Raw genomic sequence first — 50,393 nt, 5'->3', positions numbered from 1 at the left:
AGGGGCAGATCTTCGTCAAGGGCGAGGTCATCAAGACGGTTCCCGAGTCGAAGATCGTCGAGACGCTCATCGAGGAAGCCCTGAAGATCGCCGAGCAGATGGAGAAGGACGGCATCGCCTCCGGCGAGCCCGAGGTCTCCATCGGCTGAGGCCGAATTCTTGTCCTGTGACCGTGCCCCGTCCGACGAACAAGCTGTCGGGCGGGGCACGGTCGTGAGAGACCTCACGGCGGCCGTGCAGGCTGTTGACGGGCATGGGGCGGCGCCTGCCAGCCTCTTTCGGTACAGTGCGGAAATCAGCAGACCGCATGGTGAGGCCCCCTTGTGTTGACGCAGACCACCACCCGGGTCCTCGAACCCAGCGACCTCGGCGCCGCGCTCGCCATCCTGGAGAGCGACCCCGTCGCCAATGCCTTCGTGACGTCCCGGGTCCAGATCGCAGGGCTCGATCCCTGGCGCCTCGGCGGCGAGATGTGGGGCTGGTACGCGGACGGCATACTGCGTTCGCTCTGCTACTCCGGTGCCAATCTCGTACCCATCTGTGCCACCCCCGAGGCCGTCAGGGCGTTCGCCGACCGGGCCCGTCGGGCGGGCCGCCGCTGTTCCTCGATCGTGGGCCCCGCCGAGCCCACCGCCCAGCTCTGGCGGCTGCTCGAGCCGGGCTGGGGTCCCGCCCGCGAGGTCAGGGCCAACCAGCCGCTCATGGTCACCGAGCACCCTGCCGCCGGTGTGACGCCCGACCCACTGGTACGCCGCATCCGCAAGGACGAGATAGAGATCCTGATGCCGGCCTGCGTGGCCATGTTCACCGAGGAGGTGGGCATTTCGCCGCTGGCCGGTGACGGCGGACTCCTCTACCAGGCACGCGTCGCCGAACTCATCGGCACCGGCCGCTCCTTCGCCCGGATCGAGGACGGCAAGGTCGTCTTCAAGGCGGAGATCGGCGCTGCCACCCCGCAGGCCTGCCAGATCCAGGGCGTCTGGGTCGCCCCCGAACACCGCGGCCGCGGCCTCTCCGAGACCGGGATGGCAGCGGTCCTGTGCTATGCACTGGCCGATGTCGCACCGGTCGTCAGCCTGTACGTGAACGACTACAACACCGCGGCCCGCAGGGCATACACGCGGGTCGGCTTCCGTGAGGTCGGGGCGTTCATGAGCGTGCTTTTCTGACCGAGACGAAATGGCCGGGAGCGGCACGGCCTCGTCGACATGAGCGCCCGACGCCGCCGTCGGCAGCGCTCCTCTCCGTAGCCGCGAGCACTCCTGACACGTATCCCCAGCCCGGCGCGGACAGTAGGGTTCGGCGCATGGCAGCTGATTCAGGGGGCGGCGCCCGCACTCCCAGCGTTCTGGTCGGGCCGATCGATCTCGCCGCGCGGGTGGACGAGGCGCTTGCCGTGCAGGCCGTCGCTTTCGGTCTCGGTCACGACGAGGTCCAGGTACGTCGCCATATCGTCCTCAGACACCTCGAGCACCCCTGCGCCCGCGCCCTCGGCGCCACCACCGCGACCGGCCGCCTCGTCGGGTTCGTCTACGGCATGCCCAACGAACGCGGCCACTGGTGGTCCACCGTCGTCGAGCCCTATCTGCGGGCCACCGGCTCCGAGGACTGGCTCGACGACTCCTTCGTGATCACCGAACTGCATGTCCACCCGGAGTTCCAGAACCGGGGCATCGGCCGCACCCTGATCACCACCATCACGGACGCCGTCGATCAGCCGCGCTCCATCCTCTCCGCCATCGACACGGAGAGCCCGGCACGTGGTCTGTATCGCACTCTCGGCTACCGGGACCTGGCCCGGCAGGTGCTGTTTCCCAGCGCTCCCAAGCCGTACGCGGTGATGGGAGCGCCTCTTCCGCTGCGTCGCCGGGACCGGGGCTGAACCAATCGATTTCCGCCCGCCCCCGCCACCCGGCTAACCTCCTGCACATCACCCTTCCGAGCAGGAGTTCATCATGGCCCAGGTCCAGCGCATGTCCCGATTGATGATCAAGACACTGCGCGACGACCCGGCGGACGCCGAGACGCTCAACCACAAGCTGCTCGTCCGGGCCGGTTACGTACGCCGCACCGCGGCCGGCATCTGGACCTGGCTGCCCCTGGGCAAGAAGGTCCTGGAGAACATCACCCGCGTCGTGCGCGAGGAGATGGACGCCATCGGCGGCCAGGAAGTCCTGCTGCCCGCGCTGCTGCCCAAGGAGTCGTACGACGCGAGCGGTCGCTACGACGAGTACGGCGACCTGCTGTTCCGGCTCAAGGACCGCAAGGGCGCCGAGTACCTCCTCGGCCCCACCCACGAAGAGATCTTCACCCAGGTCGTCAAGGATCAGATCACGTCCTACAAGGACCTGCCCGTGATCCTGTACCAGATCCAGACCAAGTACCGCGACGAGGCCCGCCCCCGCGCCGGTGTGCTGCGCGGCCGCGAGTTCCAGATGAAGGACTCCTACTCCTTCGACACCACCGACGAGGGTCTCATCGAGGCCTACCAGCTGCACCGCGCCGCCTACATCCGCATCTTCGAGCGGCTCGGTCTCGACCACCGCATCGTCTCCGCGGTCTCCGGTGCGATGGGCGGCTCGGCGTCCGAGGAGTTCCTGGCGCCCGCTCCGGCCGGTGAGGACACCTTCGTCGACTGCCCCGCCTGCGACTACGCGGCCAACACGGAGGCCGTGACCTTCAAGGCCACCCCCGCGGACGGCTCGGCACACGGCCCCGTCGAGGAGCTGGACACCCCCGACACCCCGACCATCGAGACGCTCGCGACGCACCTCGGTGTCCCGGCCTCCGCGACCCTGAAGAACCTCCTGGTCAAGGTCGACGGCGAGATCGTCGCCGTGGGCGTGCCCGGCGACCGCGAGGTCGACCTCGGCAAGCTCGGCGAGCACCTCGCCCCCGCCGTGGTCGAGCTGGTCACCGCAGAGGACTTCGAGGGCCGTCCCGACCTGGTACGTGGCTACGTCGGCCCGCAGGGTCTGGAGAAGGTCCGCTACATCGCCGACCCGCGCATCGCCCCCGGCACCGCCTGGATCACCGGCGCCAACAAGCCCAGCACGCACGCGAAGAACGTCGTCTGCGGCCGCGACTTCGAGGTCGACGACTACCTCGACGTCGTCGTGGTCGAGGCGGGTGACCCGTGCCCCAGGTGCGGAACAGGCCTCAAGCTGGACCGTGCCATCGAGATCGGCCACATCTTCCAGCTGGGCCGCAAGTTCGCGGACGCGTTCCAGCTCGATGTGCTCGGCCAGAACGGCAAGCCGGTACGGGTCACCATGGGCTCGTACGGCATCGGCGTCTCCCGCGCCGTTGCCGCTCTCGCCGAGCAGACCGCCGACGCGCAGGGTCTCTGCTGGCCCCGCGAGATCGCCCCGGCCGATGTCCATCTCGTCGCCGCGGGCAAGGCGCTCCAGACCGAGCTGGCCCTCGACGTCGCCGAGAAGCTCGGCGCCGCGGGCGTGCGGGTCCTGGTCGACGACCGTGCGGGCGTCTCGCCCGGTGTGAAGTTCACCGACGCCGAGCTGATCGGGGTCCCGAAGATCCTGGTCGCGGGCCGCCGCTCGGCCGAGGGCGTCCTGGAGCTCAAGGACCGCCGTACGGGCGAGCGCGAGGAGCTCACGGTCGACGAGGCGATCGCTCGTCTCGTCGCCCAGGGCTGACACCCGGAATTGCCGAAGGCCCCCGTGCTGTCCGACAGCACGGGGGCCTTCGGCCGTTCTGCGAGGGCGGGGCCGGCGCCTACAGCCAGCCCGCGAACTCCAGCGACAGTTCGCCTTCCTGACGACGGCCGACGGTCAGCGCGCGGGTGCCCGACTCCACCGCACGGAACAACGTCCAGCCGTGGAGCCGTTCCCGGTCCACGTCCAGTGAGTCCGCGAGCTTGTTGATCCGGCGACGGGCCGTCACGGGGCCGCCCGGCGAGGCGATGAGGTCCTCCACCCGGTCCCGTACCAGCCGCGCCAGGTCGTAGGCACGCTCGCCGACCAACGGCTCGGGGCCGACGGTCAGCCAGGGCGCCCGTTCCCCAGCCAGCACCTTGCTCTGGCGGAAGTTGCCGTGCAGCAGCAGGACTTCGGGGGAGTGGGCGACGAGCTCCTCCCGCGCGGCCAGGGCCGCGGAGACCAGAGGTTCGAGCGCCGGGTCGGCCGCGGCGGCGGCCCGCATCGGGTCCGTGCACCGGCCGGTCCGCTCGGCGACCGTCTCGAAGGAGTGCCCGTCGGGCGGCTCGACCCACAGCCGTCGTACCGTACCCGCCGCTTCCAGGAGTGCCTTCGCCTCCGGCAATGAGCGCAGCGACACCTCGGGATGCAGCCGTTCCAGCAGCAGTGCCTCGCCGCCGGAGCCGAGGAGCCGGACGGCTCCCCAGCCGTTCCAGTGCGCCAGCGCCGCCTGCTCCAGGTCGGGCGCCGCTCCGGCCGGAGCGATCTTGAGCACGGCCGGGGTGCCGTCGGCGCGGCGCACCAGCAGAACGAGGCTGCTGCGCCCACCGGGGGCAGCCACACGCTCGAGAGCCAGCTCCGGCCCGTTGGCCGACAGCGACTCGTTGATCAGCTCGGGGAGCCGCGCCAGCCAGTCGGCGGCGGCCCTCTCCCCGTGCACTTCGCCGAGCGCTCGCACCAGACGCTGCGGCGGTTCGAAACCCATACGTGCTGTGTTCCCTTTCAGAGCCTTCATGAGTGCGTCGGACCGGTACCGGTCTTCGCATCGGTCACGTCCGTCGGACCGGTCCCGGACTTCGCATCAGCCCTGCGGGCCCGCCCGCTCAGGCGGTGCCGCCGGCGGACCGCTCGGTGAGTCCGGGAAAGGTTACGCCGCTGCCCCGCCAGCGCACCGCACGCACCGCGGCCTCCCGCAGCGCGTCGGCGGCCTCTCGCCTGAGCGGCCCCCCGGCAGCCCGTACGAGGTCGGAGTAGACGCCCGCGATCCGGTCCTCCAGCACGGCGGCGAGCTTCACCGCTGCTGCCGAATCCGGCACCGCGAACGGCAGAGCGTACGCGGACTCCGCCGCCACCGGCTCACCGCCCAGGTCACGCACGGTCCGCATCAGTGCGTCGCGCCGGGCCCGGTGCTGGTGGTAGGCGGCCGTAGCCTCCGCCCGGCGGCCGTCGGCGACCCGGCCGCCGACCACCCCGTACCCGTACACCGCCGCATGCTCGGCGGCGAGCGCCGCCTGCGCCGCCTGCAGCGTCTGTGCACTCATGACGAGGTCTCCTTGGCCAGTTCGGTCAACAGATAGGCGTGGGCTGCTCCGGCGGCCGCGATCGACGCGAGCAGCCGGGCCAGCTCGGGTGGCGCTGTGAGGAGTGTCGCCGTGTGGGTGTCGGCGGTGCGGCGTTCCGCCGCGGCCAGTTCCTTGACGGCGGTCCTGGCATCGGCGGCGGGAGAATCCGAAACGGTGGGCGAACCCGAGGGGGCGGGTGAACCCGAAACGGCCGGTGCCCGGTCCGCGCCGCGCATCGCGGTCGTGCCCGTGGTCTCGTCGGCACGCGGCCGCGTCGTCCCGTCCGCCCCGGGCGACAGTGCCTCCGTATGGGCCCGTACGGCATCACGCAGCGGTGCGAGCCCGGCCGCGGTCGCCGGATGGGCCGTGACGACCTGCTCGTACTGGGCGAGCAGGGTGCCGCTCGTGCGCGCGGCCCTCAATCGCAGCGCGCTCTCCGCCTTCGCCGCCGACTCCCGCGCACCGGCCGGCGCAGAACCCTTTCGGCCCTCGCCGCTGTCGCCGTCCCCACAGCCGGCCAGCGCCGCTCCCAGGGCGAACGCTCCCGTTACGGTGAGCGCATCCCTGCGCGTCGTCCCCGTGCGCCGCACCTGTTCTCCTTCGGGCGTTGATCTGTCCTGACTGGATCTGTCCTGAAGTGATCACCGCAGGCGAGCGTACCCGCGGCCGACCGGTCGGCGGACGGCAACACCCCTCGGGACCGGATACCCTTTGACCTGACACGCGACGAACCACACAACAGCACACGCGGCCGAGGAGTCACCCGGATGAGCACCACCCAGAGCGAGAGGCTGCGCGGGCTGCTCGAACCGCTCGTCAGCGCCAAGCAGCTGGATCTTGAAGAGATCGAGGTGTCCCGGGCCGGCCGCCGACGTGTGCTGCGCATCGTCGTGGATTCCGACGAGGGCGTGGAGCTCGACGCCTGTGCGGAGCTGAGCCGCGCGATCTCCGAGAAGCTCGACGAGACCGACGCGATGGGTGAGGACGAGTACGTCCTCGAAGTGAGCTCTCCCGGTGCCGACCGTCCGCTGACGGAGCACCGCCACTACGTACGCGCCACCGGCCGCCTGGCCAAGCTGCAGCTGCATGAGGGCGGCGAGCTGGTCGCCCGCATCATCGCCGTCGACGACGAGGGGCTCGACCTCGAAGTGCCGGGCGTCAAGGGTCGCAAGCCCACGTCCCGCCGGGTCCCCTTCGACGGGATCGCCAAGGCGCGCGTGGAGATCGAATTCAACCGCAAGGACAAGAAGGAAGAGGAGGCGTAGCCGTGGACATCGATGTGAAGCTCTTGAGGGGCTTGGCACAGGACAAGGAGATCCCCTTCGACGTGCTCGTCGAGGCGATCGAGTCGGCCCTCCTCATCGCCTACCACCGCACCGACGGGAGCTACCGCCGTGCGCGCGTGGAGCTCAACGAGCGCGGCCATGTGACGGTGTGGGCGAAGGAGGACCCGGCCGACCTCGAAGAGGGCCAGGAGCCGAAGGAGTTCGACGACACCCCGTCCGGCTTCGGCCGGATCGCCGCGACCACCGCCAAGCAGGTCATCCTGCAGCGGCTGCGCGACGCCGAGGACGACAAGACGTTCGGCGAGTACGCGGGCCACGAGGGTGATGTCGTCACCGGTGTCGTCCAGCAGGGCAAGGACCCGAAGAACGTCCTGGTCGACATCGGCAAGCTCGAAGCGATCCTGCCGGTGCAGGAGCAGGTGCCGGGCGAGGACTACACCCACGGGCTGCGGCTGCGTACGTATGTCGTGCGCGTCGCCAAGGGCGTCCGCGGTCCGTCCGTGACCCTCTCCAGGACGCACCCCAATCTGGTCAAGAAGCTTTTCGCGCTGGAGGTCCCGGAGATCGCCGACGGTTCCGTCGAGATCTGCGCGATCGCCCGCGAGGCCGGCCACCGCACCAAGATCGCGGTCCGTTCGACCCGCTCGGGTCTGAACGCCAAGGGCGCCTGCATCGGGCCGATGGGCGGACGCGTACGTAACGTCATGGCCGAGCTGCACGGCGAGAAGATCGACATCGTGGACTGGTCGGACGACCCGGCCGAGATGGTTGCCAACGCGCTGTCGCCCGCCCGGGTGAGCAAGGTCGAGGTCGTGGATCTCGGAGCGCGGTCCGCCCGGGTCACGGTCCCCGACTACCAGCTCTCGCTCGCCATCGGCAAGGAGGGGCAGAACGCCCGCCTCGCCGCCCGCCTCACCGGCTGGCGCATCGACATCCGCCCGGACACCGAGACCGACGCCGAGCGGGACATCGCCGACCGCGAGCGGGCCGAGCGGGTCCGGGACCGGTCCGAGCGGGGCTGAACCGGTACGGGACCGGCGCCGGTCCGAGCAGTGGACCGGCGTCCGTCCGGACGATGGACCGAAACGGTCCGGAGACCGGTCGGTCCCGGGTCCGGAGTACGGGACCGACGCGGTGCCCGGGAATAAATCCATGCGGCATGCCGCTGAGATCACGACAACATCCGTTCGATTTTTGCCCCAAAGGGGTGAGGTCGGTGCGGGGAGGTAGACTTAATCGTGTCTGGCCGGACGCACGCCCGCGCTTGCCCTGAGCGAACCTGTGTGGGATGCCGGGAGCGAGCGGCCAAGAGCGAGCTGCTGCGCATCGTGATGGATGAGGACGCGTGCGTCCCCGATCCTCGCGGTACGCTGCCCGGCCGGGGTGCATATGTGCACCCCGTCACTGTCTGTCTCGATCTGGCGGTTCGCCGTCGGGCATTCCCTCGGGCCTTCAAGGCCAAGGGGCCGTTCGATTCCGCGGCACTGCAGCGGTATGTCGAGCGGGTGACACCGTAAGAAACTAGAACGGCACGGGACCCCGTGCGGTCAGGTACCTCGCGAGTTGGAAGTAGGTCGAGATTGCGATGAGCACTCGATGAGTACGCGATGAGTACGCCCATGAAGTAGCGACGGTCCGGCGGTAACCCGGACCTAAAAGGAGCGAAGTGGCTAAGGTCCGGGTATACGAACTCGCCAAGGAGTTCGGCGTCGAGAGCAAGGTCGTCATGGCCAAGCTCCAAGAACTCGGTGAATTCGTCCGTTCGGCGTCCTCGACGATCGAGGCGCCGGTTGTACGCAAGTTGACTGACGCACTGCAGGGGCCCGGCGGCAACGCCGGCAAGTCCGCTGCGAAGCCTGGCGCGCCCCGCAAGGCCGCGCCCGTCAAGCCCGCAGCGCCCTCCCCGGCCGCTGCGGCACGTCCCGCTGCCCCGAAGCCCGGCGCCCCGGCCCCCAAGCCGGCCGCAGCCGAGGCCCCCAGCAGCACCCCTTCCGCTGCCGCGCCTTCCGCGCCGTCGGCGGGCCCGCGTCCGGGTCCCAAGCCCGCGCCGAAGCCCGCTCCGGTCACCCCGGTGCCCGCGGCAGAGTTTTCCGCTCCGGCCCCGGCCCAGCCGGCCGCGCCGCAGCAGGCCCCGCGTCCCGCGGGTGCCACCCCCGGTCCTCGCCCCGCCCGTCCGGCCCCGGCCGGCGGTCAGCGTGACGGCGGCCGTGGTGGCGAGCGCGACGGTGGCCGTGGTGGCGACCGTCCGGCCCGTCCCGCAGGCCAGGGCGCCCCGCGTCCCGGCGGCGCCCGTCCGGCCGGTCCCCGTCCGGGCAACAACCCCTTCACCTCCGGTGGCTCGACGGGCATGGCCCGTCCGCAGGCGCCCCGCCCCGGTGGCGCCCCGCGTCCCGGTGGCGGCCAGGAGCGTCCCGGCGCCCCGCGTCCGCAGGGCGGCCCCGGCGGCGCCCCGCGTCCGCAGGGCCAGGGCGGTGCCCGTCCGACTCCGGGCGGCATGCCCCGTCCGCAGGCTCCGCGTCCGGGCGGTGCGCCCGGTGGTAACCGTCCGAACCCGGGCATGATGCCGCAGCGTCCCGCTGCCGGTCCGCGTCCCGGTGGTGGCCCCGGCGGTGGCCGTGGTCCCGGTGGCGGCGCAGGCCGTCCCGGCGGCGGTGCAGGTCGTCCCGGCGGCGGCTTCGCCGGTCGTCCGGCCGGTCCCGGTGGCGGTGGCGGCGGCTTCGCCGGTCGTCCCGGTGGCGGCGGTGGCGGTGGCGGCGCAGGCCGTCCCGGTGGTGGCGGCGGCTTCGGCGGTCGTCCCGGCTTCGGTGGACGTCCCGGCGGCCCCGGTGGCCGTGGTGGCACACAGGGTGCGTTCGGCCGTCCCGGCGGTCCGGCGCGTCGTGGTCGCAAGTCGAAGCGGCAGAGGCGCCAGGAGTACGAGGCCATGCAGGCCCCGTCGGTGGGCGGCGTCATGCTGCCCCGCGGCAACGGGCAGGCTGTCCGTCTGTCGCGCGGTGCCTCCCTCACCGACTTCGCGGAGAAGATCAACGCCAACCCGGCGTCGCTCGTCGCCGTGATGATGAACCTCGGCGAGATGGTCACCGCCACGCAGTCGGTCTCGGACGAGACGCTGAAGCTGCTGGCCGAGGAGATGAACTACGTCCTCGAGATCGTCAGCCCCGAGGAGGAGGACCGCGAGCTGCTCGAGTCCTTCGACATCGAGTTCGGCGAGGACGAGGGCGGCGAAGAGGCTCTGGTCTCGCGTCCGCCGGTCGTGACCGTCATGGGTCACGTCGACCACGGTAAGACCCGACTGCTGGACGCGATCCGCAAGACGAACGTCGTTGCGGGCGAGGCCGGCGGCATCACGCAGCACATCGGTGCGTACCAGGTCTCCTCCGAGGTCAACGGTGAGGACCGCAGGATCACCTTCATCGACACCCCGGGTCACGAGGCGTTCACCGCCATGCGTGCCCGTGGTGCGAAGTCCACCGACATTGCGATCCTCGTGGTGGCGGCGAACGACGGTGTGATGCCCCAGACGATCGAGGCGCTGAACCACGCCAAGGCGGCCGACGTGCCGATCGTGGTCGCGGTCAACAAGATCGACGTCGAGGGTGCAGACCCGACCAAGGTGCGCGGTCAGCTCACCGAGTTCGGTCTGGTGGCCGAGGAGTACGGCGGCGACACGATGTTCGTCGACATCTCCGCCAAGCAGGGCCTCAACATCGAGGCTCTTCTGGAGGCCGTCGTCCTCACCGCCGATGCCTCGCTCGACCTGCGGGCCAACCCGGAGCAGGACGCGCAGGGTATTGCGATCGAGTCCCATCTCGACCGCGGCCGCGGTGCCGTTGCGACCGTCCTGGTCCAGCGAGGCACGCTGCGGGTCGGCGACACGATGGTGGTCGGCGACGCGTACGGCCGAGTCCGCGCGATGCTCGACGACAAGGGTGAGAACGTCGAGGAAGCGGGTCCGTCGACCCCCGTCCTCGTCCTCGGTCTCACCAATGTCCCGGGCGCCGGCGACAACTTCCTGGTCGTCGACGAGGACCGTACGGCCCGTCAGATCGCCGAGAAGCGTGCCGCCCGTGAGCGCAACGCCAACTTCGCCCGCAAGGGTGTCCGGTTCTCCCTGGAGAACCTCGACGAGGCGCTCAAGGCCGGTCTGGTCCAGGAACTCAACCTCATCATCAAGGGCGACGCGTCCGGTTCGGTGGAGGCTCTCGAGTCCTCGCTGCTCCAGCTCGACGTCGGTGACGAGGTCGACATCCGGGTCCTGCACCGCGGTGTGGGTGCGGTCACCGAGTCGGACATCGACCTGGCGACCGGCTCCGACGCCATCGTGATCGGCTTCAATGTGCGCGCCGCAGGGCGTGCGCAGCAGATGGCCGAGCGCGAAGGTGTGGACGTCCGGTACTACTCGGTCATCTACCAGGCGATCGAAGAGATCGAAGCGGCCCTCAAGGGCATGCTCAAGCCGGAGTACGAAGAGGTCGAGCTCGGTACGGCGGAGATCCGCGAGATCTTCCGCTCGTCCAAGCTGGGCAACATCGCCGGTGTGCTGGTCCGGTCCGGCGAGGTCAAGCGCAACACCAAGGCGCGCCTGCTGCGCGATGGCAAGGTCATCGCGGAGAACCTCAACATCTCCGGTCTGCGCCGCTTCAAGGACGACGTCACCGAGATCCGCGAAGGCTTCGAGGGTGGTATCAACCTCGGAAACTTCAACGACATCAAGATCGACGACGTCATCGCGACGTACGAGATGCGCGAGAAGCCGCGAGGCTGACCCGTACCTCAACAGTCGGGGCCGGTCGACGGGTCATATTTCCGTCGATCGGCCCCGGCCGTTCCGTGTACGGTTCTTGTGTCCCTGCCAAGCGCTGGCAGGACGCGAACCCGAACCGGCGGGACATCCGGACATCCATGTATGTGGGGACACTGTCCTTCGATCTGCTCCTCGGCGACGTACGGTCGTTGAAGGAGAAACGCTCCATCGTCCGTCCCATCGTCGCCGAGCTCCAGCGCAAGTACGCGGTGAGTGCGGCGGAGACGGGCGGACAGGATCTCCATCGCAGGGCCGAGATCGGTCTTGCCGTGGTCTCCGGGGACACCGGACACCTCACGGACGTACTGGACCGGTGCGAGCGGCTGGTGGCCGCCCGGCCCGAGGTGGAGCTGCTGTCGGTTCGACGGCGGCTGCACAGCGACGAAGACTGAACAACGTCAGAACTGTCAGACGTGAAATCGTCCGACGCGGAAGCGCAGGACGCCGGAAGCGTCGGACCGTAAGCAACCCCCAGAAGGAAGAGTGACGGACCGGTGAGCGACAACGCGCGGGCCCGAAAGCTGGCCGATCGCATCCAGGTCGTGGTCGCGGAGACCCTGGACCGGCGTATCAAGGATCCGCGGCTCGGATTCGTGACGATCACGGACGCCCGGGTCACCGGCGACCTGCGGGAGGCCACGGTCTTCTACACGGTCTACGGCGACGACGAGGAGCGGGCGGCCTCCGCCGCGGCGTTGGAGAGCGCCAAGGGCGTGCTCCGGTCCGAGGTCGGCCGGCAGACCGGGGTCCGGTTCACGCCGACCCTGGCCTTCGTCCCCGACGCACTGCCGGACAACGCACGCACCATCGAGGACCTCCTCGACAAGGCGCGGGCCAAGGACGCGCAGGTGCGCGAGGTGTCGACCGGTGCGAAGTACGCGGGCGACGCGGACCCGTACCGCAAGCCGGAGGATGCCGCCGACGAGTCCGACGAGAACGAGGGCTCAGCCTCCGAATGACACAGCAGAACAAGACGCCGGACGGCCTTGTCATCGTCGACAAGCCGTCCGGCTTCACTTCGCACGACGTCGTCGCCAAGATGCGCGGCATCGCCCGCACCCGCCGCGTCGGCCACGCCGGCACGCTGGACCCGATGGCGACGGGCGTTCTCGTGCTCGGCGTCGAGAAGGCCACCAAGCTGCTCGGTCACCTCGCGCTGACCGAGAAGGAGTACCTCGGCACGATCCGCCTCGGCCAGGACACCGTCACGGACGACGCGGAGGGCGAGATCACGTCGTCCACCGACGCGTCGGGCGTCACGCGTGAGGGCATCGACGCGGGTGTCGCCGCACTGACCGGCGCGATCATGCAGGTGCCGTCCAAGGTCAGTGCCATCAAGATCGACGGAAAGCGCTCGTACGCCCGGGTGCGCGGTGGCGAGGAGTTCGAGATCCCGGCCCGGCCGGTGACCATCTCGTCCTTCAACGTCTACGACGTCCGCGAGGCGGTCGCGGAGGACGGGACGCCGGTCGTCGACCTGGTCGTCTCCGTCGTCTGCTCCTCCGGTACGTACATCCGTGCCCTCGCCCGCGATCTCGGCGCCGGGCTCGGCGTCGGCGGGCATCTGACCGCGCTGCGGCGCACCCGCGTCGGTCCGTACGGTCTCGATGCGGCGCGGACGCTCGATCAGCATCAGGAGAAGCTGACCGTGATGCCGGTCGCGGAGGCCGCCGCCGCGGCGTTCCCGCGCTGGGACGTGGACGAGAAGCGGGCCAGGCTGCTGCTGAACGGCGTGCGGCTGGACATGCCCTCGTACCCGCCGGGGCCGGTCGCGGTCTTCGGGCCCGACGGGACCTTCCTGGTGCTCGTCGAGGAACAGAAGGGCAAGGCCAGGAGCCTTGCCGTCTTCGCCTGACGGGACGGGTTCCGCCGGTCGCAGATCCGGATCCCCATCGTGGAGCGGGCAGCCCCCGTGCCCGCTCCACGATCCCCTCCTCTGGGGTCTGTCCACCGAAACCCACTGATTCACCTGAATGGGCAGGCGCTCGGAGTGATTCAGGGGTGCACTCGGGGGCGCTTTTGCTCCGAGCGCTTCTCGCGCCGATCATCGCCGACCTAACGTCGGACCATGGGAAGCGGGGACCGGCCGACGCTGGTACGTATCTGCGATCCGACCGGCCGGCCGCGGGGGACGGGGTTCGTCGCGGACGACCGCGGCACGGTCGTGACCAGTCATGAAGCGGTCGACGGACTTGCCCGGCTTGTCCTGTACGGAACAGGTGGCCGGAGGCGCTCCGTCGGGGCCGGGGCGATCACCGCGCTCCCGGAGCTGGACCTCGCGCTCGTGCACACCGGGGGGCTCGACGTGCTCGGTGTGGAGCCGCTGCCGATCGTCCTGCGGGACCGGATCGAGCCGGGTACGTACGTACGCATCGCCGCCCATGGGTGGCGCCAGGCGCGGGTGCTGGGCGTGGTGCCCGTGACGTACGGCGTGGCCGGCCGTTCCCACCGGGTCGGCGCCGCCCTGGAACTGGCGCTCGGCACGGACGGCAGCGACGCCCTGCGGATGCGTGGCGCTGCAATCGGCGGGCCCGTGCTCGATCCGCAGACCGGCGCTGTCATCGCGGTGCTCTGCACCGCCCTGCGCGCCCCACACGCTGCCGCCGGCTTGGCGGTGCCGCTCACGGGCGGGGAAGCCGAAGGGCCGCTGGGCGCGCTGCTGCGGCGCAACGCGACAAGCGTCCCCGGGTACGGGCGTGACCTCAACCTTGCGGGCGCCCTGCAGCTCACCGCGATGTCGATCGGTTCGGCAGGAGGTCCCAGCACCTGGCCCGACCCCGTCGAACGCCCCGACACCACGGCGGAGTTCACGGCGTTCACGGCGGCCGGGGAGCGTCCCGAGGTCGTCCTCGGCCTCGTGGGAGTGCCGGGTACCGGCCGCACCACCGAACTCGCCGCGCTCGCCGCCCGTCGCGCCCGCGGCTCCGGCCCCGTCCTCACCGTCTGGCTGCGTGGCGCGGACCTGCTGGCCGACGACGCCTCGGTGGCCGACGCGATCGCCCGTACGCTCGGCCGGGCCGGTCGGATCGTCACCGCGGCCGGGGCCGGGGGCGACATGGCGACCGCCACTCCCGAGCGGGTGGCACGGCTTGCCGCGGACTCGGGAGCCCCGCTGCTCGTCCTGCTGGACGGCCCCGAGGAGATGCCGCCCCTCCTCGCCCACCGGCTGGACCGGTGGACCGCCGGAACGGTCGGATGGCTGCGGGACAACGGGGTGCGCCTCGTGGTCGCCTGCCGGCCCGAGCACTGGGAGACCGCCGGTGCGTTCTGCCCGCCCGACGCGCTGCACCGCCCCGCCGGTCCGGCCCGCGGACTTCCGTCCGCCGTGCGCCTGGGCGATCTCACCGCGAGCCAGGCCGAACAGGCCAGGGGGCGCTACGCCCTCCCGTCCGATGCCCTCGCCCCAGGCCACGACCGGCACCCGCTCACCCTGCGGCTGCTCGCCGAGGTACGCAGGGCGCTCCCCGCGGACGTGCCCGGGCAGCCGGACTCGGAGGACGTCTTCGGCGCCCATCTGGACCTGATGTGCCTGCGCATCGCGGTCCGCGTCGCCGAGGCGTCCCGCCCGGCCCTCAGAGGCACGGCGGTGCGCCGGCTGGCCGCGCAAGGTTGCCGGACGGGTCCACGAGGCCGCACGGCGCTGTCTGGGACCGGGACAGGGGGAACTGGACCGGGCGGCGTTCGAGGAGGTCTTCCCCTGGCGCACGGGCTGGGCCCCGGCGGTCCTCGCCGAGGGGCTGCTCGTTCCGGCGGGTGCGGGTTACCGCTTCGCCCACGAGGAGCTGGGGGACTGGGTGCAGGGCGCGCATCTGGACCTGGACGCGGCGCTGCGGGCCCTGGTGCACCGGTGGCACGCGGAGGAGCCGGGCCGGCAGGTGAGGGCGGCGCAGGAGCGTGTCCCGGCACCCCTGAGCCCGCAGCCGGGCAGTCGCCGGGCACTGCCCGATGCCGAACCGACAGCGCCGGTGGCGTCGCGGGAGCCCCGCACGCTCCCCGTACCGCGTCATCGGATCGGCCCGGTGATCCAGGCACTCCTGCTCCTGGGCCGCCGTCAGGGCCCCGCCGCGCTCGCCCACCGGCTGGCCGAACTGATCGAGGCGATGGACCGGCTGTCGACACGGACGGACGGGGGAACCGGGGGCCGGGCACCGGCCGACAGCGCCGAGAGGACCGGGCCGCTGCGCGATGCCTCCTGGTGGGCCGCCCACCTGCTCGCGGAGACGCTGCTCAGGGTGCCCGACGCCAGGCCGTACCTCGGGGTGGCCCGGCTGCTCACGGGGCACATCGTCCGACGCGCCGGTGCGCTCGGGGCGTACGGCGAGTTCGGCCCGTGGTTCTGGCGGCGGCTGCGGCTGCCCGAGGCGGACCGGATCGATCTGCTGAGGCGGCTCGTGCCCGCGGACGGTCCGCCGCGCGGGGACGGCGGCCGCGACCAGGACACCGGCCGAGACGGTGACGACGACGCCGGTGAGGGCGGCGGCACCGGGGAGGAGCGGTTTCTGGACGTGGTGGCCCGGCGGCTCGTCGCCCAGCCCCGGACCGTGCAGCCCCTGCTCTGCCTCTGGTTCACCGATGAGCGCCCGCTGCCCGCCGAGGACGGTGCGGCGACGCGGCGGACCGTGGCCGCCGCCGCGCAGGCGCTGCTGTATGCCCGCCGTGACCTCGCCGTCGACGACCTGACCGACGCCCTCGTCGCGACCGTGCATCCCCGCGCAGACGAGCTGCTCGCCACGCTCGCCGAGGACGAGCCGGCCGTGCTCTGCCGGGCCGTCGATCGCTGGGCGCGCGACGACGTCCGGCGGGCCCGGCGCGTCGCCGCCGCCTCGTTCGGACTCGTCACCGCACCGCACGCCACCCGCGACACCGACCGTGAACTCCTGCGCCGCTCCGCGCTCTCCCTGCTGGCCCGCCCCGGCGACGTCGATCTGCACGGGGCCGCGCTCGTCCTCCTGGTGCGTGATCCGGACACCAGGGACCGGTATCTGCCCCAGGCCCTGCGGGTCTTCGTGCGGGGCGATCCCCATCTGTCCGCGGCAGAGCTCGCCGTCGCCCTGCCGACGCATCGCGAGCCGGTGATCGGCGCGTTCCGGGACCGGCTCACCCGGTCCGGGGACGGTGCGGGTGAGGCGCTGCGCTCCCTCGCCGGGATCGACGCCCCGGCGCTGGCCCTGCACGCGGCCGGGCTGGTGCGGGCGTACGCCGACAACCATCCGGACGGCGGCGCGCACGTGGCCGGGTACCTCGACCGCAGGCTGGAGCGCGGGCCCGCCGCCCGTGCGCTGCTGCTGCCCCTGGTGACCGGCCTGCTGCGGGACCGGCCCGCTTCAGCGTCCGTGCGCGGTGCGCTCGCCCGGGTACTCGCCGCGCCGGGGACGCCCGCCTCCGGGGCAGCGCGGGCCGAGCTGCTGGAAGTCCTGCTGGAGTTCGAGCAGGGCGCCCACCGGGACCCGGTCGTCCTCGACGCGCTGCTCTGCGCGGCGGCCCACGGATCCGACCGGCGTGCGCCGGTTCGTACCCGGGCGCTCGTCCACCGCACCGGGATGCTGCTGGTCCGCACCGCTGAAGGCGCCGCCCGTTTCGACCGTCGGCTGGTCGAATTGGCCCGGGACGTGCCCGGATTTGCGGAACTGGTCACCGGGTGGCTGGCCGATGCCCCGCAGGAGTGGGCGGCGGTCATCGGCCCCGGTGCGCGGCGGACCGTGGAGGCGGTGTCCACCGCGATGCCGATGCCGATGCAGGCCGCGGGTCGTGGGCATGGCAGTCTTAGACCTGCATAAGAGATACACCCACGTACACAGGTTCGGGCGAGGAGCGGTCAGAGTGCAGCGCTGGCGTGGCTTGGAGGACATCCCCCAGGACTGGGGACGCAGCGTCGTCACCATCGGCTCCTACGACGGGGTGCACCGCGGGCACCAGCTGATCATCGGCAGAGCCGTCGACCGGGCGCGCGAGCTCGGCGTGCCGTCGGTCGTCGTGACCTTCGACCCGCATCCCAGCGAGGTCGTACGGCCCGGCAGCCACCCGCCACTGCTCGCCCCGCACCACCGGCGCGCGGAGCTGATGGCCGAGCTGGGCGTGGACGCGCTGCTGATCCTGCCGTTCACCACCGAGTTCTCGAAGCTGGCGCCCGCCGACTTCATCGTGAAGGTGCTGGTCGACAAGTTGCATGCGCAGCTCGTGATCGAGGGCCCCAACTTCCGGTTCGGTCACAGGGCTGCGGGGAACGTGCAGCTGCTCACCGAGTTCGGCGCGACGTACGACTACGGCGTCGAGGTCATCGATCTGGTTCTGAGCGGCGAGGCGGGCGGCGGCGAGCCGTTCTCCTCCACCCTCACCCGCAGGCTCGTTGCCGCGGGCGATGTGGCGGGCGCCGCCGAGGTCCTGGGCCGCCCGCACCGGGTCGAGGGCATCGTCGTCCGCGGCGCGCAGCGTGGCCGCGCACTGGGCTTCCCGACGGCGAACGTGGAGACCCTGCCGCACACCGCGATCCCTGCCGACGGCGTGTACGCGGGCTGGCTGAACGTGGGCGACGAGGCGATGCCCGCCGCGATCTCGGTCGGCACCAACCCGCAGTTCGACGGTACGGAGCGGACGGTCGAGGCGTACGCGATCGACCGCGTCGGCCTTGATCTGTACGGGCTCCATGTGTCCGTCGACTTCCTCGCGTACGTCCGCGGGATGCAGAAGTTCGACTCGATAGACGACCTGCTGGTGGCGATGGCCGCCGATGTGAAGCGGGCCGGCGAACTGACCGCGGCGTACGACCGCGGCTGACCTTCCTCGCGCACGCCTCCGGCCGGGACCGCTGCCCGCGGTCCCGGCCGGAGCCGTCCGGGGCGGGGGCGGCGTCAGACTTCCACGCCCGCCGTCGCGTGCGCCCAGTGGCACGCCACCTGCGTCTCCCCGCTGCCCGCGAGCACCGGAAGATCCTTCGTACGGCAGGCGTCCGCCACCCCCGCCCGCTCGGCCTCACCGGAAGCGAGGACCTGGCAGCGGGCATGGAACCGGCAGCCGGACGGCACCTTGGTCGGGTCCGGCGGCTCGCCCGTGAGGATCACCGGATCGCCCTCGGCCTCCGGCAGCACGGACAGCAGTGCCCGGGTGTACGGATGCTGGGGAGCTGTGAGGATCTGCTCGACCTCGCCCGTCTCCACGATCCGGCCGAGATACATCACCGCGACCCGGTCGGCGATGTTCCACGCCAGCCCCAGGTCGTGCGTGACCACCAGTGCGGACAGTCCCAGTTCGTCCCTCAGCCGCAGCAGCAGGGCCAGGATCTCACCGCGCACCGAGGCGTCGAGCGAGGCCACGGGTTCGTCGGCAACGATGAGTTCCGGTTCCAGGACGAGGGCGCCCGCGATCACGACGCGCTGGCGCTGACCGCCCGACAGCTCGTGCGGATAGCGCAGGAAGAACCGCTCGGGGGGCCGCAGCCCCGCCCGCGACAGCGCCTCCGCGACCGCCGCCCGTTCATCACCCGCGTACCCGTGGATCCGCAGCCCCTCCGCGACCGCGTCGTACACCGTGTGCCGCGGGTTGAGCGAGCCGCTGGGGTCCTGCAGCACGAGCTGGACGCGCTTGCGGTACGCCTTGAGGGCACGGCCCGAGTAGGCGAGCGGCTTGCCGCCGAACGTGACCCGGCCGGACGTCGGAGGGACGAGCCCCAGCAGGGAACGCGCCAGCGTCGTCTTGCCGCACCCGGACTCGCCGACCAGCGCGACGATCTCGCCCGGCCGGATGTCCAGGTCGACACCGTCCACCGCGCGCGCCGTCGCGGCTCCGCGCCTGCCGGGGAAGGCGACCTTCAGTTCCTCCGCGCTCAGCAGGGGAGTGGGGGTGGTCATGTTGTGCTCCTTGCTTCCTCGGCACCGTGCCGGGGCGCGGCGCCGGCCGCCCCCGGCTCCACCAGCACACAGGCGGCCCGCCGCAGGGCATCCGACTCCCGCAGCTCCTGGTCCTGCGTGGTGCAGGAGTCCAGCGCCACCGGACAGCGCGCATGGAACGTGCAGCCGGTGGGCAGGGCCGACGGGTCGGGCGGATCGCCGGGCAGCCCTCGGGGCGCGAACCGGGACGCCGGGTCCCCGATGCGCGGGAACGCGCCCGACAGTGCCTTGCTGTACGGATGGTGCGCGTCCTCGTAGACCCGGGACGCCGGGCCCTCCTCCACGACCCGGCCCGCGTACATCACCGCGAGCCGGTCACAGGTGTCCGAGAGTACGGCCAAGTCATGGCTGATCATGATCAGGCCCAGGTCCTGTTCGGACACCAGCTGCTCGATCAGGCGCAGGATCTGGGCCTGGATCATCACATCGAGGGCGGTCGTCGGCTCGTCGGCGATGATCAGGCCCGGATCGCAGGCGAGCGCCATCGCGATCATCACGCGCTGTCGCTGCCCCCCGGAGAGCTCGTGCGGATAGGAGTCGGCGCGGGAGGCCGGCAGTCCCACCTGCTCCAGGAGTTCGCCGACCTTCTTCTTCGCCCCGGACGGGGTGGCCTTCCTGTGCAGCAGGATCGGCTCGGCGATCTGGTCCCCGATGCGGTGCACGGCGTTCAGCGAATGCATCGCGCCCTGGAACACGATCGAGGCTCCTGCCCAGCGCACCGCCCTGACCTGGCCCCACTTCATGGTGAGGACGTCCTCGCCGTTCAGCAGGATCCGGCCGGAGACCTTCGTCCCGGCGGGCAGCAGTCGCAGCAGCGCCAGCGCCAGGGTGGATTTGCCGCAGCCCGACTCCCCGGCGATGCCGAGCTTCTGGCCCGCGTCGACGGTGAGGTTCACGCCGCGGACCGCGCGGGCACCGCCGGCGTACGTGACCGAGAGGTCGCGGACGTCCAGCAGGGGCGCTTTCTGTGTGCTCGGTGTATTCAACGGGCCACCCCCAGTCTGGGGTTGAGGACGGACTCGATCGCGCGGCCGCACAGAGTGAACGACAGGGCCACCAGGGCGATGGCGACACCGGGCGGTGCCAGGTACCACCAGTCGCCCGCGCTCACCGCGCCCGCCTCACGTGCGTCCTGGAGCATGCCGCCCCAGGAGGTGATGGTCGGGTCGCCGAGGCCGAGGAAGGCGAGCGTGGCCTCGGTGAGGATTGCGCTGGAGATCACGAGGGTGGTCTGGGCCAGCACCAGCGGCATCACGTTCGGCAGCACATGGCGGATCATGATGTGCCCGTGCCCGCCGCCCAGCGCGCGGGCGCGCTCGATGTACGGGCGTGACTCCACGGCGAGCGTCTGGGCACGGACGAGCCGGGCCGTGGTCGGCCAGGTTGTGACGCCGATCGCGATGATGATCGTCCAGATGGAGCGGTCCATCACGGTGGCGAGCGCGATCGCGAGAACCAGGGTCGGCATCACCAGGAACCAGTCGGTGACCCGCATGAGCACGGTCGAGTACCAGCCGTGGAAGTGGCCCGCGACGATACCGACGACTGTGCCGATCGCCACGCACAGGAACGCGGCGAGCAGTCCCACGGTGAGCGAGACGCGCGCACCCCACACCAGAAGTGCCAGGACGCTGCGTCCGAACTGGTCGGTACCGAGCGGGAATTCTCCGCTGGGCGATTCGAGTGCGCCGCCCGGTGCGGCGGTGACGCTCTGCGAGTCGGCGCCGGCCAGCGTGGGCGCGAACACGGCGATCAGCGCGATCAGGATGAGCCCGGCCAGCCCCCACAGGCCTCCCCGGTGCGTGCGGTACTCCCGCCAGAAGCGGGCCAGGGACTGGCGCTTACGGGCCCGGGCCAGGGCGCGCGGGTTCGTGGTCACGCCCGCTTCGTTCTGCACGGGCAATGGTTCGGTCGTCATCGGCCCACCCGGGGATCGAGCAGCGGATACAGCACGTCGGCGAGGGTGTTCGCCAGGATCACCGCAGTGGCGAAGACGAAGAACAGTCCTTGGACGAGAGGGAGGTCGGGAACGCTGAGCCCCTGGTAGAAGAGACCGCCGAGACCGGGCCAGGAGAACACCGTCTCGACCAGGATCTGGCCCGCCACGACATGCCCCAGGTTCACGAACATCAGTGTGAATGTCGGCAGCATCGCGTTCGGGACGGCGTGCTTGCGCCGTACGACATCGTCACGGAGCCCCTTCGCGCGGGCCGTCGTCAGATAGTCGCTGCCCATCTCGTCGAGGAGCGAGGAACGCATCACGAGGAGCGTCTGCGCATAGCCGACCGCGACCAGTGTGATCACGGGAAGCACCAGGTGATGGGCGACATCGATGACGTACGCGAAGCCGGTCTCCCCTCCCGACTCCAGGCCCCCCGTCGGGAACATGCCGGGGATCGGGCCGATGCCCACCGAGAAGACGATGATGAGCAGCAGACCGAGCCAGAACGACGGCACCGAGTACAGCGTGAGCGCGAACGCGGTGTTGAAGCGGTCGCTGCGGGACCCGTTGCGCCACGCCGTACGGGTGCCCAGCCAGATGCCGAGCGCCGTGTAGAGGACGTACGCCGTGCCGGTGAGCAGCAGCGTTGCCGGGAGCGCCTCGGTGATCTTGTCGATGACGGGGGCGTGGAACTGGAACGAGGTACCGAAGTCCCCGGTCAGCGCGTCACCCACGTAACTCGTGAACTGCTTCCAGAGCGGCTGGTCGAGGCCGAACTGGTGTCTGAGCGACTCCAGCTGCTCGGCGGAGACGCGGCGGCCGCCGGTCATCTGCTTCACAGGGTCGCTGGGGATGAGCCGGAAGAGGAAGAAGCTGGTGACCAGAACGGCGAACAGTGAGACGACCGCTCCCGCGATCTTGGCCGCCACGTACTGGAGATAGGCCTTGGTGTTGCGCGCCCGTGGGCCGCGGGCGGCCGACGGCCCGGCCGGAGCCGGGCCGCCGGTGTCCGCATCCGCGTTCTGCACGAGCGCCGGAGTGCTGTCAGCTGTCATGGGGAACTCTCGTTACTCGTGCTGCACTTGGAGGGACCGGCAGGGAGGGTGTCGCGAACCCGTGCTGCCGGTCCCTCTCATCCCGTTCGCGTGATTATTCGCGGTCCTCCGCCGTGGTGCGACGGCGACGCGTGATGAGGAACCCGCCACCGGCGAGCACCACCACGGCGACGACGATGCCGATGACGACACCGGTGGAGTCGCCACCGCTGTCACTGACCGAACCGCTCTTGCCGTCGGCCGTCGGAACGGCCGACCACCAACTCCAGTACCCATCCTGGCCGTAGATGTTGCCGGCCGCCTCGGGCATGGTGGTGATGGACTTGATCTGGTCCGTCCGGTACGCCTCGACCGCGTTCGGGTACGCGATGATGTTCATGTACCCGGAGTCGTACAACCACGACTCCATCTGCTTCACGGTGTCCGCCCGCTTGACCGGGTCGTACTCGGCGAGCTGCTTCTTGTACAGCTCGTCGTACGTCTTGTCGCAGATGAAGTTGTCCGTGGCGGCGCTCTCCTTGGCCTTGGCGGGCAGGGCGGAGCAGGTGTGGATGCCGAGGACGAAGTCCGGGTCCGGGTTGACGGACCAGCCGTCGAACGCGAGGTCGTACTCACCGGCGTACCAGGGCACGGAGACGTCGTCGAGGCAGTCCACCTTCAGCCCGATGCCGAGCTTGCCCCACCACTCCTTGAGGTACTTGCCGATCGCCTTGTCGTTGGGGTCCGTGGCATGGCACAGGATGCGCAGGTCGAGCGGCTTGCCGTCCTTGCCGACACGGTGGTCGCCCTTGAGCTTGTAGCCCGCCTGGTCGAGCAGCTTGGCCGCCCGGGCCGGGTCGTATGCCAGCGTCTGGCTGTCGGACGGCTGCCAGAAATAGTCCCCGTAGCGCGGCGGGATGTACCCCTGGCCCTCGACGGCGTGCCCCTGGAAGACCTTGTCGATGATGGTCTTGCGGTCGACCGAGAGGAAGAGCGCCTGACGCACCTTCTGGTCGAGCAGGGCCTTGTTGCCGTTGCCGAACTTCTTGCCGTCCTTGGTCTGCGCGCCCGGGTTGGTCGCCAGTGCGAAGAAACGGCGGCCCGGCCCTTCGTTGACCTTGATGTTCTTGTCGCCCTTGAGGGACGCGGCCTGGGCGGGCGTCAGCGCCGGGGCGCCCGCGACGAAGGACACCTCACCCTTGCGCAGCGCGGCGACCGCGGCGTCCTGGTCCTTGTACGTCTTGAAGACCAGCTCGTCGAACTTGGGCGCACCGCGCCAGAAGTTCTTGTTGGCCTTGAGCTTCACATACTGGTCGACCTTGTAGTCGGTCAGGATGAACGGCCCGTTCCCCACGATGGGGAACTTCGTGTCGTTGTTGAACTTCGAGAAGTCCCCGACCTTCTCCCAGACGTGCTTGGGAACGATCGGCACATCGAGCGCGGCCATGGTGGCCTGCGGTTCCTTGAGCTCGATGACCAGCTTGTCCGGGCTGGGCGCGGTCACCTTCCTGAAGTTGGCGACGAAGCTGCCGTTCGCCGTGGCGGCGCCCTCGTCGGTCATCATCTTGTTGAAGGTCCACGCCGCGTCCTCGGCGGTGGCCTGCTGCCCGTCCGACCACTTGGAGTTGGACCGAATGGTGTACGTCCAGGTCAACTTGTCCGCGGACGGCTCCCACTTGGTGGCGAGGCCGGGGATCGTGTGGTTGTCCTTGGCGTCGTAGTTGGTCAGGAAGTCGTACATGAGCCGGTGGACGCTGGTGCTCATGAGCCGCTGAGCGAGGAACGGGCTCAGTGAGTCGACGCTCTGCGCGACCGCGACAGTCAGCGTCGTCTTGCCGTTGTCGGCGGCCTGTGCCTGCTGGGGCGCGGCGCCGAGGGGCATCCCCGGGACGATCGACCCCGCGGCCAGGGCAAGGGCCGCGGCACCGGAAGCCAGGAGGGTACGCAGACGTGAGCGTGGCTGAGCGGAGGGTGGTGGGACTCTTGTGACCATGGACGGGGACCTCGCGTCATGACTCGCACGGAGAAGGCGGGTTGATCTCTGGTTCGCCAGCTGGTGAAGCGAAGGTTTATCAGCGGTGGTCGAGCCGCGTCAACGGTGTGTCAAATGGCGTGTGGGCTGCAGGAATGCGCAGAGGGCCCGCACCGTGGGAACGGTGCGAGCCCTCATTGGTTCAGACCTCTGATGCCTTACTGCTGAGGCGCTGGCGGCAGCTGCGGAGGCTGCTGCTGCCAGCCGTTCTGCTGTCCGCCGGGACCCGGCTGCGGCGGGTAGGGCTGCTGGGTCTGCCGGCCGTCGTACGGCTGCTGGGGCGGGTACGGCTGTCCCGGACCCTGAGGCTGTTGAGGCTGCTGGGGCGGATACGGCTGACCCGGTTGCTGCGGTGCGTACTGCTGCTGACCGGGCATCTGGTGTCCGGGCATCGGCGGGGCGTACTGCGGCGGCGGGTTGCTGCCGTCCGAGGTCCACAGTCCCTGCTGCTGCTGGGCGCGCGCGAAGTCCTCGGCCACCATCGCGGAGAGGTTGAAGTACGCCTCACGCGTCTTCGGACGCATCATGTCGAGATCGACCTCGGCACCGGCCGACAGATGCTCGTCGAACGGGACGACGACCACGCCCCGGCAGCGCGTCTCGAAGTGTTGCACGATGTCATCGACCTTGATCATCTTGCCGGTCTCGCGGACCCCGGAGATGACGGTGATGGACCGTTGCACCAGATCCGCGTACCCGTGCGCCGAGAGCCAGTCCAGTGTGGTGGAGGCGCTGGACGCGCCGTCGACCGACGGGGTCGAGATGATGATCAACTGATCGGCGAGGTCCAGCACTCCACGCATCGCGCTGTAGAGCAGACCGGTGCCCGAGTCGGTGAGGATGATCGGGTACTGCCGGCCGAGGACGTCGATCGCGCGCCGGTAGTCCTCGTCGTTGAAGGTCGTCGAGACTGCCGGGTCCACGTCGTTGGCGATGATCTCCAGGCCGGACGGCGCCTGCGAGGTGAAGCGGCGGATGTCCATGTACGAGTTGAGATACGGGATCGCCTGGACCAGGTCACGGATGGTCGCCCCGGTCTCGCGGCGCACCCGGCGGCCGAGCGTACCGGCATCCGGGTTGGCGTCGATGGCGAGGATCTTGTCCTGCCGCTCGGTGGCCAGCGTCGCGCCGAGCGCGGTGGTCGTCGTGGTTTTCCCGACACCGCCCTTGAGGCTGATGACCGCGATCCGGTAGCAGGACAGCACGGGGGTACGGATCAGGTCGAGCTTGCGCTGCCGCTCGATCTCTTCCTTCTTGCTGCCCAGCTTGAAGCGGGAGGCAGCGGACGGTGCGCGGCTGCTCTTCGCCTTCTGCTTGCCCCGGACCAGACGGTCGGAGGAGAGCTCCACGGCCGCCGTGTAGCCGAGCGGAGCACCCGGTACGGACCGCTCGCGCTGGTCATGCGTGACCGCCGTCGGCCAGGCCGCCCCGGTCCGCGGATCCACGGGCGCTCCCTGCGGCGGCTGTTGCTGCGGCGGCAGCTGCTGGGAGAGCGGCTGCGGGGCGACCGGCGTGGGCAGGTGGGGAGCGCCCTGAACCGGCGGCTGGGGTGCCTGAGGTGCCTGAGGTGCCTGGGGCGGCTGGAGCGCCTGGTGGGGCTGGGGCGGCTGGGGGAATCCGTAACCGCCCTGTGCTGCTTCCTGCTGTGCGGGCCACTGGGGTGCCTGTGGTGACTGGGGGAATCCGTAACTGCCCTGCTGCGCAGGTGTTCCCTGAGCCGGCGGCTGCGGTGCGGGCAGCTGGGCGGGCTGCGGGAACTGCGGTGCCTGAGGCGGCTGCGGTGTCTGTGCAGCGTTCGGGAAACCGTAACCACCGGGCGCCTCGCTCGCCGGAGCGGGAGCCGGAGTCGTCGCGGGCCACTGCGGCGCCGGCTGGGGCGCGTTGGGCTGCGGAGTGGCGGGCTGGAAGGAGGGCGGCAGCGGCGGCAGGCCGCCTTGCGCGGGCGGCGCCGGGGCCCACGGCGTCGGGGCGGCGGGCGGCGCGGCGTCCTGAGGTGCCGGAGCCGGAGCGGCAGCTGCGGGCACGGAGTCGGCGGGTGTGTCGGACGGAGCGTCGGCGCCGTCATTCGGAGCGTCCTCGGCAACGGAGTGCGTACCGTTGTCGGCCTCCGCGTCCGAAGGCTGTGCGGCATCGGCCCGGCTGGGCTGCTCGGGCTGCTCGGACCGGACGGAATCCGACGGTACGGAATCGGCTCCGGCCGTCACGCCCGTGTCCGTACCGACCGGGCCGTCACCAGAGGCTTCGGAGCCGGCACCGGAACCGACCCGTACCCCGTCCGCGGCCGCCAGCGCAGCTGCCTCCCGCTCCGCGATCTCGCGCTTCAGCGCGGCAGGTGAGAAACGCATGGTCGCGCCGCTCTCCACATCACCACCCCCGAACGGATCCGGCGCACCGCTCCCCGCGCCCTCCGTAGGGGCGGGCGAAGAAGCTGCGGCGGAAGCGACAGGAGGCGTCTGGCCCACAGGGGCCACAGGCGGAGCGGGCGCAGGCGCGGGCGGCGCCGGGGTCCAGTCGGGTTCGAAGCCGCCCCCGACCGGCAGGCCGGGCGCGGACACAGGCGCCCCATTGGGTGGCGGAGGTGGCGCCAGGTGCGTTCCGGCCCCGCCCGACGAGTCCCCCGACGCGTTCTGCGTGTACCAGGCGGGCGGGGTGTAGTCGATGGTGAACTCACCCGTCATCTCGGCGGGCTCCGCGTCGGACGACTCGTCGACGGGCCTGCTCCAGCCCCCTCGGATTTCGTCCCGATCGCCGTTCACTTTGCCTCCTGGTGTGGTCGAGCACCCTTGTGCCGTGGTGGGTGGGGGCGGCCGTTCCCGTATTCCGAACCGCCCGGCTCTCCCCCTCGGGGCGCGCATTGCCTGCCCGCAGGTCTTCTGCCGCGCCCGGACCCACCCTAATCGTCATCGGGCCCGCTCCGGCAGGCCGTAGGGCACCGTAAGGGCTGTCCCGTGCATCACTCACCGCCCTCAAGTGAACCGATTGCGGCGGATTGTGAACGGCGAAGCGGTCAAACTTGTACATCTGCGTACGGAATTCCAAACGTTCCGTACGCTCAGTCCATCCGGCGCGCACTGCCCAGCAGTCCGCTCTCGGCATCGGTCGCCTGAGTCATCACGAACTGCCGATCCCCCTTCCCGCACCAGAGGGTGACCCCGTCCGCCAGAGTCGACAGTGCCTGCATCTCGGTTGCCGACAGGTGCGCGATTCGCCCGATCTGTGCTGCTTCATCGGGAGACACCCGCTGAATCCCCACCAGGGACGACTTCTCGATCAGCCGGGGCGCCACGGGACTCAGATACGGAAGCAGTGTCAGCACCGACTGCCAGGGACCGGACACCACGCGCCCGCGCGGCGGCCGTATGCCGCAGTCCCGCACCACGACCACCAGACTGCCGGCCGAGGCGCCCTGCGGCGGCACCCGCCCCACGTCGTGCAGCGAGATGCACGGCTGGCCGCCGCCGGCCGCCTGCGCGAGAGTCGTCCAGGCGTGGGCGCGACCGGTCTCCACCACGATCCGGGCACCGGTCGCCGCCGCCCGCAGCGCCAGCACCTGTGCCGTCCACAGCCCGCCGATCAGCGTGACGTCGTACGGGGTCGGCCGGTTGAGGCCCAGCACGGCGGGTCGCCCTTCGGCGCCCACGCCGATCACAGTGCCGTCGTCACCCACCGGAAGGGCCAGTGCTGCCAGTTGGTCGACGGAGACCGTGTGCCGCTCCCGTCGCGGTCCGATCAGCCCGAAGCCCAGCCGGGTGCGAGCACGGGTGGAGGGTGACATCAGCGGGTACCCCCGAGCGGAAGTGTGGCGAGCATGCCGGGCAGCTGCTCGCGGTCGAGCCGCACCAGTGACGTCTTCACGCCGCGCGCGGTGCGCTCCAACTCATGTCGCGCGGCGAGCAGTTCCTCGTCGCTGCGTCCGGTGACCCGGACGTGCCCCGCGATCGAGATCTCCTGCCGTGCAGTGTGACTCATCGTCAAACTGAAGGTCGTGGCGAGCGCCGGCATCGAGGTGAGCAGGGCGACCAGCTGCGGCATCGACGCCCCGCCGTTCCCCGCGCCGCTGTCGAACTGCGGCCAGCGGTTTACCCAGTAGGTCGTGTGATGCCGGTCGTCGCAGCGCCAGGTCCGGGAGGTCTCCTCGGTGCGCCGTACCGGCGACCCGGTCCGGCCCGCCTGCGCCATCGCCGTCTGGCTGACGCAGACCGAGGTCGCGATCGCCGACGTCAACTCCTGCTCGGTCAGCACTGTCGCGCGGAATCCCGCCCCGGTCAGCCGGCTGGCCAGCTGGTCGGCGGCGCGCACCACGCACTTCTGCGCCCCTACGATGCCGCCGCCGCGCGCCTGCACGGCCTCCGGGCACAGCTCGGGGTCGAGCTTGAGTGCGATCCAGGTGATCCGGAGCGCGGGCGATCCCGTCTGCGCCTGCAATGGCGTGTAGTTGCGTGCCGCGATGGACTGAGCGGGCAGATGCGGGGCGGGGGCGGGCTGGGTGTGCTGCACGATCTGCGCCGACTCCAGGCGGATGCCGTCGACGTGGAGCACATCCCCCACGAGCGCCAGGGGCAGCGGCCGCGCGGACCGGTCGGGCCGCAGCGCCGTGGCGTCCGACTCGACCTGCAGGACAGCTGTGACGAACGTACCGTCGCCGATCATGCCGACCGGCCGCCGGTCGCGGTCGCTGAACGCGTAGGTACGCAGCGCCGGTTCACACTCGACGACGGGCGCGATCCCCGGCTCGGTACCCGCGGGCGGCACCAGCGAGGCGGCCCTGCGGGTGCGTGCGCGCAGGGCGAGCGCGGTGGCCAGCCACTCCGGCAGCGAACGGCGGCGCCTGCGGACGACGGCGAGCATCACCAGCAGCGTGGCGAACACCGTGGCCGGGACGAGCAGCAGGGGTTCGACCACCCACGCGGCGAAGAGCAGCGCGGCCGCGATCTCGATCAACACGAGTTGTTGCAATCGGAACGAACCAATGTGCCCGGGGCGTCCGTTCAGCCGCGTCACGGCCTGCCCGCCGGGGCCGTGGGCGCCTCGGTCCGGGACGCCGGAGGCTGCTGTTCCGGTGGTCCGGGGAGGATCGGAGGGCCTGGTGTTACCGGCCGGACGTGTCCGCGTTGCGGAACCCACCATTCCGGCATTCCCCCGTTCGTAAGGCCCCCATTCGACCCGATCACCCCTGTCCCGCCGGGGGCTTTGGCGGCTGGATCACCCTACCCGCCCCGCAGCCGCCCGCCATCGGCAGGCATAGTAGGGGCCGGTCCGGCAGCGAGGTCCGGCAACCGGGGTCCGGCACAGGGGTCGGGGGACACGAACTCCTGAAGCCGCGCGGGGAGACACGGGAGACAGACGAACTCATGGCATCACGGCGGGATGAGCTCAACGCGTACACCTTTGCGAAGAAACGCACAGTGGCGGCATTCCTCCAACCGTCTCCCACCGGCACCGAGGAGGGCGCCCCGCGCCCGCTGCGCGCAATCCTGCCGAGCATGGTGGCCGGGGCGCTGATCCTCGCGGGCTTCGGCGCCTACGGCATGTTCAAGCCCACGGCACCCAAGGACTGGGACAAGCCCTTCGCCAAGGTGATCGTCGGCAAGAAGTCCACCACCCGCTACGTGGTGCTCACCACCGGCAAGGGCAAGAAGAAAAAGACCCTGCTGCATCCCGTACTGAACCTCGCCTCGGCCCGGCTCCTCCTCACCCCGCAGCAGTACGAGGTCATCCAGGTCCCCGACGAGATCCTCGACGCGGGCGAACCGCCGCGCGGACCGATCCTCGGCATCCCGTACGCCCCCGACCGGCTGCCCGAGGCGAAGGACGCGGGCACAGCGAAGCGGTGGGCGGTCTGCGTTCAGCCCGGCGGCAAGGGCAACACCGTGCAGAAGGCCGCCTTCGTCTTCGCCGAACGCGACAACGAGCTGACCGAGGGCCGAAAGCAGCTCAGCGGAGGCCAGGTGCTCTTCGTCAAGGGCCAGACCGGCGCCCGCTACCTCGTCGACGCGAGCGGCACCAAGTACCGCATCGACGAGACCGCCGCCGACAACGGCCATCTGACCAGCGCGCTGGTCGGCAGCCGGCTCCCGCAGTCCGTCACCGACGACTGGCTGGCCACACTGCACGACGGCAGCCCGATCGTCTTCCCGCGGATCCCCGGCACGGTCGGCGCACCCGCACACGTCCAGGGCCAGCTCTCCGCCCAGGAGAACCGGGTCGGCATGGTCCTCAGAACCAGGAACGGCGAAGGCATCAGCCATTACGTCGTGCTCGACGGCAGGATTCAGCCGATCTCCGCGTTCACCGCCTGGCTGCTGATCAACTCCCCGCAGACCGCGGGGCTGAACCTGGACAGCGAGGCACGCGCCGTCGGTCTGCAGGACTTCGTCCCCGACCGTGCGACCTTCGCCGGCCAGGCCGCGCACTGGCCGGCCCGGAAGGCCGACCAGGTGAACTCCGTGGAGGGCGGCAGCGGCGGCCGGGACACCATCTGCAGCGTGCTGCGCACGGTGGACGACACGGGCCGTACGACGCTGAGCACCTGGGCGGGCACCTCGTACCCCGCCACTGTCGGCACCGGTGGCACCAGCACGTATGTCACCCCCGGCAGCGGTCTCCTCTACACCCAGGTCCGGGGGACGCAGACGCGCCCCGACGGATCACTCTTCCTGGTGACCGACACCGGATTGCGGTACGCGGTACAGGCGAACGGCGACAGCGACGCCGCCCGCTCCGACATCGGAGCCGGCGACCAGCAGAACCAGACGGACGGCCGCCCCGAGCCCAGCCAGGCGCAGATCAGGCTCGGATACGAAAAGGTGGCGCCCGTCCTCGTGCCGATCGCCTGGTCCGAGTTCCTGTCCAAGGGGCCCCGGCTCGACACCAACAGCGCCCGTCAGCCCCAGGGCTCGTGACCGGGACACCCGCTCGGAGCTGGTGGAACCCGGGGAAGAGGAACGAATGTTGTACCGGAAGACGGCCCTGCTGACGGCGGCCGGCGCCGCACTGGCCGCACTCGCGGCGCCGCACGCCGCATATGCCGCCGAAGACGCCCGGGGAACCGGTCGGCCGGCCCTGGACGGCAGCGGCGAATGCACGTTCCCGATGAAGAAGCAGTTCGCCGGCCGCCCCTGGTCGTTGCAGCGGGTCCTCCTCGACGAACTGTGGCAGGACACCAAGGGCAAGGGCGTCCGCGTCGCCGTCATCGACACCGGCGTCGACAACACCAACCCCCAGCTCCAGGACGCCGTCGACGCCTCCGCGGGCGCCGACTACCTGGAGGGCGGCACGAGCGACGGCACGGTCGACGAGGTCGGCCACGGCACCAAGGTCGCCGGCATCATCGCCGCTCGCCCCCGCAAGGGCACCGGCTTCGTCGGACTCGCCCCCGAGGCCACGATCGTCCCGATCCGCCAGAACGACGAGAAGAACAGTGGCAAGGACACCACGATGGCCACCGCGATCGATCATGCGATCGCCGAAGGGGCCCAGGTCATCAACATCTCCCAGGACACCACGAAGCCGCTGACACCCACATCCGCGCTGGGCAGGGCAGTGGCCAGGGCGCTCCACAAGAACATCGTCGTGGTCGCTTCCGCGGGCAACGACGGCATGGACGGCAAGCTGCGGAGCACCTATCCGGCGGCCTTCGAGGGCGTCCTCGCCGTCGCCTCGTCCGACCGCAACAACGAACGCGCCCCTTTCTCCCAGGCCGGTGCGTTCGTCGGCGTCGCCGCACCGGGTGTCGACATCGTCTCCACCGTCCCCGGCTACGGCCAGTGCACCGACAACGGCACCAGTTTCTCCGCTCCGTACGTGGCCGGGGTCGCCGCCCTGATGCGCGCCAAGTACCCGAAATGGACGGCCGCCCAGATCGTCGCCCGGATCGAACAGACCGCTGAACGCTCCGTCAACGGCCATGACGACTTCGTCGGCTGGGGCGTCGTCGACCCGGTCCGCGCACTCTCCGGCGACGACACCCCGCAGGACGCCGCGCACCCGGACGCGGGACCTCCGAAGGCCCAGGCCCCCGACCCGGCACGGCTGTCGATGTCCGAGACCTCGCAGGAGCGCAGCGAGCGGTATGCGACGTACGCACTGGTCCTGGCGGCCGTGCTGATCTCCGTGGTCGCCGGTACCGCGACCGTCGTCCGGGATCTCCGGCGACGGCGGGGTGTGCAGTGAGCGGTGAGCACACGTCCAGGTGAACTAACTCCTCTCTCGGAAAGTGCAGTTGGGGGGAGGCGGCGATGTGGCTAGGGTGGGAGCCGACTTCACGAATGTGACGGGGGAACGAGACGTGGTCGCATCCGGTCCAGGGGCGCGGAGACACCGCCGTACCTCTCCCGTCCCCGCACTTCCCCGACTCCGCACCAGGAGTACTCGGGGCCGGAAGAAAGCCTGGCCGCACGATGCGGTCGGGACCGGGAACTGAGAGATAGGACCTCCGGATGACCAACCCTTCAGGTGGTTTCGCACTCGCCGACGATCCGATCACCCAGGCGAAGAACAAGATCATCGAAACCGCGGGAGCGGTGTCCAGGCAGTCCAGGGAACTGGCCAACATCCTTGAGACGGCTGCCGCCGGATGGACCGGTGTCGGGGCGTCGGGATTCACTTCCGCACAGGTCATGATCAACGAGGACCACGACCAGATCCGCCGGATGCTCAACGTCCTTCTGAACGCGGTGAGCGAGACCAAGAACCTCAGCAACGCCAACGACGAGGAGGTCCGTGCGGCCTTCGGCGCGGTCAAGGGGCAGGCGTCGCCCGTCAACACCTCCGGGCTGAACGGCGTCTGAACGCGGCCGAACCACGCCGCAGCCCGCCTTCCGCACACCAGCCGAGCACCGAGGAGCAGACAGATGACCGGACAGGACCCGAACACCAAGGTCAGGTACGAGAGCGTCCAGGAGATGGCGAACCGCATCCGTGCGGTGTCGAAGAACATCGTCAAGGACCTGCAGGAGATGAACGCCGCGCTGAAGGTCGTCACCGACACCTGGGACGGCGAGGCCCACCGGGAGTATGTGGCACTCCAGCACAAGTACAGGGGCAGGGCCGATGACATGAAGGAGCGGCTGGAGGAGGTCGCGAAGATCATCGAGAACGGCAAGGACCACTACCGCGCGACGGACCTCAAGTCCTCGCGCGCGTTCACCGAGGCGTACTGACCGCGCACCACACACGGAGAAGGGGCACACTCACCGCAGCATGCCCCTTCCCCTGTCCGACACACGCCCTAGGTCAGGTCGAATTCGCCGTCCCGCGCGCCCAGGACGAAGGCCCGCCACTCGGCCTCCGTGTACCGCAGCACCGTCTCCGGATCGAGCGAGGACCGCATCGCCACCGCCCCGCCCGGCAGATGGGCGATCTCGACGCGCTCCTCGGCGTCTTCCGTACCGGGGGCACTCAGCCACTCCACCCCCGAGATGTCGAGTGCGTACAGCTCGTCCTTCTCCGCTTGTGTGCCCATCAGGTGCCTTTCCTCTCCCACGGCGGTACGTTGCGTCGCCCGTGTGCAGACTATCGCCGCTCCCACGCCCCACCGGGCCGGTATGGACAGCCTCCGCACCGCAGTGGTAGGGACCGCCCGGCCTGCACGCAGCCTCACCGGAGCATGCCTGCGACCCGGCTGCGGTTGCCCGCGGCGTGGCCCCCGTGGCTTCAGCGCAGCTCCGGCAGTCGCCCGATCTGCACCAGCGGGTTCCCCCGCCGCCGCGAGGCGAAGTAACCGCGTCCCGGTGGCATCCCATGCCCGCGCACCGAACCGATCAGATCGCCCTCGGACGGATCGCCGGACAGCACCACGCCCTGCGCCCCCAGCTCCTTGATGCGCTGCATGAACGACTCGTACATCGCCCGCGACGCCCCGGCCGAGTTGCGCGCGATGACGAACCGGACACCCGTGTCCCGTGCGAACGGCAGATACTCCGCCAGCGGGGCCAGCGGATTGCCCGCGTTCGTCGCCACCACGTCGTAGTCGTCGACGATGACGAAGATCTGCGGCCCGGTCCACCAGCTGCGGTCGCGCAACTGCTGCGGCGTGACATCCGTCGGCGGCTGCCGCCGAGCGAACACGCCGGCCAGCGCCTCCATATGCATCTGCATCGAGCTCGCCATCGGCGCGTACTCCAGCAGATGGCTCTCCGGCAGCGCACCCAGCAGGGCCCGCCGGTAGTCGCCGACGACGAGCTTCGCCTCGTCCGGGGAGTAGCGCTCCGAGATCTGCTTGGCGATCAGCCGCAGCAGGTTCGTCTTCCCCGATTCGCTCTCGCCGAAGACCAGAAAGAACGGATCCGTCTCGAAGTCGACGAACACCGGCTCCAGATCGGTCTCGTCGATCCCGATCGCGATGCCCCGCTGCGGGAACTCGAAGCCCTCCGGAAGCTGGTCGGCAGGCAGCTTGCGCGGCAGCAGGCGCACGGCAGGGGCCGCCGACCCCGCCCAGTTCGTCTTCACCGTCTCGACGAACGTCGCCGCGCCGTCGGCGAGATCGGCAGCGCTGCTGCTGGAGTCGATACGCGGCAGCGCCCCCATGAAGTGCAGCTTCTCCGGCACCTGACCACGGCCCGGGACACCCTGCGGCACGTTCACCGCGACCTTGCGGTCGAACTCGGAGTCCATGACATCGCCGAGCCGCAGTTCGAGCCGCCCGAGGATCTGGTCCTTCAGCGCGGCCCGCACCTCCATGTACCGGGCGGCCGTGATGACGACGTGGATGCCGTACCCGAGACCGCGCGCGGCGATGTCCGTGACGACGTGCTCCAGCATCTCGTACTCGGCCCGGAAGCCGCCCCAGCCGTCGACCACCAGGAAGACGTCGCCCCAGGCCTCACCGGGGAGTTCGCCGAGGGCCCGTTTGCGCCGGTAGGTGGCGACGGAGTCGATGGAGTGCGCACGGAAGAACTCCTCGCGCCTGCTCAGCACGCCGGCGACCTCCGCGACCGTACGCCGTACCCGCTCCGGGTCCAGTCGCGAGGCCACCCCGCCGACATGTGGCAGCTCCGCAAGCGACACCAGGCCGCCGCCACCGAAGTCGAGCCCGTAGAACTGCACTTCCCGCGGGGTGTGGGTCAGCGCGAACGACGAGATCAGCGTGCGCACCAGCGTCGACTTGCCGGACTGCGGACCGCCGACGACCATCATGTGGCCCGCCGCTCCCGAGAAGTCCCGGTACAGCACCTCGCGCCGCTGCTCGAAGGGCTTGTCGATCAGCCCGAGCGGAACGGTCAGTCCGCCAGGACGCGTGTACTCCGTAGAGGTGAATCCTCGCTCCGCGCTCGGCCCGAGCCCCGGCAGCAGCTGATCCAGCGTCGGCGCCCGGTCCAACGGCGGCAGCCACACCTGATGGGCGGGCACCCCCTGACCCTCAAGACGCCGCACGATCACATCGAGCACCGTGTCCGCGAGCGCGTCGTCCTCCGCCCCCGTCCGCGCGGCCACCACATGCGCCGGATCCGGCGCCGCGTGCACCACCGGCACCGGCAGCGCGCTGAACACTGCGGGCCGCCGCTCGATCGGCAGCGTCCCCACCGACAGGTCGGGACCACCTGTGCGGTACGTCCCCGACACGTACGCCGCCTTGAACCGGGTCATCTCGTCCGTACCGAACGTGAGATAGCCGGAGCCCGGAACCGACGGCAGGTGATACGCGTCGGGCACCCCCAGCGCCGTACGGGACTCGGCGGCCGAGAAGGTCCGCAGACCGATCCGGTAGGAGAGGTAGGTGTCGAGCCCGCGCAGCTTGCCCTCCTCCAGACGCTGCGAGGCGAGCAGCAGATGCACACCCAGCGACCGGCCGATGCGGCCGATCTGGATGAACATGTCGATGAAGTCCGGCTTGGCGGTCAGCAGTTCGCTGAATTCGTCGATGACCAGGACCAGAGAGGCCAGCGGCTCCAGAGCCGCTCCCGCCGCGCGCGCCTTCTCGTAGTCGTGGATGTTGGCGTAATTGCCGGCCGAGCGCAGCAGTTCCTGCCGGCGCTGCAGCTCACCGCGGATCGCGTCACCCATGCGGTCCACGAGCGTCAGATCGTCCGCCAGGTTGGTGATGACCGCCGCCACGTGCGGCATGTGCGACATCCCGGCGAACGTCGCACCGCCCTTGAAGTCCGCCAGCACGAAGTTGAGTGTCTCCGAGGAGTGTGTGACCGCGAGCCCCAGCACCAGTGTCCGCAGCAGCTCCGACTTGCCGGACCCCGTCGCACCGACACACAGCCCGTGCGGACCCATGCCCTCCTGCGCGGCCTCCTTCAGGTCCAGCATCACCGGCTGACCGTCCTCGCCGACCCCGATCGGTACCCGCAGCCGCTCCGAGACCGACCGAGGCCGCCAGGTGCGTGCCACGTCGACCGACCCCGCGTCGCCGAGGTTCAGCAGATCCGTGAAGTCCAGGTTGGCGAGCAGCGGTTCGTCGTCGTCGCCCCCGCCCATCCGCAGGGGTGCCAGCTGCCGGGCCAGCGCCTCCGCCGCCGGGAGCGACATCCCGTCCGGCACACCCTCGTACGCCAGACCCGCCCCCGACTCCAGGCGCAGCAGCCCGGGCCGCACCACCACGGAAAGACCGCCGCGCGGCTCGTCGAGCTCGGCGGACACCAGCTCGACGATCGTCACGCCCTGCAGCCCCTCGGCCGCAGCGAACAGGGAGTCCGGTGGCACCATCCCCCCGTCGAGCACCACCACGACGTGCGGCTGGTCCAGAAGCGGCCGGCTCTCCCGGCCGAACCGCGGCCGACCCTCCAGCCTGCTCGCCAACAGCTGTTCCAACTCGTTCAGATCATCGCTGAACAGCCGCTTCGTGCCGGCCCCGTCGATCTGCCCCGGAACCTGGACATGCGGAAGCCACTTCGTCCAGTCCCAGCGCGTCACCGCACCCGGCGCCGCCACCACGGCGACCAGCAGATCCTCGGGGGAGTGCAGCGTCACCAGCTGCGCGACCATCGCGCGCGCCGCCGACTGCGCCGCCTCGGGCTGACCGGAGACCGTCACGTGGTAGAACGCCCGCATCGACACGGCCATCGGCAGCCCGTCCAACGACCCGTGCACCGCGAGGAACTGCTGCATCGCCCCGGCGCACATCGGTTCCAGCTCATCCACCGGAGCCGTGTCCGGAGCGACCAGCGGAGTCGACAGCTGCTGCGCCCCGAGGCCGACCCGCACCTGCCCGAAGTCCTTGTCCCCGACCCGTCGTTCCCACACCCGGCTGCCCTCGGCGACCACCGACCACAACTGCTCGGGGGCGGGCTGCAGATACAGCTGTACGTCACGCTGGGCGCGTGCGGTCCGACGCACCGTACGCCGTGTCTGCGCCAAATATTTGAGGTAGTCGCGCCGCGCATCTGCCATTTGCCCCTGCGTACCGCGGCGGTACCGGACCAGCTGCGCGACCACCATTCCGACGGTCGAGACAAGCATCAGAACGCCCATGATCCGCATGAACGGAGGGGCCTGCGGAGAGAAGAAGAAGACCACCGACGACCCCATGCCGAGCACCGGCAGGATCTGCATCAGCATGCCCTCCTGCTGACCGCGCGGCAGCTCGGGAGGGGCCTCCAACGTCAATTCGTCCATGGGCAGTTCCGGCGGCAGTGACCGCGGAGCTCGCTTCACGACGATCTGGCTCACCGGAACACCAATCCCTCGGAACGGACGGGCGGAAGGCCGATCGGACCGGCGCCGGACCCCCCGTGGCTGGCTCTGCGCGCGAACGTCCCTCCGCGCGACGGCGATCCTACTTGCCGATGACCTTCATCCCTCCCGGTAGGGTGGCGCGCGCACTGTGCGCAACCGCGAATCAGGGGGGACCAGACACGTGAGTTCGACTGCAGCGACGGGCTTCTGCCGCGTCACTGTCGTGGCGCCCGACAGCCGTATCGATGTCGCTCTTCCGGTGGACATCGCCGTCGCCGACGTCTACCCGGAGATCCTCCGGCTCACCGGTCAGACCCAGCCGGTCGGTACCCCGGCCGGCTACCACCTCGTACGCCGCGACGGGACCGTCCTCGACGGCGCGCGCACCCTCGCCGCCCAGCAGGTGCTCGACGGTGAACTCCTCAGCCTTCGCCCGTTCGCACAGTCGCTGCCCCCGGCCGTCTTCGACGACGTCGCGGACGCCGTCGCCTCGGCCGTCACCCGCGACCGGCACCTGTGGAGCGACGAACTGCTGCGCGGCGCCGGTCTGGTGGGCGGCGTCCTGCTCCTCGTGCTGATGGGTTTCGTCCTCTGGTTCGCCGACCCCCTACGGCACGACATGCACAGCCTGCCCGGCATCATCGCGGGCTGCGCCGGACTGCTGCTGACCGCGTACGCGGGGGTACGCGCCCGGGTCTACGCGGACCGCGCCACCGCCGTCGCCCTCGGCCTCGGCGCCCTGCCCCTCGTGCTCATCGCGGGCTCCGGCATCATCGGCCCGGACGCCGGCCAGGGCCCCGGCCGTCTCCAGTTCCTGCTCGGCTGCGTCGCCGTGCTCATCGCCTCGGTCGTCCTCGTCGCCCTCACTCCCAGCGGCGACGCCCCGTTCGTCGCGACGACCTTCCTCGCCACCGTCGGCACCCTCGCCACCTTCGTCGCGATCCTCACCGAGTCCTCCGCCACCGGCACCGCCGCGGTCTGCGCCCCGGTCGCCCTCGGACTCGTCGCCTTCCTGCCCGGTCTCTCCGCCCGCTTCGCCCGGCTGCCCATCGGCTACGCGTCGCCGCGCACCGCCCCCGCCGGATACGACGACACCTTCGCCGACCCGAACACCGTCCCCGAGGGCGCCCCCGTCGACGCCGACCGCATCGCGGCCCAGGCCCGCCGGGGTCACGAGATGCTGCTCGGCCTGGTCGGCGGCTGCGCCGCGGTCGTCGTCGGGTCCGCTGCCGTCCTCGGATTCTCCGACAACATCTGGGGACAGTTCCTCGCTCTCGCCACCGGCCTCGCGATGCTGCTGCGCGCCCGCCTCTTCCGCTACACGTCACAGGTGGCCTGCGTTCTGGTGGCGGGCATCGGCGCGATCGCCCTGCTGATCCTCGGCCTCTGCCTGAACCCGCCGGTCGACCTGCTGTACGAGCTGGCCCGCTACGGCGACCGCGGCTCCCTGGACATCCGTACGATCTGGCTCTCCGCCGCCGTGGCCGCAGGCGCCACCTTGCTCACCGCGATCGGCCTGATCGTTCCGCGGAAGGGACTCTCCCCGTTCTGGGGCCGCCTCCTCGACCTCACGGAGGGCGCCCTTCTCCTCTCCCTGGTCCCGCTCTGCCTGGCCGTACTGGACATCTTCGCCAGAGCCAGGGCCCTGACCGGCTAGTGCTGCGACCGGAAAGGTTTGCCCCGGGACAAGGCTTGCCGGGAGGGGCACTGGATCAAGCCCGTCCCGCGACCGAGGACACCCTGCGCCGGGGCGTCTCCAGGGGCACCGAACCCCCAGGCATCCCGGCTCCTCCGGCCTGGTACGCTGTGTGACGGCCGTTTGTGTACGCGCCCCCGGATCATCCTGAGGGCTGCGCTCATCGGACCTTCGCCCCCGAGTAACGGAAGACCCCCTGAGATCAAGACCAGGGGCACTCGCGGGCGCATCGAACATCAAAGAGGAGTACCGCGTGTCGCTCGACGCCGCTACGAAGAAGCAGATCATGTCCGAGTTCGCCACCAAGGAGGGTGACACCGGTTCCCCCGAGGTCCAGGTGGCCATGCTCTCCCGCCGGATCTCGGACCTGACGGAGCACCTCAAGGTCCACAAGCACGACCACCACTCCCGTCGTGGTCTGCTGATCCTGGTCGGTCAGCGTCGCCGCCTCCTGCAGTACCTGGCCAAGAAGGACATCCAGCGCTTCCGTGCCCTGGTCGACCGCCTCGGCATCCGCCGCGGTGCGGCCGGCGGCGCCAAGTAAGACGCCGTGAAGGGAGCGGTTCCCACGACTGAGGGAGCCGCTCCCTTTGCTGTATGCACGGGACGTGTCCGGCTCGCCCGGACGACCGGAATGCCAAGCTGAGCCGATTCTCAGTAACCTGGTCCCAGAACGTCCTACAGACGAGTGAGAAGCAGCCTCCCCGCCGCCGGTCCTCGGTAGTGGCCCCCGGACACTGCAACCCGGGTGCTTCGATCGAAGACCGGCCCGCCGATGGAGGGCTTCTCCGCACCGTCCCCCGCCACACGGGCGTGGGGGCGAGAAGACGATATGTATCGGAGAAAACGCTAGTGGAGAACGAGACCCACTACGCCGAGGCCGTTATCGACAACGGAACCTTCGGCACCCGCACCATCCGCTTCGAGACGGGCCGCCTGGCCAAGCAGGCCGCCGGCTCCGCCGTTGCGTACCTGGACGACGACACCATGGTGCTGTCGGCCACCACCGCGTCCAAGAAGCCCAAGGACCAGCTGGACTTCTTCCCCCTCACGGTCGACGTCGAGGAGCGGCAGTACGCCGCCGGCAAGATCCCCGGCTCCTTCTTCCGCCGCGAGGGCCGCCCCTCCGAGGATGCCATCCTCACCTGCCGCCTGATCGACCGGCCGCTGCGCCCCTCCTTCAAGAAGGGCCTGCGCAACGAGATCCAGATCGTCGAGACGATCATGGCGCTCAACCCCGACCACCTGTACGACGTGGTCGCGATCAACGCCGCCTCCTGCTCCACGCAGCTGGCGGGCCTGCCCTTCTCCGGCCCGATCGGTGGCACCCGTGTCGCCCTGATCAAGGGCCAATGGGTCGCCTTCCCGACGCACACCGAGCTCGAGGACGCCGTCTTCGACATGGTCGTCGCCGGTCGCGTCCTCGAGGACGGCGACGTTGCGATCATGATGGTCGAGGCCGAGGCCACCGAGAAGACCATCCAGCTCGTCAAGGACGGCGCCGAGGCCCCGACCGAAGAGATCGTCGCCGCCGGTCTCGAGGCCGCGAAGCCGTTCATCAAGGTCCTGTGCAAGGCCCAGTCGGACCTCGCCGCCAAGGCTGCCAAGCCCACCGGCGACTTCCCGGTCTTCCTCGACTACCAGGACGACGTCCTGGAGGCGCTCACCGCCGCCGTCAGCACCGAGCTCGCCAAGGCGCTCACCATCGCCGGCAAGCAGGAGCGCGAGGCGGAGCTGGACCGCATCAAGGAGATCGCCGGCGAGAAGCTGCTCCCGCAGTTCGAGGGCCGCGAGAAGGAGATCTCCGGTGCCTACCGCGCGCTGACCAAGAAGCTGGTCCGCGAGCGCGTCATCAAGGACAAGGTCCGCATCGACGGCCGTGGCGTCACGGACATCCGTACGCTCGCCGCCGAGGTCGAGGCCATCCCGCGCGTGCACGGCTCGGCGCTGTTCGAGCGTGGCGAGACCCAGATCCTGGGCGTCACCACCCTCAACATGCTCCGCATGGAGCAGCAGCTGGACACCCTCTCCCCGGTGACCCGCAAGCGCTACATGCACAACTACAACTTCCCGCCGTACTCCGTCGGTGAGACCGGCCGCGTGGGCTCGCCCAAGCGCCGCGAGATCGGCCACGGTGCGCTCGCCGAGCGCGCCATCGTGCCGGTGCTGCCGTCGCGCGAGGAGTTCCCCTACGCGATCCGTCAGGTCTCCGAGGCGCTGGGCTCCAACGGCTCGACGTCCATGGGCTCGGTCTGCGCCTCCACCATGTCGCTGCTGAACGCAGGTGTGCCCCTCAAGGCCGCCGTCGCCGGTATCGCCATGGGTCTGATCTCCCAGGAGATCGATGGCAAGACCCACTACGTCGCCCTGACCGACATCCTCGGTGCCGAGGACGCGTTCGGTGACATGGACTTCAAGGTCGCCGGTACGAAGCAGTTCGTCACCGCGCTCCAGCTCGACACCAAGCTCGACGGCATCCCCGCCTCGGTCCTGGCCGCCGCGCTGAAGCAGGCCCGTGACGCCCGCCTCCACATCCTCGATGTGATGAACGAGGCCATCGACGTCCCGGACGAGATGTCCCCGAACGCCCCGCGGATCATCACGGTCAAGATCCCGGTGGACAAGATCGGTGAGGTCATCGGCCCCAAGGGCAAGATGATCAACCAGATCCAGGAGGACACCGGCGCCGACATCACGATCGAGGACGACGGCACCATCTACATCGGTGCCCAGCAGGGCTCGCAGGCCGAGGCCGCCCGCGCCACGATCAACGCGATCGCCAACCCGACCATGCCGGAGGTCGGCGAGCGTTACCTGGGTACGGTCGTCAAGACCACCACCTTCGGTGCGTTCGTCTCCCTCATGCCGGGCAAGGACGGCCTGCTGCACATCTCGCAGATCCGCAAGCTCGCCGGTGGCAAGCGTGTGGAGAACGTCGAGGACGTAGTCGCGGTCGGAGCCAAGGTCCAGGTCGAGATCGCCGAGATCGACTCCCGCGGCAAGCTCTCCCTCATCCCCGTGATCGAGGGCGAAGAGGACGAGAAGAAGGACGACGCCGCCAAGTGACGTCCCGTAGTTCCGTGACGACGGCCCGCGCCTCCTTCGAGGCGCGGGCCGTCGCCCGTACCCAAACGCTTCTCAAGGGCAGCAACGGCGTCGGCACCGTCCGCCGCACGGTCCTCCCCGGCGGTCTGCGGATCGTCACCGAGACCCTGCCCTCCGTACGCTCCGCCACCTTCGGGATCTGGGCCAACGTCGGATCACGCGACGAGACACCCACGCTGAACGGCGCGACGCACTACCTCGAGCACCTTCTGTTCAAGGGCACGGACCGGCGCAGTGCCCTCGACATATCGTCCGCGATCGACGCGGTCGGCGGCGAGATGAACGCCTTCACGGCGAAGGAGTACACCTGCTATTACGCGCGGGTCCTCGACACCGACCTGCCGTTGGCCATCGATGTCGTCTGCGACATGCTGACCGGCTCGCTGATCGCCCCCGAGGATGTCGACGCCGAGCGCGGCGTCATCCTCGAAGAGATCGCGATGACCGAGGACGACCCGGGCGACTGCGTGCACGACCTGTTCGCGCACACGATGCTCGGCGACACCCCCCTCGGCCGCCCGGTCCTCGGCACCGTCGACACGATCAACGCGCTCAGCCGCGGCCAGATCGCCCGCTTCTACAAGAAGCACTACGACCCGACCCACCTGGTCGTCGCCGCGGCGGGCAATGTCGACCACGCCACGGTCGTCCGCCAGGTCCGCCGGGCCTTCGAGCGGGCCGGCGCGCTGACCCGCACCGACGCCGTCCCGGTCGCACCGCGCCAGGGCTCCCGCCCCCTGCGCACAGCAGGCCGGGTCGAGGTACTGAACCGGAAGACCGAGCAGGCCCACGTCGTCCTCGGCATGCCCGGTCTGGCCCGCACCGACGAGCGCCGCTGGGCACTCGGGGTACTCAACACCGCACTCGGCGGCGGCATGAGCTCCCGCCTCTTCCAGGAGGTACGGGAGAAGCGCGGCCTCGCCTACAGCGTGTATTCGTACACCTCGGGCTTCGCCGACTGCGGACTCTTCGGCGTGTACGCGGGCTGCCGGCCCAGCCAGGTCCACGATGTCCTGAAGATCTGCCGTGACGAGCTCGACCGGGTAGCGTCCGACGGACTGAGCGACGAGGAGATCGGCCGCGCCATCGGCCAGCTCTCCGGCTCCACCGTCCTCGGCCTGGAGGACACCGGTGCGCTGATGAACCGTATCGGCAAGAGCGAGCTGTGCTGGGGCGAGCAGCTGTCGGTCGACGACCTGCTCTCCCGGATGGCGCAGGTCACCCCCGATGACGTCCGGGCGGTGGCCGGCGAAGTCCTCGGACAGCGACCGTCGCTCTCCGTCATCGGTCCGCTGAAGGACAAGCAGGCCGGCCGCCTCGACGAAGCGGTCTCCTAACCCCACCCGTAAGGAAGCAGAGCAATGAGCAAGCTGCGCGTGGCCGTTCTCGGCGCCAAGGGCCGCATCGGATCGGCAGCCGTACGAGCCGTCGAGGCGGCCGACGACATGGAACTGGTGGCCGCTCTCGGCCGAGGCGACAAGCTGGAGACCCTCACCGAGAACGACGCCCAGGTCGTGGTCGAACTCACCACGCCCGGGTCGGTGATGGGGAACCTCGACTTCTGCATCCGGCACGGCATCCACGCGGTCGTCGGCACCACCGGCTGGACCGACGAGCGGCTCGCGCAGCTGAACACCTGGCTCTCCGCCTCCCCGGAGACCGGTGTGCTCATCGCGCCGAACTTCTCCATCGGCGCGGTCCTCACCATGAAGTTCGCCGAGCAGGCAGCCCGCTACTTCGAGTCCGTCGAGGTCATCGAACTGCATCACCCCAACAAGGTCGACGCTCCGTCCGGCACTGCCACCCGCACCGCCCAGCTGATCGCCGAGGCCCGGCGAAAGGCCGGTTGCGCCCCGCAGCCGGACGCCACGGCCACGGCGCTCGACGGCGCCCGCGGCGCGGACGTGGACGGGGTCCCGGTCCACGCGATCCGGCTCCGCGGGCTCCTGGCTCACCAGGAGGTGCTGCTCGGCGGCGAGGGGGAGACCCTCACCATCCGCCACGATTCCCTGCACCACAGCAGCTTCATGCCGGGCATCCTGCTCGGCGCGCGCCGCGTGGCGACCACTCCGGGCCTCACCTTCGGCCTGGAACACTTCCTCGACCTGAATTGACTGAGCCCACCGCCATGCGCGCAAAGATCACTTATCTCGTCACCGCTGCCGTCCTGGTCTTCTACTTCGTCCTGGTCGGCAGCCGTGGCCTGCTGCTCATCGAGCACGGCACGCTGATCACGGTCACCTTCGGGGTCGCGGTACTGATCCTGCCGGTGATCGGTATCTGGTTCCTCTGGAAGAACACCCAGTTCGTCCGCAGGGCCAACGCCCTCGCCGCCGAACTCGAATCCGAGGGCGGCCTGCCGGTCGACGAACTGGTCCGCACCCCGGGAGGCCGTATCGACCGCGACTCGGCCGACGCGGTGTTCGCACGGCGCCGCGAGGAGACCGAGGACTCCCCGGACGACTGGCGCTGCTGGTTCCGCCTCGCCGTCGCCTATCAGGACGCCCGGGACACCCCGCGCGCCCGCAAGGCCATGCAGCGCGCCATCGCCCTGCACATGAGCCCGAGGCCGACGGGCGCACCGGGCTCGTCCGCCACCTCGGTCCCGTCCGGCGACTGAGGAGACGTTCGAGCCCGTACGGCGTCCGAGGAAGGAACCGGACGCCGTACACCATGTCCAAGCCGTGGCCGAGGCGGGTGTCTCGCGCACGACGGCTCACATGTGGGTAGGCAGGTTCGTCGCGGAGGGCGAAGCGGATCCGGCCGACCGGTCCAGCCGGCCTCGTTCGGCCCGGTGATCTGCCACTACTTCAAACGAAGGCCCTACGGGACAGCCCTCAGCCGCGCCGGTACTCGTCTCCCCATGCCTCGATCGTGTCGGCGGCCCGGTCGAACGCCTCGCCACGCCCGAGGAAGTCCGCGTTGCAGTCGGTGAGCAGCGGCGGCACGGCCTCGCCACCCTTCCGTACGACGATCAGGGCCTGACCCTGCACGGTGCGGGGGAAGCCGAGCCACCTCACCGGCTGCTGCACCGTACGAACCGTGGCGGCCCGGCTCCACGACACGGTCGTCGTCACGAAGAAGCCCACCCGCCGTACACCGTGCCGGCTGACCCAGGCACCCATCCGCAGCAGTCGCAGGGCGCAGAAGATCATCACAAGGGCGAGGCCGACACATAGGGAAGCCCCGGGCAACGCCCCGGCAAACGCGATGATCATGCCCGCGATGAGCACGAACGAGGCGAGCAACAACAGGGTGGCCGCCGCCGCGACCCGCCACGGCCCGGGGCGGTAGGGGCGCCGCCAGCTGTCGTGGTCGTCGAACGGCAGCGCAATGTCCTCAGCGCTCGCGTCAAACGCGCGGTCGGCCGTCAGAAAGGGCAGGGGCACGACTGATCCTCACTCACAAGCACGCTCGATTGCTGTGCCCGGTGAGGCTACCGAGCGGGCCCCCGCCCCTACCACCCCAGGGGTCCGTACGAGTCAGCGGTGGGCGGCCTCGGTCTGCTGGCTGTGCGACGGAGTCTGCTCCGGGGCGAGGGCCGGAAGGCCGAGGAGCAGCGATCCGACGAGACCGGCGATCACGGTCAGCCCCACGAGGGAGCGGGCCGCCAGCTGGGAGACGGTGGCGCGCTCCCGGGGCGGCGGGGCGACATTGCTGCGGAATCGGTCGGCCTCGGCCACGAAAGCGAACGGGACGGCTTCACGCCGGCGGAACATGAGGAAGCTCTCCTTGAACTCTGATAGAGGCGGTGTTATTGAGTCAGACGCACGGCGGGCCCGTTCGGTGCCCCGAATCGCCGAATTCGCCGAAGAAATCCTCGGACGGACCTTGTGAGGCTCGTTGTCGGTGGCGGCCCGTAGAGTGGGCGCCGCCCGAGCGACGCAATTGGAAGGACCCCCGCCGGTGACCGAGACCCCCGAGCCCGCAAAGCCCAGCTTCCGCAGCGATGTGACCGTCGAGCTGGTGAAGCACTCCGCGGCCGACTCCGACGTCCTGTTCGCCGCCCGTGTCTCCACGGCCGGAGAGCAGTCCCTCGAAGAGGTCACGAAGGACCCGGAGCGCTCGAAAGGGCTCATCAACTTCCTGATGCGGGACCGTCACGGTTCCCCGTTCGAGCACAACTCGATGACGTTCTTCATCAGCGCACCGATCTTCGTGTTCCGCGAGTTCATGCGCCACCGCGTCGGCTGGTCGTACAACGAGGAATCGGGCCGCTACAGGGAGCTGGAGCCGGTCTTCTACGTTCCCGGTGAGGCCCGCAAGCTCGTCCAGCAGGGCCGCCCCGGCAAGTACGAGTTCGTCGAGGGCACCGCGGCCCAGCAGGAGCTCACCGGCCGCGTGATGGAGGACTCGTACCGCCAGGCGTACGAGGCGTACCAGGAGATGCTCGCCGCCGGCGTCGCGCGCGAGGTCGCCCGGGCCGTGCTCCCGGTCGGCCTGTTCTCGTCGATGTATGCCACGTGCAACGCGCGTTCGCTGATGCACTTCCTCGGTCTGCGCACCCAGCACGAGCTGGCGAAGGTCCCGTCCTTCCCGCAGCGTGAGATCGAAATGGTCGGCGAACAGATGGAGGACCACTGGGCTCGGCTCATGCCGCTCACCCATGCAGCCTTCAACAAGAATGGACGCGTAGCTCCGTAGGCGGTGTCCGTATTGCGACGTTTCGTGAAGTTCATCTAGGCTGATCAAACGGACCCGGCACTGCTTGAACCCCCGAGCAGGCAGTGCCGGGCTCCTCTCCCTTGTCCCCCCGAGGGACCACCGGGCGCTGAGCAGCGAGTAGCGTGTTACCCATGGCTCCGATCTCCACTCCGCAGACTCCCTTCGGGCGGGTCCTCACCGCCATGGTCACGCCCTTCACGGCGGACGGCGCACTCGACCTCGACGGCGCCCAGCGGCTCGCCGCCCACCTGGTGGACGCAGGCAATGACGGCCTGATCATCAACGGCACCACCGGCGAGTCCCCGACCACCAGTGACGCGGAGAAAGACCAGCTCGTACGGGCGGTCCTGGAAGCTGTAGGGGACCGGGCCCATGTCGTCGCCGGCATCGGTACCAACGACACCCGCCACAGCATCGAGCTCGCCCGCACGGCCGAGCGCTCCGGCGCGCACGGTCTTCTCGCGGTCACGCCGTACTACAACAAGCCGCCGCAGGAAGGTATCTTCCGCCACTTCACGGCGATCGCGGACGCCACCGGTCTCCCGGTGATGCTCTACGACATTCCCGGTCGCAGCGGTGTGCCGATCGACACAGAGACACTGGTACGGCTCGCCGAGCACCCGCGAATCGTCGCCAACAAGGACGCCAAGGGTGACCTCGGCCGCGCAAGCTGGGCCATCGCCCGGTCCGGCCTCGCCTGGTACTCGGGCGACGACATGCTGAACCTCCCGCTGCTCTCGGTCGGCGCAGTCGGCTTCGTCTCCGTCGTCGGCCATGTCGTCACCCCCGACCTGCGCGCCCTCATCGAGGCGTACCTCGGCGGCGACGTCCAGAAGGCCACCGAGATCCACCAGAAGCTCCTGCCGGTCTTCACCGGCATGTTCCGCACCCAGGGTGTGATCACCACCAAGGCCGCGCTGGCGCTCCAGGGCCTGCCCGCAGGCCCGCTGCGCCTCCCTCTGGTGGAACTCACCGCACAGGAAGCGGCCCAGCTCAAGATCGACCTCGCCGCCGGTGGGGTACAGCTGTAACCACAGACTTCACAACTGAATAAGCGAAGAACACTCACAAGAGCGACGTCAGAGAACAGCAAGTGCACGAATGACACGCACGCCACGTGCCTCAGCGGTACGTGGCGTGCGTGGTAAGGAGAGTCTTTTGAGTCATCCGCATCCCGAACTCGGCACCCCGCCGAAGCTCCCGAAGGGTGGCCTCCGCGTCACCCCGCTCGGCGGCCTCGGCGAAATCGGCCGCAACATGACGGTTTTCGAGTATGGCGGCCGCCTGCTCATCGTCGACTGCGGAGTGCTCTTCCCCGAGGAGGAGCAGCCCGGAATCGACCTGATCCTGCCCGACTTCTCGACGATCCGGGACCGCCTCGACGACGTCGAGGGCATCGTCCTCACGCACGGCCACGAGGACCACATCGGTGGCGTCCCGTATCTGCTTCGCCTGAAGCCGGACATCCCGCTCATCGGTTCCAAGCTGACCCTCGCACTGATCGAGGCGAAGCTTCAGGAGCACCGGATCCGTCCGTACACCCTTGAGGTGGCAGAGGGCCAGCGCGAGCGCATCGGCGTCTTCGACTGCGAGTTCATCGCGGTCAACCACTCCATCCCGGATGCCCTCGCGGTCGCCATCCGCACCCCCGCGGGCATGGCCGTCGCGACCGGTGACTTCAAGATGGACCAGCTCCCGCTGGACGGCCGGCTCACCGACCTGCACGCCTTCGCCCGGCTGAGCGAGGAAGGCATCGACCTCCTCCTCTCCGACTCGACGAATGCAGAGGTGCCCGGCTTCGTACCGCCCGAGCGGGACATCTCCAACGTCCTGCGTACGGTCTTCGCGAACGCCCAGAAGCGCATCATCGTGGCGAGCTTCGCCAGCCACGTGCACCGCATTCAGCAGATCCTGGACGCAGCACACGAGTACGGCCGCCGGGTCGCCTTCGTCGGCCGCTCGATGGTCCGCAACATGGGCATCGCCCGCGACCTCGGTTATCTGAAGGTCCCCGCGGGCCTGGTCGTCGACGTCAAGACCCTCGACGACCTGCCGGACGACGAGGTCGTGCTGGTCTGCACGGGCTCGCAGGGCGAGCCGATGGCCGCACTGTCCCGGATGGCCAACCGCGACCACCAGATCCGGATCGTCCAGGGCGACACGGTGATCCTGGCGTCGTCCCTGATCCCGGGCAATGAGAACGCGGTCTACCGCGTGATCAACGGCCTGACCCGCTGGGGCGCCAACGTCGTCCACAAGGGCAACGCCAAGGTCCATGTCTCGGGCCATGCCTCGGCCGGCGAGCTCCTGTACTTCTACAACATCTGCAAGCCGAAGAACTTGATGCCGGTGCACGGCGAATGGCGCCACCTGCGGGCCAACGCCGAACTGGGCGCCCTTACCGGTGTTCCCAAGGACCACATCGTCATCGCCGAGGATGGTGTCGTGGTCGACCTCATCGACGGCAAGGCCAAGATCGTCGGCAAGGTGCAGGCGGGTTACGTGTACGTCGACGGCCTCTCGGTCGGGGACGTCACCGAGACCTCCCTCAAGGACCGCCGCATCCTCGGCGACGAAGGCATCATTTCGGTCTTCATCGTGGTCGACAGCTCTTCCGGCAAGATCACGGGCGGCCCCGACATCCATGCCAGGGGTTCCGGTATCGACGACGCGGCATTCAGCGCCGTCGTACCGAAGATCGAGGAAGCGATCAACAAGTCCGCCCAGGACGGCGTGATGGAGCCGCACCAGCTGCAGCAGCTCGTCCGCCGCACGGTGGGCAAGTGGGTCTCCGACACCTACCGTCGGCGCCCGATGATCCTCCCCGTGGTCGTCGAGGTCTGACCCTCCGACAGGCGCGAACTCCGGAGCGGGGTCCCCGATTTGCATCGGGGGCCCCGCTCCAGTACGTTTACGGCTCCGCCTGATTGGGAAGCAGCTCGCACACTTGTGCGCAGAGGCCGCCCCGAGCGGGGCGGAAATTCCGACTCAGAACTTCTGATAAAGTCGGGTCCGCCGAAAGGCAAAGGCCACTCCAAAGGCCACCGGAATCAAATTCGGACCGGAAACGGAAACGAAAAAGAGTCTGGTAAGGTTGGAACCGCCGGA

40 protein-coding genes and 2 pseudogenes are annotated in these 50,393 nt (G+C 70.0%); 27 read left to right on the top strand and 15 right to left on the bottom strand.

All coding sequences use genetic code 11. The features are described 5' to 3' along the window. The 4 genes and pseudogenes from ACFU8W_RS42500 to ACFU8W_RS42485 form a co-directional block, all read left to right on the top strand. Positions 1-149, top strand: a pseudogene (locus ACFU8W_RS42500) (4-hydroxy-3-methylbut-2-en-1-yl diphosphate synthase); the annotation flags it as partial. 174 nt (positions 150-323) lie between these two features. Continuing rightward, positions 324-1,169, top strand: a complete 846-nt coding sequence (locus ACFU8W_RS42495; protein ID WP_384049769.1) for a GNAT family N-acetyltransferase — start codon at positions 324-326, stop codon at positions 1,167-1,169. A gap of 137 nt (positions 1,170-1,306) precedes the next feature. Beyond that, positions 1,307-1,882 carry a GNAT family N-acetyltransferase gene (locus ACFU8W_RS42490; RefSeq protein WP_266980923.1) on the top strand — a complete coding sequence of 192 codons (576 nt, stop codon included), beginning with the start codon at positions 1,307-1,309 and terminating at the stop codon, positions 1,880-1,882. A gap of 73 nt (positions 1,883-1,955) precedes the next feature. Further along, positions 1,956-3,656, top strand: coding sequence for a proline--tRNA ligase (locus ACFU8W_RS42485; RefSeq protein ID WP_384049765.1), 1,701 nt, complete (start codon positions 1,956-1,958; stop codon positions 3,654-3,656). Between the two features lie 79 nt (positions 3,657-3,735). Here ACFU8W_RS42485 and ACFU8W_RS42480 read toward each other — a convergent pair whose 3' ends face one another. The 3 genes from ACFU8W_RS42480 to ACFU8W_RS42470 form a co-directional block, all read right to left on the bottom strand. Further along, complete coding sequence (locus ACFU8W_RS42480) at positions 3,736-4,641, bottom strand: aminoglycoside phosphotransferase family protein (RefSeq protein WP_384049763.1); 906 nt, start codon at positions 4,639-4,641, stop codon at positions 3,736-3,738. A 118-nt stretch (positions 4,642-4,759) separates the two neighbouring features. Further along, a complete protein-coding gene (locus ACFU8W_RS42475; RefSeq protein WP_384049760.1) occupies positions 4,760-5,197 on the bottom strand; it encodes a ferritin-like domain-containing protein in 438 nt (145 codons plus the stop codon). Then, entirely contained in the window at positions 5,194-5,808 is a 615-nt protein-coding gene (locus tag ACFU8W_RS42470; protein WP_384049757.1) for a hypothetical protein, read from the bottom strand. The genes ACFU8W_RS42475 and ACFU8W_RS42470 overlap by 4 nt, the downstream gene beginning before the upstream one ends. 177 nt (positions 5,809-5,985) lie before the next feature. Here ACFU8W_RS42470 and rimP point away from each other — a divergent pair, with 177 nt between their 5' ends. The 9 genes and pseudogenes from rimP to ACFU8W_RS42425 all read left to right on the top strand — a co-directional run bounded on the left by rimP (position 5,986) and on the right by ACFU8W_RS42425 (position 18,082). Further along, positions 5,986-6,483 carry a ribosome maturation factor RimP gene (rimP, locus tag ACFU8W_RS42465; protein WP_345514436.1) on the top strand — a complete coding sequence of 166 codons (498 nt, stop codon included), beginning with the start codon at positions 5,986-5,988 and terminating at the stop codon, positions 6,481-6,483. A 2-nt stretch (positions 6,484-6,485) separates the two neighbouring features. Then, on the top strand, positions 6,486-7,526 hold the full coding sequence (gene nusA, locus ACFU8W_RS42460; protein WP_345514435.1) for a transcription termination factor NusA: 1,041 nt from the start codon (positions 6,486-6,488) through the stop codon (positions 7,524-7,526). A gap of 216 nt (positions 7,527-7,742) precedes the next feature. Next, positions 7,743-8,021, top strand: coding sequence for a YlxR family protein (locus tag ACFU8W_RS42455; RefSeq protein WP_327244073.1), 279 nt, complete (start codon positions 7,743-7,745; stop codon positions 8,019-8,021). A gap of 149 nt (positions 8,022-8,170) precedes the next feature. After that, positions 8,171-11,269 carry a translation initiation factor IF-2 gene (gene infB / locus ACFU8W_RS42450; RefSeq protein ID WP_345514433.1) on the top strand — a complete coding sequence of 1,033 codons (3,099 nt, stop codon included), beginning with the start codon at positions 8,171-8,173 and terminating at the stop codon, positions 11,267-11,269. Between the two features lie 137 nt (positions 11,270-11,406). After that, positions 11,407-11,700, top strand: a complete 294-nt coding sequence (locus ACFU8W_RS42445) for a DUF503 domain-containing protein (protein ID WP_030933278.1) — start codon at positions 11,407-11,409, stop codon at positions 11,698-11,700. Positions 11,701-11,802: 102 nt separating this feature from the next. Then, positions 11,803-12,267 (top strand): 30S ribosome-binding factor RbfA, encoded by a 465-nt coding sequence (gene rbfA, locus ACFU8W_RS42440; protein WP_266980906.1) that lies wholly within the window; start codon positions 11,803-11,805, stop codon positions 12,265-12,267. After that, positions 12,264-13,163, top strand: a complete 900-nt coding sequence (gene truB, locus ACFU8W_RS42435; protein WP_345514432.1) for a tRNA pseudouridine(55) synthase TruB — start codon at positions 12,264-12,266, stop codon at positions 13,161-13,163. Before rbfA ends, truB begins: the two co-directional genes overlap by 4 nt. A gap of 213 nt (positions 13,164-13,376) precedes the next feature. Then, positions 13,377-17,085, top strand: a pseudogene (locus ACFU8W_RS42430) (trypsin-like peptidase domain-containing protein). A 43-nt stretch (positions 17,086-17,128) separates the two neighbouring features. Then, positions 17,129-18,082: a bifunctional riboflavin kinase/FAD synthetase gene (locus ACFU8W_RS42425; protein WP_345514431.1), complete on the top strand. Its 954-nt coding sequence runs from the start codon at positions 17,129-17,131 to the stop codon at positions 18,080-18,082. A 74-nt stretch (positions 18,083-18,156) separates the two neighbouring features. On the opposite strand, the gene ACFU8W_RS42420 is transcribed toward ACFU8W_RS42425, so the two are convergent. The 8 genes from ACFU8W_RS42420 to eccE form a co-directional block, all read right to left on the bottom strand. After that, positions 18,157-19,152 carry an oligopeptide/dipeptide ABC transporter ATP-binding protein gene (locus tag ACFU8W_RS42420; protein WP_384049749.1) on the bottom strand — a complete coding sequence of 332 codons (996 nt, stop codon included), beginning with the start codon at positions 19,150-19,152 and terminating at the stop codon, positions 18,157-18,159. Then, positions 19,149-20,177, bottom strand: coding sequence for an ABC transporter ATP-binding protein (locus ACFU8W_RS42415; RefSeq protein ID WP_384049746.1), 1,029 nt, complete (start codon positions 20,175-20,177; stop codon positions 19,149-19,151). The genes ACFU8W_RS42420 and ACFU8W_RS42415 overlap by 4 nt, the downstream gene beginning before the upstream one ends. Next, positions 20,174-21,109 carry an ABC transporter permease gene (locus ACFU8W_RS42410; RefSeq protein ID WP_384049744.1) on the bottom strand — a complete coding sequence of 312 codons (936 nt, stop codon included), beginning with the start codon at positions 21,107-21,109 and terminating at the stop codon, positions 20,174-20,176. Before ACFU8W_RS42410 ends, ACFU8W_RS42415 begins: the two co-directional genes overlap by 4 nt. Continuing rightward, positions 21,106-22,188: an ABC transporter permease gene (locus ACFU8W_RS42405; protein ID WP_384049741.1), complete on the bottom strand. Its 1,083-nt coding sequence runs from the start codon at positions 22,186-22,188 to the stop codon at positions 21,106-21,108. The genes ACFU8W_RS42410 and ACFU8W_RS42405 overlap by 4 nt, the downstream gene beginning before the upstream one ends. Before the next feature lie 94 nt (positions 22,189-22,282). Further along, entirely contained in the window at positions 22,283-24,160 is a 1,878-nt protein-coding gene (locus ACFU8W_RS42400) for an ABC transporter substrate-binding protein (RefSeq protein ID WP_384049738.1), read from the bottom strand. Between the two features lie 197 nt (positions 24,161-24,357). Further along, complete coding sequence (locus tag ACFU8W_RS42395; RefSeq protein WP_384049735.1) at positions 24,358-26,955, bottom strand: SCO5717 family growth-regulating ATPase; 2,598 nt, start codon at positions 26,953-26,955, stop codon at positions 24,358-24,360. 296 nt (positions 26,956-27,251) lie between these two features. Beyond that, positions 27,252-27,974 carry a hypothetical protein gene (locus ACFU8W_RS42390; protein ID WP_384049732.1) on the bottom strand — a complete coding sequence of 241 codons (723 nt, stop codon included), beginning with the start codon at positions 27,972-27,974 and terminating at the stop codon, positions 27,252-27,254. Continuing rightward, on the bottom strand, positions 27,974-29,326 hold the full coding sequence (gene eccE / locus ACFU8W_RS42385; protein ID WP_384049729.1) for a type VII secretion protein EccE: 1,353 nt from the start codon (positions 29,324-29,326) through the stop codon (positions 27,974-27,976). The genes ACFU8W_RS42390 and eccE overlap by 1 nt, the downstream gene beginning before the upstream one ends. A 224-nt stretch (positions 29,327-29,550) precedes the next feature. Between eccE and eccB the strand changes: the two genes are divergently transcribed. From eccB to ACFU8W_RS42365, 4 genes are all read left to right on the top strand, one after another. After that, positions 29,551-31,101 carry a type VII secretion protein EccB gene (gene eccB / locus ACFU8W_RS42380; protein WP_384049726.1) on the top strand — a complete coding sequence of 517 codons (1,551 nt, stop codon included), beginning with the start codon at positions 29,551-29,553 and terminating at the stop codon, positions 31,099-31,101. A 46-nt stretch (positions 31,102-31,147) separates the two neighbouring features. Beyond that, on the top strand, positions 31,148-32,371 hold the full coding sequence (gene mycP, locus ACFU8W_RS42375) for a type VII secretion-associated serine protease mycosin (RefSeq protein WP_384049724.1): 1,224 nt from the start codon (positions 31,148-31,150) through the stop codon (positions 32,369-32,371). A gap of 266 nt (positions 32,372-32,637) precedes the next feature. Beyond that, complete coding sequence (locus ACFU8W_RS42370; RefSeq protein WP_384049721.1) at positions 32,638-32,988, top strand: hypothetical protein; 351 nt, start codon at positions 32,638-32,640, stop codon at positions 32,986-32,988. A 63-nt stretch (positions 32,989-33,051) separates the two neighbouring features. After that, positions 33,052-33,360 carry a WXG100 family type VII secretion target gene (locus ACFU8W_RS42365; protein WP_384049719.1) on the top strand — a complete coding sequence of 103 codons (309 nt, stop codon included), beginning with the start codon at positions 33,052-33,054 and terminating at the stop codon, positions 33,358-33,360. Positions 33,361-33,428: 68 nt separating this feature from the next. On the opposite strand, the gene ACFU8W_RS42360 is transcribed toward ACFU8W_RS42365, so the two are convergent. Further along, a complete protein-coding gene (locus tag ACFU8W_RS42360; protein ID WP_266980877.1) occupies positions 33,429-33,662 on the bottom strand; it encodes a DUF397 domain-containing protein in 234 nt (77 codons plus the stop codon). A gap of 191 nt (positions 33,663-33,853) precedes the next feature. Beyond that, entirely contained in the window at positions 33,854-37,813 is a 3,960-nt protein-coding gene (eccCa, locus tag ACFU8W_RS42355; protein ID WP_384049716.1) for a type VII secretion protein EccCa, read from the bottom strand. A gap of 187 nt (positions 37,814-38,000) precedes the next feature. On the opposite strand from eccCa, the gene eccD reads away from it, so the two are divergent. The 7 genes from eccD to ACFU8W_RS42320 all read left to right on the top strand — a co-directional run bounded on the left by eccD (position 38,001) and on the right by ACFU8W_RS42320 (position 45,418). Continuing rightward, positions 38,001-39,476, top strand: a complete 1,476-nt coding sequence (gene eccD, locus ACFU8W_RS42350; protein ID WP_384049713.1) for a type VII secretion integral membrane protein EccD — start codon at positions 38,001-38,003, stop codon at positions 39,474-39,476. A gap of 292 nt (positions 39,477-39,768) precedes the next feature. Further along, the gene (rpsO, locus tag ACFU8W_RS42345; RefSeq protein WP_266980871.1) at positions 39,769-40,059 is read left to right on the top strand and encodes a 30S ribosomal protein S15; all 291 of its coding nucleotides are present in this window, start codon (positions 39,769-39,771) and stop codon (positions 40,057-40,059) included. 308 nt (positions 40,060-40,367) lie between these two features. Beyond that, the gene (locus tag ACFU8W_RS42340; protein WP_266980869.1) at positions 40,368-42,581 is read left to right on the top strand and encodes a polyribonucleotide nucleotidyltransferase; all 2,214 of its coding nucleotides are present in this window, start codon (positions 40,368-40,370) and stop codon (positions 42,579-42,581) included. Next, positions 42,578-43,957, top strand: a complete 1,380-nt coding sequence (locus ACFU8W_RS42335) for a pitrilysin family protein (RefSeq protein ID WP_345514416.1) — start codon at positions 42,578-42,580, stop codon at positions 43,955-43,957. Before ACFU8W_RS42340 ends, ACFU8W_RS42335 begins: the two co-directional genes overlap by 4 nt. A 24-nt stretch (positions 43,958-43,981) precedes the next feature. Next, a complete protein-coding gene (dapB, locus tag ACFU8W_RS42330) occupies positions 43,982-44,734 on the top strand; it encodes a 4-hydroxy-tetrahydrodipicolinate reductase (RefSeq protein WP_345514414.1) in 753 nt (250 codons plus the stop codon). A 14-nt stretch (positions 44,735-44,748) separates the two neighbouring features. Continuing rightward, a complete protein-coding gene (locus ACFU8W_RS42325; RefSeq protein WP_345514413.1) occupies positions 44,749-45,240 on the top strand; it encodes a tetratricopeptide repeat protein in 492 nt (163 codons plus the stop codon). Positions 45,241-45,304: 64 nt separating this feature from the next. Next, complete coding sequence (locus tag ACFU8W_RS42320; protein WP_384049708.1) at positions 45,305-45,418, top strand: leucine zipper domain-containing protein; 114 nt, start codon at positions 45,305-45,307, stop codon at positions 45,416-45,418. Positions 45,419-45,457: 39 nt separating this feature from the next. Here ACFU8W_RS42320 and ACFU8W_RS42315 read toward each other — a convergent pair whose 3' ends face one another. Next, positions 45,458-46,009: a hypothetical protein gene (locus tag ACFU8W_RS42315; protein ID WP_384049705.1), complete on the bottom strand. Its 552-nt coding sequence runs from the start codon at positions 46,007-46,009 to the stop codon at positions 45,458-45,460. Between the two features lie 93 nt (positions 46,010-46,102). Next, entirely contained in the window at positions 46,103-46,339 is a 237-nt protein-coding gene (locus tag ACFU8W_RS42310) for a hypothetical protein (protein ID WP_345514411.1), read from the bottom strand. A gap of 187 nt (positions 46,340-46,526) precedes the next feature. On the opposite strand from ACFU8W_RS42310, the gene thyX reads away from it, so the two are divergent. The 3 genes from thyX to ACFU8W_RS42295 all read left to right on the top strand — a co-directional run bounded on the left by thyX (position 46,527) and on the right by ACFU8W_RS42295 (position 50,129). Then, positions 46,527-47,264: an FAD-dependent thymidylate synthase gene (gene thyX, locus ACFU8W_RS42305; protein WP_345514409.1), complete on the top strand. Its 738-nt coding sequence runs from the start codon at positions 46,527-46,529 to the stop codon at positions 47,262-47,264. A gap of 152 nt (positions 47,265-47,416) precedes the next feature. Continuing rightward, positions 47,417-48,316 (top strand): 4-hydroxy-tetrahydrodipicolinate synthase, encoded by a 900-nt coding sequence (gene dapA / locus ACFU8W_RS42300; protein WP_345514408.1) that lies wholly within the window; start codon positions 47,417-47,419, stop codon positions 48,314-48,316. A 127-nt stretch (positions 48,317-48,443) separates the two neighbouring features. Beyond that, positions 48,444-50,129, top strand: a complete 1,686-nt coding sequence (locus tag ACFU8W_RS42295; RefSeq protein ID WP_345514407.1) for a ribonuclease J — start codon at positions 48,444-48,446, stop codon at positions 50,127-50,129. Positions 50,130-50,393: the final 264 nt, after the last annotated feature.

It is taken from the genome of Streptomyces sp. NPDC057565, assembly GCF_042801455.1.
In the GTDB taxonomy this organism is placed as follows: Bacteria; Actinomycetota; Actinomycetes; order Streptomycetales; family Streptomycetaceae; genus Streptomyces; species Streptomyces yanii.
Note: the sequence above shows the minus strand (reverse complement) of the source record. Positions and strands in the feature narration are given on the sequence as shown.

Coding starts and splice junctions, on each gene's coding strand:
- ACFU8W_RS42490 (WP_266980923.1), top strand. CDS start 1,307: ATGGCAGCTGATTCAGGGGGCGGCGCCCGCACTCCCAGCGTTCTGGTC.
- ACFU8W_RS42485 (WP_384049765.1), top strand. CDS start 1,956: ATGGCCCAGGTCCAGCGCATGTCCCGATTGATGATCAAGACACTGCGC.
- ACFU8W_RS42480 (WP_384049763.1), bottom strand. CDS start 4,641: ATGGGTTTCGAACCGCCGCAGCGTCTGGTGCGAGCGCTCGGCGAAGTG.
- ACFU8W_RS42475 (WP_384049760.1), bottom strand. CDS start 5,197: ATGAGTGCACAGACGCTGCAGGCGGCGCAGGCGGCGCTCGCCGCCGAG.
- rimP (WP_345514436.1), top strand. CDS start 5,986: ATGAGCACCACCCAGAGCGAGAGGCTGCGCGGGCTGCTCGAACCGCTC.
- ACFU8W_RS42445 (WP_030933278.1), top strand. CDS start 11,407: ATGTATGTGGGGACACTGTCCTTCGATCTGCTCCTCGGCGACGTACGG.
- truB (WP_345514432.1), top strand. CDS start 12,264: ATGACACAGCAGAACAAGACGCCGGACGGCCTTGTCATCGTCGACAAG.
- ACFU8W_RS42420 (WP_384049749.1), bottom strand. CDS start 19,152: ATGACCACCCCCACTCCCCTGCTGAGCGCGGAGGAACTGAAGGTCGCC.
- ACFU8W_RS42410 (WP_384049744.1), bottom strand. CDS start 21,109: ATGACGACCGAACCATTGCCCGTGCAGAACGAAGCGGGCGTGACCACG.
- ACFU8W_RS42405 (WP_384049741.1), bottom strand. CDS start 22,188: ATGACAGCTGACAGCACTCCGGCGCTCGTGCAGAACGCGGATGCGGAC.
- ACFU8W_RS42400 (WP_384049738.1), bottom strand. CDS start 24,160: ATGGTCACAAGAGTCCCACCACCCTCCGCTCAGCCACGCTCACGTCTG.
- ACFU8W_RS42390 (WP_384049732.1), bottom strand. CDS start 27,974: ATGTCACCCTCCACCCGTGCTCGCACCCGGCTGGGCTTCGGGCTGATC.
- eccE (WP_384049729.1), bottom strand. CDS start 29,326: ATGGTGGGTTCCGCAACGCGGACACGTCCGGCCGGTAACACCAGGCCC.
- eccB (WP_384049726.1), top strand. CDS start 29,551: ATGGCATCACGGCGGGATGAGCTCAACGCGTACACCTTTGCGAAGAAA.
- mycP (WP_384049724.1), top strand. CDS start 31,148: ATGTTGTACCGGAAGACGGCCCTGCTGACGGCGGCCGGCGCCGCACTG.
- ACFU8W_RS42370 (WP_384049721.1), top strand. CDS start 32,638: ATGACCAACCCTTCAGGTGGTTTCGCACTCGCCGACGATCCGATCACC.
- ACFU8W_RS42365 (WP_384049719.1), top strand. CDS start 33,052: ATGACCGGACAGGACCCGAACACCAAGGTCAGGTACGAGAGCGTCCAG.
- ACFU8W_RS42360 (WP_266980877.1), bottom strand. CDS start 33,662: ATGGGCACACAAGCGGAGAAGGACGAGCTGTACGCACTCGACATCTCG.
- dapB (WP_345514414.1), top strand. CDS start 43,982: ATGAGCAAGCTGCGCGTGGCCGTTCTCGGCGCCAAGGGCCGCATCGGA.
- ACFU8W_RS42325 (WP_345514413.1), top strand. CDS start 44,749: ATGCGCGCAAAGATCACTTATCTCGTCACCGCTGCCGTCCTGGTCTTC.
- ACFU8W_RS42310 (WP_345514411.1), bottom strand. CDS start 46,339: ATGTTCCGCCGGCGTGAAGCCGTCCCGTTCGCTTTCGTGGCCGAGGCC.
- dapA (WP_345514408.1), top strand. CDS start 47,417: ATGGCTCCGATCTCCACTCCGCAGACTCCCTTCGGGCGGGTCCTCACC.